48 protein-coding genes, 2 tRNA genes and 3 pseudogenes (2 of these 53 running past the window's edge) are annotated in these 57671 nt (G+C 41.5%); 25 read left to right on the plus strand and 28 right to left on the minus strand.

What is annotated here, in order from left to right; translation table 11 throughout:
- Both A9260_RS10865 and A9260_RS10870 read left to right on the plus strand, forming a co-directional pair.
- A protein-coding gene (locus A9260_RS10865) for an SbcC/MukB-like Walker B domain-containing protein (protein ID WP_068698888.1) crosses the window boundary here: on the plus strand, positions 1-3467 show its 3' portion. It extends 205 nt beyond the left edge of the window; the window shows 3467 of its 3672 coding nt (coding positions 206-3672); its start codon lies beyond the left edge, outside the window; its stop codon occupies positions 3465-3467.
- Between the two features lie 361 nt (positions 3468-3828).
- Complete coding sequence (locus A9260_RS10870) at positions 3829-5319, plus strand: DUF4041 domain-containing protein (RefSeq protein ID WP_068698890.1); 1491 nt, start codon at positions 3829-3831, stop codon at positions 5317-5319.
- Between the two features lie 613 nt (positions 5320-5932).
- Here A9260_RS10870 and A9260_RS10880 read toward each other — a convergent pair.
- The gene (locus A9260_RS10880) at positions 5933-6238 is read right to left on the minus strand and encodes a monooxygenase (protein ID WP_068698892.1); all 306 of its coding nucleotides are present in this window, start codon (positions 6236-6238) and stop codon (positions 5933-5935) included.
- A gap of 155 nt (positions 6239-6393) precedes the next feature.
- Here A9260_RS10880 and A9260_RS10885 point away from each other — a divergent pair, with 155 nt between their 5' ends.
- The 4 genes from A9260_RS10885 to A9260_RS10910 all read left to right on the plus strand — a co-directional run bounded on the left by A9260_RS10885 (position 6394) and on the right by A9260_RS10910 (position 15771).
- Positions 6394-7284: a LysR family transcriptional regulator gene (locus A9260_RS10885; RefSeq protein WP_068698894.1), complete on the plus strand. Its 891-nt coding sequence runs from the start codon at positions 6394-6396 to the stop codon at positions 7282-7284.
- A 153-nt stretch (positions 7285-7437) separates the two neighbouring features.
- Positions 7438-7974, plus strand: coding sequence for an acyl-CoA thioesterase (locus A9260_RS10890; RefSeq protein WP_068698896.1), 537 nt, complete (start codon positions 7438-7440; stop codon positions 7972-7974).
- A gap of 236 nt (positions 7975-8210) precedes the next feature.
- Positions 8211-14525 carry an RHS repeat-associated core domain-containing protein gene (locus A9260_RS10895; protein WP_068698898.1) on the plus strand — a complete coding sequence of 2105 codons (6315 nt, stop codon included), beginning with the start codon at positions 8211-8213 and terminating at the stop codon, positions 14523-14525.
- A gap of 856 nt (positions 14526-15381) precedes the next feature.
- Positions 15382-15771: a hypothetical protein gene (locus tag A9260_RS10910; RefSeq protein WP_156684079.1), complete on the plus strand. Its 390-nt coding sequence runs from the start codon at positions 15382-15384 to the stop codon at positions 15769-15771.
- A 783-nt stretch (positions 15772-16554) separates the two neighbouring features.
- On the opposite strand, the gene A9260_RS10920 is transcribed toward A9260_RS10910, so the two are convergent.
- Positions 16555-16875 carry a hypothetical protein gene (locus A9260_RS10920; protein WP_068698907.1) on the minus strand — a complete coding sequence of 107 codons (321 nt, stop codon included), beginning with the start codon at positions 16873-16875 and terminating at the stop codon, positions 16555-16557.
- On the minus strand, positions 16872-17090 hold the full coding sequence (locus tag A9260_RS10925; protein WP_156684041.1) for a hypothetical protein: 219 nt from the start codon (positions 17088-17090) through the stop codon (positions 16872-16874). Before A9260_RS10925 ends, A9260_RS10920 begins: the two co-directional genes overlap by 4 nt.
- A gap of 558 nt (positions 17091-17648) precedes the next feature.
- Here A9260_RS10925 and A9260_RS10930 point away from each other — a divergent pair.
- A complete protein-coding gene (locus A9260_RS10930; RefSeq protein ID WP_068698911.1) occupies positions 17649-18278 on the plus strand; it encodes a hypothetical protein in 630 nt (209 codons plus the stop codon).
- 19 nt (positions 18279-18297) lie between these two features.
- On the opposite strand, the pseudogene A9260_RS17270 reads toward A9260_RS10930, so the two are convergent.
- The 5 genes and pseudogenes from A9260_RS17270 to A9260_RS10955 all read right to left on the minus strand — a co-directional run.
- Positions 18298-18430: pseudogene (locus tag A9260_RS17270) on the minus strand (IS110 family transposase); the annotation flags it as partial.
- Positions 18431-18457: 27 nt separating this feature from the next.
- Positions 18458-18771 (minus strand): annotated as a pseudogene (locus tag A9260_RS10935) (helix-turn-helix domain-containing protein); the annotation flags it as partial.
- A gap of 139 nt (positions 18772-18910) precedes the next feature.
- A pseudogene (locus tag A9260_RS16725) lies at positions 18911-19213 on the minus strand (IS1634 family transposase); the annotation flags it as partial.
- Between the two features lie 188 nt (positions 19214-19401).
- Positions 19402-19478, minus strand: a tRNA-Val gene (locus A9260_RS10950).
- A gap of 57 nt (positions 19479-19535) precedes the next feature.
- A tRNA-Val gene (locus tag A9260_RS10955) sits at positions 19536-19612 on the minus strand.
- A gap of 331 nt (positions 19613-19943) precedes the next feature.
- On the opposite strand from A9260_RS10955, the gene A9260_RS10960 reads away from it, so the two are divergent.
- The 5 genes from A9260_RS10960 to A9260_RS10980 all read left to right on the plus strand — a co-directional run bounded on the left by A9260_RS10960 (position 19944) and on the right by A9260_RS10980 (position 25942).
- Positions 19944-20951 carry a helix-turn-helix transcriptional regulator gene (locus A9260_RS10960; protein ID WP_156684042.1) on the plus strand — a complete coding sequence of 336 codons (1008 nt, stop codon included), beginning with the start codon at positions 19944-19946 and terminating at the stop codon, positions 20949-20951.
- A 111-nt stretch (positions 20952-21062) separates the two neighbouring features.
- Positions 21063-22436 carry a metal-dependent hydrolase family protein gene (locus A9260_RS10965; protein WP_068698919.1) on the plus strand — a complete coding sequence of 458 codons (1374 nt, stop codon included), beginning with the start codon at positions 21063-21065 and terminating at the stop codon, positions 22434-22436.
- Positions 22437-22523: 87 nt separating this feature from the next.
- Positions 22524-23189: a DUF3299 domain-containing protein gene (locus tag A9260_RS10970; RefSeq protein ID WP_068698920.1), complete on the plus strand. Its 666-nt coding sequence runs from the start codon at positions 22524-22526 to the stop codon at positions 23187-23189.
- A gap of 50 nt (positions 23190-23239) precedes the next feature.
- The gene (locus A9260_RS10975; RefSeq protein WP_068698921.1) at positions 23240-24502 is read left to right on the plus strand and encodes a carbohydrate porin; all 1263 of its coding nucleotides are present in this window, start codon (positions 23240-23242) and stop codon (positions 24500-24502) included.
- A 450-nt stretch (positions 24503-24952) separates the two neighbouring features.
- Positions 24953-25942, plus strand: coding sequence for a 2-hydroxyacid dehydrogenase (locus A9260_RS10980; protein ID WP_068698923.1), 990 nt, complete (start codon positions 24953-24955; stop codon positions 25940-25942).
- 176 nt (positions 25943-26118) lie between these two features.
- Here A9260_RS10980 and hxpB read toward each other — a convergent pair whose 3' ends face one another.
- The gene (gene hxpB, locus A9260_RS10985) at positions 26119-26781 is read right to left on the minus strand and encodes a hexitol phosphatase HxpB (protein WP_269451477.1); all 663 of its coding nucleotides are present in this window, start codon (positions 26779-26781) and stop codon (positions 26119-26121) included.
- A gap of 288 nt (positions 26782-27069) precedes the next feature.
- Between hxpB and A9260_RS10990 the strand changes: the two genes are divergently transcribed.
- On the plus strand, positions 27070-27915 hold the full coding sequence (locus tag A9260_RS10990) for a DNA ligase (protein WP_068698927.1): 846 nt from the start codon (positions 27070-27072) through the stop codon (positions 27913-27915).
- Positions 27916-27954: 39 nt separating this feature from the next.
- Here the strand turns inward: A9260_RS10990 and A9260_RS10995 are convergent, their stop codons facing one another.
- Positions 27955-29361 (minus strand): MATE family efflux transporter, encoded by a 1407-nt coding sequence (locus A9260_RS10995; protein ID WP_156684045.1) that lies wholly within the window; start codon positions 29359-29361, stop codon positions 27955-27957.
- Between the two features lie 143 nt (positions 29362-29504).
- On the opposite strand from A9260_RS10995, the gene A9260_RS11000 reads away from it, so the two are divergent.
- Positions 29505-30116 (plus strand): riboflavin synthase, encoded by a 612-nt coding sequence (locus tag A9260_RS11000; RefSeq protein ID WP_068698930.1) that lies wholly within the window; start codon positions 29505-29507, stop codon positions 30114-30116.
- A 23-nt stretch (positions 30117-30139) separates the two neighbouring features.
- Here A9260_RS11000 and A9260_RS11005 read toward each other — a convergent pair whose 3' ends face one another.
- From A9260_RS11005 to A9260_RS11020, 4 genes are all read right to left on the minus strand, one after another.
- On the minus strand, positions 30140-30343 hold the full coding sequence (locus A9260_RS11005; protein WP_068698931.1) for a CPXCG motif-containing cysteine-rich protein: 204 nt from the start codon (positions 30341-30343) through the stop codon (positions 30140-30142).
- 62 nt (positions 30344-30405) lie between these two features.
- A complete protein-coding gene (locus A9260_RS11010; protein ID WP_068698933.1) occupies positions 30406-31278 on the minus strand; it encodes a fructosamine kinase family protein in 873 nt (290 codons plus the stop codon).
- Between the two features lie 146 nt (positions 31279-31424).
- Complete coding sequence (locus A9260_RS11015) at positions 31425-31934, minus strand: C40 family peptidase (RefSeq protein WP_068698935.1); 510 nt, start codon at positions 31932-31934, stop codon at positions 31425-31427.
- Entirely contained in the window at positions 31934-32719 is a 786-nt protein-coding gene (locus A9260_RS11020) for a sterol desaturase family protein (RefSeq protein WP_068698936.1), read from the minus strand. The genes A9260_RS11015 and A9260_RS11020 overlap by 1 nt, the downstream gene beginning before the upstream one ends.
- A 77-nt stretch (positions 32720-32796) precedes the next feature.
- Between A9260_RS11020 and A9260_RS11025 the strand changes: the two genes are divergently transcribed.
- From A9260_RS11025 to A9260_RS11045, 5 genes are all read left to right on the plus strand, one after another.
- Positions 32797-33516 (plus strand): tRNA-uridine aminocarboxypropyltransferase, encoded by a 720-nt coding sequence (locus A9260_RS11025; protein ID WP_068698938.1) that lies wholly within the window; start codon positions 32797-32799, stop codon positions 33514-33516.
- 166 nt (positions 33517-33682) lie between these two features.
- Positions 33683-34591 carry an N-acetylglucosamine kinase gene (gene nagK, locus A9260_RS11030; RefSeq protein WP_068698940.1) on the plus strand — a complete coding sequence of 303 codons (909 nt, stop codon included), beginning with the start codon at positions 33683-33685 and terminating at the stop codon, positions 34589-34591.
- A 525-nt stretch (positions 34592-35116) separates the two neighbouring features.
- A complete protein-coding gene (locus A9260_RS11035) occupies positions 35117-35545 on the plus strand; it encodes a hypothetical protein (RefSeq protein WP_068698942.1) in 429 nt (142 codons plus the stop codon).
- A 384-nt stretch (positions 35546-35929) separates the two neighbouring features.
- Positions 35930-36208 (plus strand): hypothetical protein, encoded by a 279-nt coding sequence (locus A9260_RS11040; protein WP_068698944.1) that lies wholly within the window; start codon positions 35930-35932, stop codon positions 36206-36208.
- Positions 36209-36598 carry an ArsR/SmtB family transcription factor gene (locus A9260_RS11045; protein WP_068698946.1) on the plus strand — a complete coding sequence of 130 codons (390 nt, stop codon included), beginning with the start codon at positions 36209-36211 and terminating at the stop codon, positions 36596-36598. It abuts the gene before it with no gap.
- 181 nt (positions 36599-36779) lie between these two features.
- Here the strand turns inward: A9260_RS11045 and A9260_RS11050 are convergent, their stop codons facing one another.
- From A9260_RS11050 to A9260_RS11060, 3 genes are read right to left on the minus strand one after another with little or no spacing between them, the layout of a single operon-like run.
- Complete coding sequence (locus tag A9260_RS11050) at positions 36780-37040, minus strand: DUF2960 family protein (RefSeq protein ID WP_068698947.1); 261 nt, start codon at positions 37038-37040, stop codon at positions 36780-36782.
- A 34-nt stretch (positions 37041-37074) separates the two neighbouring features.
- Complete coding sequence (locus A9260_RS11055; protein WP_306763834.1) at positions 37075-37902, minus strand: mechanosensitive ion channel family protein; 828 nt, start codon at positions 37900-37902, stop codon at positions 37075-37077.
- Positions 37903-37960: 58 nt separating this feature from the next.
- Entirely contained in the window at positions 37961-40306 is a 2346-nt protein-coding gene (locus tag A9260_RS11060; RefSeq protein WP_068698950.1) for an ATP-binding protein, read from the minus strand.
- Between the two features lie 191 nt (positions 40307-40497).
- Here A9260_RS11060 and cobB point away from each other — a divergent pair, with 191 nt between their 5' ends.
- From cobB to ttcA, 4 genes are all read left to right on the plus strand, one after another.
- Positions 40498-41208 carry a Sir2 family NAD+-dependent deacetylase gene (cobB, locus tag A9260_RS11065; protein WP_068698952.1) on the plus strand — a complete coding sequence of 237 codons (711 nt, stop codon included), beginning with the start codon at positions 40498-40500 and terminating at the stop codon, positions 41206-41208.
- A gap of 216 nt (positions 41209-41424) precedes the next feature.
- The gene (locus tag A9260_RS11070; protein WP_068698954.1) at positions 41425-42282 is read left to right on the plus strand and encodes a hypothetical protein; all 858 of its coding nucleotides are present in this window, start codon (positions 41425-41427) and stop codon (positions 42280-42282) included.
- 13 nt (positions 42283-42295) lie between these two features.
- Positions 42296-42961 (plus strand): DUF2987 domain-containing protein, encoded by a 666-nt coding sequence (locus A9260_RS11075; protein WP_068698955.1) that lies wholly within the window; start codon positions 42296-42298, stop codon positions 42959-42961.
- 242 nt (positions 42962-43203) lie between these two features.
- Positions 43204-44109 carry a tRNA 2-thiocytidine(32) synthetase TtcA gene (ttcA, locus tag A9260_RS11080; RefSeq protein ID WP_068698957.1) on the plus strand — a complete coding sequence of 302 codons (906 nt, stop codon included), beginning with the start codon at positions 43204-43206 and terminating at the stop codon, positions 44107-44109.
- A 127-nt stretch (positions 44110-44236) separates the two neighbouring features.
- Here the strand turns inward: ttcA and uspE are convergent, their stop codons facing one another.
- The 10 genes from uspE to ccoN form a co-directional block, all read right to left on the minus strand.
- Positions 44237-45187 carry a universal stress protein UspE gene (uspE, locus tag A9260_RS11085; protein WP_068698959.1) on the minus strand — a complete coding sequence of 317 codons (951 nt, stop codon included), beginning with the start codon at positions 45185-45187 and terminating at the stop codon, positions 44237-44239.
- A gap of 177 nt (positions 45188-45364) precedes the next feature.
- A complete protein-coding gene (locus A9260_RS11090; protein ID WP_373604478.1) occupies positions 45365-46117 on the minus strand; it encodes an FNR family transcription factor in 753 nt (250 codons plus the stop codon).
- A gap of 105 nt (positions 46118-46222) precedes the next feature.
- Positions 46223-46885 carry a sulfite exporter TauE/SafE family protein gene (locus A9260_RS11095; protein WP_373604480.1) on the minus strand — a complete coding sequence of 221 codons (663 nt, stop codon included), beginning with the start codon at positions 46883-46885 and terminating at the stop codon, positions 46223-46225.
- 2 nt (positions 46886-46887) lie between these two features.
- Complete coding sequence (gene ccoS / locus A9260_RS11100) at positions 46888-47058, minus strand: cbb3-type cytochrome oxidase assembly protein CcoS (protein WP_068698962.1); 171 nt, start codon at positions 47056-47058, stop codon at positions 46888-46890.
- Complete coding sequence (locus tag A9260_RS11105) at positions 46979-49420, minus strand: heavy metal translocating P-type ATPase (protein WP_068699043.1); 2442 nt, start codon at positions 49418-49420, stop codon at positions 46979-46981. The genes ccoS and A9260_RS11105 overlap by 80 nt, the downstream gene beginning before the upstream one ends.
- A gap of 5 nt (positions 49421-49425) precedes the next feature.
- Positions 49426-49905, minus strand: coding sequence for a FixH family protein (locus A9260_RS11110; RefSeq protein WP_068698964.1), 480 nt, complete (start codon positions 49903-49905; stop codon positions 49426-49428).
- Between the two features lie 81 nt (positions 49906-49986).
- Positions 49987-50967, minus strand: coding sequence for a cytochrome-c oxidase, cbb3-type subunit III (ccoP, locus tag A9260_RS11115; protein WP_068698965.1), 981 nt, complete (start codon positions 50965-50967; stop codon positions 49987-49989).
- A complete protein-coding gene (locus A9260_RS11120; protein ID WP_068698967.1) occupies positions 50967-51140 on the minus strand; it encodes a cbb3-type cytochrome oxidase subunit 3 in 174 nt (57 codons plus the stop codon). The genes ccoP and A9260_RS11120 overlap by 1 nt, the downstream gene beginning before the upstream one ends.
- Before the next feature lie 9 nt (positions 51141-51149).
- The gene (ccoO, locus tag A9260_RS11125; RefSeq protein WP_068698969.1) at positions 51150-51770 is read right to left on the minus strand and encodes a cytochrome-c oxidase, cbb3-type subunit II; all 621 of its coding nucleotides are present in this window, start codon (positions 51768-51770) and stop codon (positions 51150-51152) included.
- 11 nt (positions 51771-51781) lie between these two features.
- The gene (ccoN, locus tag A9260_RS11130) at positions 51782-53218 is read right to left on the minus strand and encodes a cytochrome-c oxidase, cbb3-type subunit I (protein WP_156684043.1); all 1437 of its coding nucleotides are present in this window, start codon (positions 53216-53218) and stop codon (positions 51782-51784) included.
- Positions 53219-53468: 250 nt separating this feature from the next.
- Between ccoN and A9260_RS11135 the strand changes: the two genes are divergently transcribed.
- Together A9260_RS11135 and A9260_RS11140 are read left to right on the plus strand one after the other, a co-directional pair.
- Complete coding sequence (locus A9260_RS11135; protein WP_068698973.1) at positions 53469-53837, plus strand: hypothetical protein; 369 nt, start codon at positions 53469-53471, stop codon at positions 53835-53837.
- Positions 53838-54387: 550 nt separating this feature from the next.
- A complete protein-coding gene (locus tag A9260_RS11140; RefSeq protein WP_068698975.1) occupies positions 54388-56760 on the plus strand; it encodes a discoidin domain-containing protein in 2373 nt (790 codons plus the stop codon).
- 287 nt (positions 56761-57047) lie between these two features.
- Here the strand turns inward: A9260_RS11140 and A9260_RS11145 are convergent, their stop codons facing one another.
- On the minus strand, positions 57048-57671 hold the 3' portion of the coding sequence (locus A9260_RS11145) for an MFS transporter (RefSeq protein ID WP_068698977.1). 549 nt of this gene lie beyond the right edge of the window; only the last 624 of its 1173 coding nucleotides appear in the window; its start codon lies off the right edge, out of view — the gene reads right to left on this strand; it ends in the stop codon at positions 57048-57050.

Genomic DNA, 57671 nt, shown 5'->3' on the forward strand with positions numbered 1-57671 from the left:
ATGAAATCATGACTCGTGGCAGTGCCAGTTGCAGCGCCGAGGTTGAATTTGAAGTGAAAGGCAAAGCATACCGAGCACACTGGAGCATGCGCCGTTCACGCAATAAAGCCGATGGCAAATTACAACCTGCGACCGTGGAGTTAGCCGAGGTTGAATCAGGCACAATTGTGGCAGATAAAGTTAAAACTAAACTCGATCAAATCAATGAGATCACGGGCTTAGATTTCTCGCGATTCACCAAATCCATGATGTTGTCGCAAGGTCAATTTGCCGCGTTTTTAAATGCCAATGCCAATGACCGCGCGGAACTGTTAGAAGAGCTCACCGGCACTGAAATTTATGGTTTAATTTCAGAGCGTGTTCATCAAAGTTATAGCCAGTCTAAGATCCAGCTTGATCAACTCAACACAAAAGCGGATGGGGTGGTTCTTCTAACTAAAGAGCAGCAACTAGAAATACAAGATGAGCGCATTCAGCTTGATAGTGCCAGCAAGCAGCAAAATGCTCAGTTGGGTGTCTATCAAAATCAGCTTAACTGGTGGAAACAGCAACACCAGTTATTACAAGAGGTGACAGTGCAACAAAAAGCGCTGGATGCTACAACAGTCTCTCATCAACAAATGCAGCCAAATCGAGATAAACTCGAACGCAGTGAACCGGCTGAACGCATGCGGGCAAGTTATGAGTTGTGGGATAATGCGCAGCGTGAAAAGCAACGTATTGATGGGCAGATCAAAGATCACCAGAGTCAATTAACCACCCAACAAGCACTATTGCTGCCATTACAGTCAAATGTTAAGCACTCAGAGCAGGCGTTGCATGAGGCAAGAGAGCAACAGACTGCGCTGCGTGAATTGATTCAACAAAAAGTCGTACCGCTCGATACTCATATCCAGACCCAGCAAATCGCTTTAAAAGAGCAACAGCAACAGACAGAACAGGCTAAACAAGGGGCAGCGGTTCTTATTAAAAAACAGGCTGGTTTGCTGAATGAAATGACTAAGGGCGCAGCATCTCTAGCCGAAGGGCAGTTATATCTGGACACCCATGCGAGCGACGCGATTTTGCAAACCTCGCTAGCGTTATGGCAACAAAAGAACACTCAATATCGCGATGCAAAAGAGAAACAAGCGCAATCACAACTGCAATTAAATCAACTCAATGATGAGCTTAATCGTAAGCGTCAAGCATTGCAGGTTTCTGACACTCAGTTAGCAACACTTGGTAATGAATTACAGCAAAAGCAGGGTGAGCTTAATCGCGCGCAACAGCAACTGGACAGCGCATTAACTCAGGGAGATGAAAGCTCACTGTTAACGAAACTGAAAGCCCTTCAGGATAATAACCCTCATTATCTAAAGCTAGAAGAGGGTAATAGGATTTATGGTGAAACGTGCGGTGAACTTGCGCAACTTAGTGTAGATATTGAGGAAAAGAACCGTCAAATTACAGTTCAACAACAACTGGTCAATGAGAGCTCGCAGACACTGGCGCAGCTTGAGCAAAGCATTAAAGATATCACCCAACTTCTTAATCAAGAAAGTGAACTTGCCAAGTATCGATCGCAACTTGATAATCAAACGGCCTGCCCATTGTGTGGCTCTGTTGAGCATCCTGTATTAGATAAAGCAGATAACGTTAATGTGGTGCAGTTAGGGCAAAGGCTTACACAGACTCAAGCGCAACATGCACAAACAACCACCTTACTAAAACAGCAACAAACCCAGCTTGATACTTTAAATAGTCATCAACAATATACCTTGCAAAGACAACCTCAGTTGCTGGATAAACGCCAAAAGCTAGAGCAAAGATGGCAAGCGTTTACCCAGTCGCATTCACTGGCTCTAACTCTGGGCGATGAGGCAAGTGTTAAGCAGTTAATTGCTGACAATAAACATCACCAAGATCAGATCAATACCCAGTTACAGGCATTGCTGAAACTGCAAAAGATCCGAGATGGACTCAATAGACAACTGCAACAGCATCAAGTGACTGTGACTGATGCGCAGCAAACACAAAATAGTCATAAAAATACCGTTAGTGTATTAGAGAGTAAAATCGAATCGGCGCAAAAAGATCTTCAGCTGTGGTCAAATGCAAGCTTAGAGTATTTCAAAGAGCTAGAGCGAGAAGTGACTCATGCAGGGTTTGAATTGCCGAAAACCAATCTGACGGCATGGTTCACTAATAAACATAGCGACCTTAAACAATGGTCGATAAAAGCAGAACAAGTACGTGAAGCACAAGTGCTTTGCGACAAGTTAGCCGTGCAAATTAATGCCGCTAAAGAGTCAGTCGCAGCGGCAAATAGTGCTCTGGATCAACAGCAACATAACCTACAGCAAATCGAGAACCAGCTTTCAGACAATCAAAAGCAGCGCAGTGCATTATTTGGCAGTAAGTCCACCGAGCAAGAATCGCAGCAAATGCGCATTAAGCTAGAAAAACAGCAAGCCGAACTTAAACAGTTAGCCAGTAATAGCGAGGATTGCCAAGCCAGTGTCAGCAAGCTTTCAGGTCAATTAGAGACCATGGCAACCCAGCAAATACAGTGGGCTCAAGATGTTAGCGCTAGGCGCATTACTTTAGATAATGAGTTAGCACAAAGTCCTTTTATTCACGTAGATGAGTTTAAGCAAGCGCTGCTGTCTAAAGAGCAGCGAGCGCAGTTGGTGCATGACATTTCGTTAAGTGACAAAGCTTTGGAAAAGGCAAAAAACCTGCTTTTAAACACTCAATCTGCGGTAGATACTCACCAACAACTTTTAGAATCTGAAGGCTGGGAATTAACCCCGCAAATTGAAATTGAACAGAAAGCGGCTTTATTAGCAACAGAGATCGAACATAGGTTAAAAAGGCAAGGGGAGTTAGCACAGCAATGCACTACCGATGCCAATAATAAAGAGCGCTTAAAAGATCTGATCTTAGAAATTGAACAATTCGAGCAAGAATTTAACGATATTTCCCATCTTAATTCGCTAGTAGGTTCAGCCAAAGGTGACAAATTTAGAAAGTTTGCTCAAGGGTTAACCTTGGAAAACTTAGTCTATTTAGCCAATAAACATTTAGCCCGCTTTCACGGAAGGTACGAGCTACAACGCAGCTCCGATGACGGCTTAGCCCTGCAAGTGTTAGATACATGGCAAGGGGATGCAAAGCGCGACACCAAGACATTATCTGGAGGCGAGAGTTTCTTAGTCAGCTTAGCATTAGCCCTGTCTTTATCGGATCTGGTCAGTCATAAAACCAGCATAGATTCCTTATTCCTAGACGAAGGTTTTGGCACCTTAGATTCCGAGACCTTAGATATTGCGCTAGATGCACTGGATAACCTAAACGCATCAGGAAAAATGATTGGCGTGATCAGCCACGTAGAAGCCATGAAAGAGCGCATACCCCTACAAATCAAAGTCTCTAAACGCAGTGGGCTAGGAGTGAGCGAGCTAAGCCGAGAATATTCAGTTTAATAGTCATTTATCAATGTTATGAATCCCTAAAGGCGTAACACCAATTGTAATGGTTAATATCTAAGACTATGTGGATAAACTGCAAGAAAGCATGGCGCTAATAAGTGCCGTGTTTTCTTTGTGGATTTGGGGGGGGATAGTGGTGATATTCGGAAGCTTATTTATGCCCAAAGTTTGTTTCGCTTCTAAATACGTTCCAGCTCGGCAGCTAGTTTTGACATACTAAAAGTAATGTGTGGCAAAACGTAAGATGTGACCCTATTGCCTTCCTTTTATTTTAATAACCTTAAAAAATACAATGGCATAATACCTCCGAATTATTCTGTTAAACTACACCTGAAACTTTTAATCAGGAGTGATAATGCCTCAATCAGCATTCGCAAATTTACCCCCGCTACCATTTATAGTGATTTCTGCACTACTAGCTATAGTGCTTTTTATCTTTATTGCTCGACTTAAATCTACAAAACGAGAACTGGGAGATTCCAAACAGGAAACCGAAAAGGCTTCTCAAGCACTTGCTGACTATGAGATGCAATATTCTGGCATCATCAATGTGGATAAAGAGATTGAGGTTCGAGATCAAGCATCCAAATTGCGCCAAGACGAAGCCAATACAGCTTTTCTTGAAGTCACAAATGATATTGAGCAACTCAAGTCGAGTTACAAAGAAAAGAAAGGCATATATGACTCACTCATCCATAAAATAGGTATTTATGACGATGATGTTGAGTTGCTAGAGCTAGGCTTCTACGAACCACACTTTGACTTTGACACTGCGGAGAAATTTAAAGATAAAATCCGCGAGTGCAAAGAGCGTCAAAAAGAGCTTCTTCGCCTGAAGGATACCTCTGGAGCCATTTACTGCACCACTGAGTGGACGGTAGGTAACTCAAAAGTTGAAGGTAAGAAGATGACTGACCGAGGCATTAGGCTCACAGCTCGTGCATTCAACAACGAATGTGAAGCCGCCATCGCCAACTGTACTTGGAAAAATGTCGTCAAGATGGAAGCGCGAATTAATAAAGCCTTTGAAGCAATTAATAAGCTGAATGAGTCCAACATGATTGTCATTTCAAATAAGTATTTGCAATTGAAAATTGAGGAACTTCGCCTGACTCACGAGCACAAAGATAAGAAACAAACAGAGAAAGAAGAACAAGCTGAAATTAAGGCTCAAATGCGTGAAGAAGCGAAGATTGAAGCTGAGATCAAGAAAGCGGAACAAGAAGCCATCAAAGAAGAAGCCCGCTTTTCTAAAGCCCTTCTGACCGCTAGAAAACAGCTTGAGTCAGCGAATGACGAAGCCCGTAGTAAATTGGAAGAACAGATCGCACAGTTACAGTCTGATCTTGAATCCGCAGAGCAAAAGCATCAACGTGCACAGAGTATGGCAGAGCAAACCAAGCAAGGTCACGTTTATGTTATTAGTAATATTGGCTCGTTTGGAGAAAACGTTTATAAGATTGGTATGACCCGCCGACTTGAACCAATGGATCGGGTCAAGGAGTTGGGTGACGCTTCAGTACCATTCAGTTTTGATGTTCACGCAATGATCCACACCACTGACGCACCTTCTCTTGAGAAAGAGTTGCATCGCGTATTCGATAATGACCGTCTGAACATGGTGAATAGGCGTAAAGAGTTTTTCCAAGTGGATCTATCTGACATCAAGAAAGCTGTTAAAAACTTTGATATTGATGATGCTGAGTTCATCGAAACTGCTGTAGCACAGGACTTCAATGAAACTAAAGCAATGCGCAAGCAAGCTGAGTTGAAAGAAGCAGTCGAGCTTGGTGCTATCACCGATTTAACTAAGGCGAAGCAACCTGAATTTGCTGAGAGCATTTAACGTGTGCTAATTCAGGTCTGATCTGACAGTTACCCAGAGGCTGTAACAGATTCTGTGTAACTGACATTTAGTTCATGTGGCTCAATGGTCAATGTTGGGGGTTCAAGGCTTTATTACACGCTATATTAGTGAGGTTAGCAGTTTAGGTTACCATAATGCTCCTCTCGAACTGATGGCGTATGAGATTGATAACAAGTTCCAAAAAGGGACAGAAGTTTTTGATATTCTAGGGACTATCAAACAACGAATATAACAAACGCTTTAAATCTGATTCGCAAACGCGTACCGAGCTCGCTAACGCTCAAACATGGTACACGTTCACTCACAGTTTAAGCGGGCGTTACTTTTCCCATACTTTAGATAATCCGTGATTTACTAAATTAGCAAAATCGGTAAACAGAAATGTCCAGAGACTCCATAGACCTGAAGTTTTACTCGTGGCACTTTTCTCAAAAAGTGCCAGCTAGCTCAGATCTGCTCCATTACGTGTTTCGTGCGATTTACATCAGGAGTTATTTTATGAGGTTAGGCCTAATTTTTCTTATACATGTAATATCCATAATATTTAGGCCTTATCATTATTTCTATTTTCACTTAGAAATGAACGCCTGAATTAGCCGTTGATCGGGCCTTTATTAATGGCAGTTAATGGTTGGTTCAAGTTGAAAATTACACCGCGAACCTCATCCACACCCATCTTTTTTAAGCGAGCACTATGCATTGCTAGGTAAGTCTCTGCGCTGTGTTGGTCTTCAAAAAGGTAGATGCCACCGGCCAATTTCTCGGCTTCATTTTCTGTCCAGATTTTCCAGACCATACCCGGTTCATTGTTGATAGACTTTGCTAGGTCAACGAGTGCGTTCGACATCTCTTCGCCAAATGGACCGTTAAATTCAAAATCGACTTGTAATAATTTCATGGTTACTTCTCCAAATAGATACTTGGTATTGCGCTGAGACCTATGGCCAAATCGCCAACATCAAAGGCTTGATTGCCTGTTTCAATATATATTACCTGTAAAAAACAGACAGAAAAGTTCATAATACTGCCATTAACTGTCAGGATTTTAGACCAATGAGATTGAAGACAACTCTCGACCAATGGCAAACTCTCTATGAATTAGATCGTGCTGGAAGCATTCAGGCTGCGGCATTGAAACTAAATAAGAGCCATACCACTCTGCTTTATGCGTTGAGAAAATTGGAAGATCAACTGGGCGTATCGTTGGTTCAGATTGAAGGTCGCAGAGCGGTGTTATCTGAAGACGGTAAAGCGTTATTGCGCAGGGCTAACAGCATGCTAGAACAAGCGCGAGAACTTGAGCTAATCAGTGCACAGTTAGCAAAGGGGGTTGAGTCTGAAATAGTGGTCGCAGTTGATCATTTGTGCTGTCTTGAGCGAATTTATAAACCGATGGTTAATTTTCTAGCTGAAAACAACAGTACATCGATACAAGTGGTAGAAACTTCGCTATCGAAGACTACTCAAATGGTCACTCAAGAACTGGCCGATGTAGCCATCATTAATCTACCGATAACTAATTACCCTGCGGAAGCCTTTGGTTTTACCGAGATGGAGCCTGTTGTGGCGAGCTCACACCCGTTAACTAAGGCGACGTCTATATCGCTCAATCAGCTCTCGATGCTACCACAAATTGTGGTGAGGGATTTAGGTTCGGTTGAAAAGCTTGGTGAGAAAAAAGATGTGGGTTGGTTGAAATCGAGTCAGCGCATTACGGTTGATAATTTCGACCATGCCTTTAGTGCGGTAGAGCAAGGTGTGGGTTATTGCAGGTTGCCCAAGCATATTGTTGATAACCGAGGCTGTGGGAAACTGATTGTGCTGAAAGTCGAAAATGGCGGTAGTTATCAGGTTCCATTACATCTGACTTTACCTAAAGGGGCAAAAACGGGGACTGCCACAAAACGTTTTTATGAATTGCTTCTTGAGTCAGCCTCTAGATAAGTGGTTTTTGTTTATATCTTCGCCAAATCACCAAGCAACTTAAGCGCTAATTCGTAGTTTTAACCGTTTGCGACTACACTCATCTGACCACTGCGTTTTGTAGTGCTACCCATATCAATTATTGTTTAAAGATACGCTCAGGGAGAGACGTAAATGTATCCATTTTTTCGCCTCGCAAAAGTGACATGGCAAGCCAAAAAACAAGCATCACTAAAAATCAGCGACAAAAGCAGTACACAATTCTATTGCCACCCTTGGGACTTGGACATATTTAACGAATTAAACAACGGCCGAGTACTGACCCTATATGATCTCGGCCGCACAGCACTAGGCATTCGATGTGGACTCATAAAAGCACTGGCCGACAACCGCTGGGCATTAGTCGTGGCAGGAAGCTCAATCCGCTATCGAAAGCGAGTCCACTTACTCAATCACCTTACCATCCACACCCAATGCGTCGGCTTTGACGACAAATGGCTCTATGTAGAACAATCCATGTGGGTAAAAGACCAACCCTGCTCATCAGCCCTAATCCGCGCTGGCGTCACCTCAAAAAATGGTATCGTCCCACCACACAAAGTATTAGAAGCCATGGGAGAAACCAACACCTTCGGCGAACTTCCCCGCTGGGTAACAGAGTGGATAGATTCAGAACAACACCGCCCTTGGCCGCCATTGGGGGAGGGATGAAACGATAACAATATTGGTTATATCAAGTGATCTTGATATGTTTGTTGTTGAGTATTCTATGGCTTCTAACGATATGAGCTAGAGCTAGAGCATCATTTGGTCTCTTAGTTCAAATTATTCAAATCTTGCCCCGCAAACTGCGAAAATTTGGAATCCAGATCTAACAATATCAAACCCGTAATTATTCCACGCTTCTTACACTGACTAGCAAATCATTGGATTGTGTTGGGTAGAGTATGAGAAAACTGTTTGGATTATTGGTTGCTTTTTTCCTATTAGAGTATTCAGGTAAGTATGCGTATGCTGTTGAAATATCAATCTTAACTGAATGTCAGGGAGCCTTGTCGTGTGACGGTCCTAATGAACCCAATATTCCAGATAATGATGACGACGATAGTAGTAACAATAACGGAGGCGAGCTTGATGACGATTCTGGCCCAGACCCTGTTGATGTGGATAGAGAAGCCATTGCGTCGGAAATCTCTGATATTACCGGCAACACTATCGACGCAGCAGAGGTTGCAGGATTGGAGGCAGATAGAGAGGCGATTGCCGCTGATACCCAAACTTCTGACATACAAAGTGATAATGAACAACAGCAGCAACAAGTCAGTGAAACAAGCGCCGAAGGGAACGAAAGTGATTGTCCTGTTGAATTGTACTCTGGGTGCAAAATAACGCGTGAAATTGACTATACCCATCCTGTATTTTCTTTAGTTAGGCAACATCGTATCAGCCAAGGCTCTGCATGGTCGTTAGGTGCGGGTTGGCACTCCTCTTTAGATAGCCGAATTATTTGGGGGGTGGATGTTGATATGCAACCCTTAATTGAATTAAACCAAGCATCAGCGAATCAATATCAAACCATTATTAATGGTATTGACCAAGGTATTGATGAATTACGCAACTCTTTCAAAGACCGCCTGGCCTACAATGAAGAACAAATACAGCAGCAATTGTTAGAGGCCATCTCTGAACTGCAGGCGCAGCGCGCAATTTATGTTGCGAGTAGAGATCAGATTCAAACAAAGATTAATGAGTTAACAAGCCAGCATCAACAATCTGATTATTATCGAGAACGCAACCGCTATGTAGTGGATACGGCTTATCCAGAAGAGTATGAGATTGGGCTACATAAGTTAAAATGGGTCGCTCCCAACGGCAGTAGAAAGCTGTTCAGTGTTGAGCCATCAACATCAAGTATCACACCAATTATGGGACACAATACCCATTTACAAATTGATGAAAATGGGTTGTTTGTTGTCTCTACTGCCAAGGGGGTAACCTATCAATATAACTATCAAGGCTTCTTAGTTAAAGTCAGTCAAAATGATGGCCGTAGCGTGACTATTTATCGAGATAGCCAGCAACAGCCAATACGTATGCTCGATGAGTTGGGGCGAACGGTTTCTTTTACTTATACCGACAATCGTTTAACGAAAATTACCGATCAAGAAGCACGAACGCATAGCTATACATATCAATCTGGAAAACTTAGTGATGTTGTCCAATTTAATGGTGCCAAACATCATTACCAATATACTTATCAAGACAACCCCCTAGCCTTAACTGTGAAATCCGATGGTGAAGGTAATAGCGCATTTTATCTTTATCGCCAGCAAGACAACAAAACGGTGGTTGATACCCAGATAGATCCTTCCGGTAATCCGTTTAGCTATGAGTATGATTTCGCAAATCGAACCACCACAGTGATAAACCGAAACCAAACTCGCATCCGTTATCAGTACAACGCACACAATCAAATTTTATCTAAGGTGTATGAATCTGACGGAACTGAAATTAACAAGGTTTATGATGATAAAGGTAACTTGATAACTGAATATGATGAATTAGGACACACCACTCTTTACCGTTATGACTTGTATGGTCGAGTGATATCGACAACCGATCCAGTAGGGCGCAGCACTGATGTAGAGCGGGATGAAGCAGGCAGAATACGTTCAACGATTAATAATGTCGGCGATGAAACGCAGTTTGTTTATGACAGTGCAGGCCGAATAGAGAGTATCGAATTAGCGGATGGCTCAGTGGTGAAAGAGCATTGGCTTGATAATGTGCTGATTCGCCGCATTGATGAAGTGGGTAATTACACTGAATATCAGTATGACGATTTAGGATACCCAATTCGCATTGAACAATTTGATCCTCACACGCCCGTAGAGCAAAGGTACATTCGAGAAACAGAGTTTGACAAAATAGGTCGAATATTAAAAGTTGCAGAAGGCTCTCGCGCTCTTCCTAAGCAGCAGTGGCGCGTGACACATTATGAATACCACAGTGACGACGGTCGAGATTTAGATTCACCAACACGTATCATTGACCCGCTAGGTCGTGAATCGATCCTACAGTACGATGCCAATGGTTTACTCACTTACCAACAAGACTTCTCTGGTGTTAAAACCTACCTGACTTACACGCCAAGAAATAAAGTTGCGACCAAGAAAGTACTCATGCCGTCCTTAACGGGAGAGATCGAACACCTTACTCAGTACAGTTATGATTCAGAAAATAATTTAGTGTCGGTGGCACTTCCACATGGCGCAGTGTGGCAATACCAATATGATTCACGGAATAGGTTAATTCACTCTTCTATAGAGGGAACAGAGGTCAGTAAATCGTATACCTATGATGCGTCAGGTAATCACATTGCGGAAACCTATAGTTTAGGAAGTACCACCCACTTTCAGTATTATCCTGACAGCCAACTGCAATCCACAACTAACTCAATTGGCAACATGGTGGAGCATTATTATGATGATGGGGGAAGACTATATGCCACTTATGATCATGAGCGGGCGGCGTATGTAGATCAATATGGATATAACGAGCTTGGGCACATTATTCAAAGTAACGATGGCAATGGAAATGCGACACATTTTACGCCAAATGCGTTGGGGCTTGCTCTGTCTGTATCAATGCCTAACAGCACTCAAGATCGCATTCGCCATGATTATAATTGGCAAGGCCTCCCAACTCTTTATAGCGACGTCAGTGGTGGCGAATATCTGTTTCAATACAACGTGTTCGGTCAGGTTGTTTCAATTACAGACTCAGAGGGAGGTGTTGAGCAATTTCAATATGATGGGTTAGGGCGTAAAACCTTACACATCAATAAATCAGGCTTGCAAACTCAGTGGCAATACAATCAGCAAGCGAGTCAGCTGGTGGTCACACAAACTCAATCCGATACAGACAAAAGTATTGTGTTGCTTGGCAACCATCGTCAAAGTAACAAAGTTTACGATTTGCTTGGACGCTTAATTGAATACAATGATGCGGCAGAGCAAAGCTGGCTGTTTACATACAATCAGCAGGGCTTGCTGTCATCCATTATCTACCCAGATAGCAGTCAGGTATTGAGGCATTACAATCTTGCAGGATTGATGACAGCTGAAATAGTCGCAACCCAAGGGCAGCAATCTAGAGAGAGTTACTTTACCTACGATGGTGAAGGACGGTTGTTAACCGAACAACTGCCGTATTATCGCCTTGGTAGCGTGAATACTTACCGTTATAACGACTTAGGATTATTAAGCTCCATGACGATGCCTGACGGCGCTTCTTATCAGTTTTATTATGATATGGCTGGCAGGAAAGTATCCGAAGTCAATCCCCTTGGACATCAACAGTCTTGGGAGTATGACAACAATGATAATGCAGTGAGTTATACCGATGGTGACGGCTATCGCTGGCATTATACTTATAATGCCGATAACCAAATCGTCCAGGTTATTGATCCGGAAAACGGGCATCACGCACCGACTCAATATGCCTACGATGAAATGGGGCGACTCACCTCGAGCAGTAACCCACTCGGCCATACCCAACATAGGTTATTAGATTCATTAGGTCGCTTGATTGGCGCTAAAGATGCTACTGGCAATATGACTCATATTCGCTTAGATAATGCCGGTAGACCAACAGTTATCTCCAACCGTTTAGGTGAAGAAACACAGCAACAATATGATGCTTTTGATCAATTGCTCTCTCAAACTAATCCTTTAGGTCACACAACTCACTTTGAATACGATGCACTTGGGCGGACAACTCATCAAACAAACGCGCTTAATGCCAGTGAGCGTTGGGAGTACAATTTCCGCAATCAGGTGACGGATTATTCTAACCCACTCAATCAGACAACCCGTTATCAATACGATGGGTTCGGCAATATCGCTGAGATCAAACAGGCAAATAATAGCGTCACTCGATATGCGTTCAATGCCGCAAACAAGTTAACAAGCATCACCTCGGCAGTAGGTACTCAGCAGTCATTTGACTATGACGATATGGCAAGGCTAACCACCTTTACTAACGAGCTAGGTGAGCAATGGCACTATGACTATGATTTAGCAGGGCAGATAACACATGCTTATCAACCTGAACAAAATACTGATATTCATTTTCAATATGATCAGCGAGGTCATGTCATTGAGCGTCAATACGCCCATCAAGGGCAGTGGCATAGCGAGGTATTGAACTACGATGGACTAGGACGTCTTGCCAAAATTGACGGCCCTGAATTAGCGGAAAATTATCACTATGATCCCGCAGGTCGATTAATTCAGGTGGATAACAGCAAGCTAGGGCAAAGTTTTAACTATGAATACAATACACTCGGAGAAAGAACCTATAGCCAAGTTACAAGCGATGAAGGTGTTTATTATCATCGCGATGCCGAGGGAAAAATAGTAAGGCTTGAGCGCAATACAGCTGACGGCAATCTTACTTTTGAGCTTAGTTACGATGCAAGCGGTCAACTTCGACAGATTGATTACCCAAACCGCAGCCGTCGAAGCTTAGACTATGATGCAGTCGGTCGTATTGTCAGCATTGTTATCGAACAACAGGAATATAAAGGAAATCGCTGGCGAGACACTTGGAATACCATCGAGGTACTTAATTATCAATACGATAGTGCGGGTAATGTCACCGCGCAAAACAGGAAGACGGAACAGGGTGATAGCGATCAATGGGCTTATTTTGAATACGACCAAGTTAATCGAATCGTCAGCGCTGATTATCCCAACCAAGACGACATTGAATTTAGCTGGGATGATGTAGGAAACCTTACGCAAAAACAGACAAAAACAACCGTGTATACATACAGTTATAACCAAGCCAACCAGCTAGTAGAGATGCAAGGACATAGACTGCCCGGTTTTTCTTGTGACGATAGTAGCTGTGACAATGATGAATCAAGCGACTCTCATAATTTTGTTTATCAGTACGATGCTAACGGCAATCTGGCAAGTATTAGCAATGGCAATGAAGTGCAAAGCTATCAGCATGACTCGCTAAACCGAATGACTGAAGTGATAAACCCTGATGGTTCAAGCGTTCAGTATGGATATGATGCTAGATCTCGCAGAGTGAAGACAGTGCGCACAATCCAAACTACCATCAAACAAAATGGCAACTCGAATCAGTCCGAACAACTCAATCAAAGCACTTTATATAGTCATTACGATGGTCGCCAAGAGCAAGGCCAATGGCGAGATAGCGATGCAGGGTTTGCTCCATTTAGATCTCTGACTTTGTTACCTGGTTCAGATCTTCCCTATGGCAAAGTACTACATCAATCCTTATATGATTCGACATCAAGCCTAGTGCAAGCCAGTGGCACTAAGGGTGCAGACACTAGCCATCTTTACAATCATCATGACCGATTAGGTAGCACTATTCACGTGTTAGACAGCACTGGTACTTCTGCTATGCGACTAGGCTACAGCCCATTCGGTCAAACATATCGTAAGCACAATGATAAAACTTTTTGGAAAGCCAATGCGGGTGTCAATGCAAACAAGCAATTAGGTCAACTAATGCCATACCAATACACAGGCAGGTACACCGAAAGCAGTACAGGTCAGATCAATCTAGACGCCCGTTGGTACAACCCGCACAACAGTCGTTTTATCCAGCCTGACTTCTGGAGTTTAAAGAACACATACCTCCCAACTGAAATTCAACATGAGCTAATAAAAGCAACAAGTCTTAATACCGATATGTTGCTACGTGATCCTAACCAACAAATGTCCTATGGTTATGTGAGTGGTAATCCGTTTTTCTGGGTGGATCCGTTTGGGTTGGCGGCTTATCAAACCTATTTGGAGGTAAAGGAATCTAATTATAGTTACGGGACGACTGAGGAATATCAGAGCAAAAGCTTTGAAATGACGGAGGAAGAAGTAACAAAGCTGAAAGAATATTATAGTGCTGTTTCAAAAACTTTCACCGCATTGGGAGTTATGAGTTTAGCGATACCTCAAACCAGAGCGCTTTCTGGGCCACTGCTGGCTGGTGGTGCAATTTTGGGGGGATTAGAGGCGACGCTTGAACAGGATAAAGTTGAAGCAATAAGTTATGAAGTAGCAGCGAATATTGGACCAGCCAAATTGCTAGGGCCGATAGTAACCATAGGTAAGGGGATAGGGGATTTTGTGAAAAAAATTAATGATCGAATAGATGGTGTTACGGAAGTAGTGAAAGAGTACCTTGGTAGCAAAATAACTTCATTGAAAGGAGATTGTTAAACTATGAAGTTAACTGTTGTTTATGTAACAATAAAAAAATTAATTGCAATTCGAATGATGTTATTTTTAGTTATATGTCTTGTTAGTTTTCAGTTGTATGAATTGATTGTTACTGGTGAGACTCTGGGGAGAGGGAAATATAAAGCTTGGGGTGTAGCATATATAGCTTCTTTTTTTCAATATATAGTTTTCATTACAATGAGTTGCTATTTTTTATTTTTTGGATTTAAGAGGAAGTAGTCTACTTGATTAAACTTGCAATATGTATATAAAATAAAGTGTTATAGTTTAACCATCAAATAAAAGATGTGAATAGACTTTTGATCTTTATAAAGAATACATTGTTCATTGACCAATAAATCTCTAATAGTTCTTTTTATGTTCATTAAAATAAGCTTATGATTAAGCTTAATTAGGATGATTTTATAAAATGAAGTTCACTGTTGTTTATTTGAGATATAATAAGTTGATATTGATAAGAATTATTCTTTTGTTATTTATGGTGCTCTTTGGTTATCAATTGTATAATGCAATAGTTACGGGGGTTACTCCCAATAGAGACAAGTATGAGGCATGGGACTTAGGTTATATAGGGTTTGTATTGAAATACTCTTCGTTTGTTTTTGTTTCTTGTTATTTTTTAATATTTGGATTTAGAAATAAATAGCTACTACTTTAAAAGATTAATTAGAGTGAAGATAAGTGATTTTATTTAATGCCTGAAGCTGTTCTCATGTAGGGAGTACCTATTATTACTCTTTTAGTCTAGCCTTTGTATACTACTATAATATAATCTGTTTTTAGTGTTTATTAATAAAAAAGGATCTTTAGTATGTTGATAAATAGGTTTTTATTTATGCTCTTGTTATTTGGGTTTTCAGGGGGAGGGAAAGCTGATGACTCAATAGAAAAATACATTAATAGCAAAATGAATAACTTTGTTGAAGCTCCTCTGCTCCAAGCAAGTGAAAGAGTTTTTGGAAGTGTACCTCCTAAATTTAGTCAATACATAAAAGATCTGGAGGATACTTTTGGTAGGTATGAAGAATACAGTATCTTATTAGTAAAGAAAATCTCCAATCGCTCATACAACGTATATATTGAAATGAACTTAGAGAAAGGTGCCACGTACTTAAAACTACTGGTTTATAAAAAGAAGAATAGTCAGTGGAAGATTAACTTCGCAACAATTGATAAAGTTCCTGGAAATATAATTTATGATCTTAATTTATTAAATTCGGAATGACTTTCTTATTATTAACAAAAAGTTATTTTAAGACATGAAACTTACTGTAATTTATGTGTCAGCAAATAAATTAATTTTAATTAGAATATTGTTGGTTTTAGTAATTTTTATCGCTTCTTTTCAGTTATATGAATTGATTATTACTGGTGAGGCATTGGGTCGAGGTAAATATATTGCTTGGGGTATGGCATATATAGCTTCTTTTTTCAAAATATTGTGTTTATTATTAGTTGCTACTTTTTATGTTTTGGTTATAAGGTTAAGTAATAATGACCTCAGGACGTAATGATGAGTAATAGTCGATTATATATCTATCAGGTAGATATAAATTATTTAGTGAATTCAATGCTTATACTTATATCCGAGATTCCTCAGACAATTTAGGAATAAACCACTTCATATGCCTACCAAAATAGAGAGAGGTCACGAACGTTATTTGAACAATAATGTGCATTATAGGAACAACTTTTTACTGTATGGAGGGCACTATGAAACCATCAAGGATGAGTTCACGGCGTCTTGTGGATATGATGCGCATGATTGGTCGATATGTGTTCAATCATGCGTTCGCCCTACACAATAAGCTTCGTCAGAAATAGATGAACACTTAGAATGGGCGCTTCGATATATAATGAAGAATGCGACTAAATCTCAGCAACAAAAATCTTAGAAAGACAAGACCTTAGATGGAGTTTATGAAAATCTCAATGCTTAAGGTCCAGTCTATGTGAACTCTTTAATGAAAGAATTCAAAGCTTGAATCGAGCTAATTAACCATCATTATTATTTTAAAATATCTACACACTCATCAAACTTAGAATTACCAAAATTAACAACTGCAATATCCGAATTGGATATATTATAATTATAAGCTTCATTAACTAACATTTTCAGTGTAGATTTACCCTCTTGATTTCCTTCAATGTTATCTACCATATTAATCATCTCAGACTTATCCATACCATTTATACGGTACTTTATTACCATCTCTGCAAATGTTCTAACTGTTCTATTACACCACTCTTCTTTTGTTAAAGTTTTTGAATATGTATTAGTTGACGTTAACATTATAATTAAAGTTAGTATTGCTTTGAGTTTATTCATGATTTACACTCATTATTTAATCTTAGTTTTGCAATTTTAAACTTTTCATTTGAATAGTATTCTGCATATCTAGCTTCTGGTGATTCTGAGTCAAGCGCTAGCCCGAGGCCTAACACCAAGGCACCTTGAATTGTAGGTATTATTACTCCATTGTAAGCACCTAATAAATATGCAAGTAACACAACGAGTATCATCTTAAAATTTAACTTTTTCACATCCATATACCTCTTACAGAGAATATAATCACCCTAACATTATCGAAGTGTACAATATGATATATGAATAATATTCTAGTCAAGATGAGATCACGAACGTTATTCAAACAAAATCATGTGCATTATAGGAACAAGTATTTGTGGCATGAATGCCACTTTGAATCCGTCAAAGATGATTTCACCTCATCTTTCGGAGATTATGCACATGATTGTTTAATAAGTGTTCAGCCTAGGTTTCTAGATCAACTATGATAATATTTGATGATCTCATATCAAACACTTAAAATCAAAAAATTAGATTCCACTCTACTAAATAACCTGATATGTATTTATTAATCAATGTCTAGCTAGATAATTCCTAATTCTAATCCATGTTCGTATTTTGGTATAAAAAATGCATAACATAGATTTATTTGATGTTTATTGAAATTATAACTAGATTTTAATAAACTCAATAATTTATTGTTGTAGTTTTTTCTACAATCAATTAGGTGGATAACTTACTCATCAAATTAAGGGTTCTTTCCATTCAATAAGTATTATATCAAAAGGTACATCATGAAATTATTTGTTACGCTATTGTTGTGTTTTTCTGCTTTTAACGTTAATGCCGCTCAAAAAGCAGTAACAGAAGAAGGTGATATTGTTCTCCTAAATGGTGATGGGACTTGGCTTTATGAAGATAATAATGCCTATGGTGAGATCGAAATAAAGACTAACCCTACTATTTTCAAAAAGCCAATTAGCTCAAACTTTATATTGAAAAGTAAAACGAATAACTCCGCTTTTGCAATTGATACTAAAGAGTGGGCGTTTGTTAGAAGTAAAAGTGATGACACATCTATCGAATACAGTTTTAATCTTAAAGCTGGAGACTTATATGGAATGGCAATAACAGAACGTATTGAAATTGATTCTGAAAAATTGGCTGAAATTGCTTTCGAAAATGCTAAAGAAGCAGCCCCTGATGCTAAGGTGGTTAAAAAAGAATATAGAATTGTAAATGGCAAAAAACTAATATACATGGAAATGACCGGCACCATGAAAGGCATAAAATTTAAATATATGGGTTACTATTTTTCTGATGTTTCTGGTTCTACTCAGTTTGTAGTGTACACCGGTGCAAGTTTAGTAAGTAAATATAACACGGAAATTGATAATATCTTGAATGGTTTCACTGTTCAATAAACCCTTGCATAACAAACGACTATGGCGTTAATAACATTTTGTGTCCTTGTTTTCATCACACATAGAATGATCTTTCAGCATAGAATTTAAGATCACCACTAGCTTTGTGACGCGCGCAATGATTCCAATTTTTTAGGCTTACCTATGTCTATACCAAATTAACTTGAAGATGCAGGTTTAAGAACTTGATGAGCATGAGAATAGGTTTTCTCAGTTAAATGCTCGATAAGTTACTTCGTCTGGGTAGTAGAGTAGAAAGTTTGCTTTGGCTGCCCCCATTTTCAGGCTTCAGCTTTTCTGAAAGCACATAGTCGCTGAGATGGCGTGCTACAGTGGACTCATGGATACGAAGAGCTTGAGAAATCAAAGTCTGACTCCAACCTTCAGAAGCAAGTAATACCGCTTTTATACAGTCTTGTACTCGACCATCACGATTAGAGTCGTGCATCTGTTCGGGTTGCAGCCTCTGTTTAGGAGTCAATGTGATTTTCATAATGTGTAGCATGATCTTGATTTTGCTAAAAATCAAGTATCTTCAATGATCACGAGTATATAACCGAGATTCCGCAGCCAATTTATGGATAAACCGCTTCATATAGCCTGCCAAGGAGCTTGAGTAGCCGACTTTGATGCTATTGAATGCTTGTGATGAAACTCTGACCACCACATTCGAGAGTGTCTATACCTTCAAATTTTAGAAATACCCAACGTGCCGTCGGCTTGGATGTCGTCTTGTTTGTGACCATACTCGGGAAAAACTCTTCAGTTTGTGAGAGTTGCTCTATGATTTTATGCTCTAAACTTGCGTAAATGAGAAGACTCAGAGTCATCACCATAAGTAATGCTTCTATTCGTTGAGGCTTCTTCAAGAAAATCGATGACGTTAGGAACTCTGGGCTTTTCAAGAAGCGAAAACCACGCTCTACTTTTTGTTGTTATTTGTAATGCTCAAGTGGCAAATCGCTCTTCATTATTTGAAGAGTGTATTTTTGTACAGATCCAATTAAATGAATGTTCATACAAGTGTCTAAACGATAGAGTAGCAGATGATCGAGTTATGTTGAGAACTTAAGTAGCCCAGAAACAAAAACGCCAAGCAAAATGCTTGGCGTTTTTATAAATTTGGTGGGTCCGGGCGAATTCGAATCGCCGACCCCCGCCATGTCAAGGCGATACTCTAACCAACTGAGCTACGGACCCAAATTTTTGTTCGCTCTACTTAATTTTGAGAGGTTACTTCAAATAAGTAGAAGAGGATGGTGGGTCCGGGCGAATTCGAATCGCCGACCCCTACCATGTCAAGGTAGTACTCTAACCAACTGAGCTACGGACCCATCTTCTTGAACGAGACTGATGTTATCGATAAGCGGGCTAGGGTTCAAGTATAAATCTTCCCTTTGTGAACTGTTTGCCGTTTTTGTAATCGAGATGGGTGTTTTTTGATTGTTTTGACATCGATTTATGGGGTCGGCATCAATGTTATCTGTAAATTGGCATTAAAAAAATAGGCATATTTGGCATAGTGATAAAGTGGTGCAGTTAAAATTTAAACGTTGTGCATCACAAGATTACTAGCAGGGTACATGAATGAGTTGAATTGTGTCCTTAATTTGCCATTGTATGCTTAGGACGAGAGGTTATTGATAGGGAGGGAGTCCTTTGACGATGCAGTCTATCAATTTGGTGAAAGTTGATGATGTGAGGTTTTTTGTTGATTTGTTGATGCAAATTGATGAAGACGCTTACGCAATTTTACGACAGGCGACCATACCTAATGATATTCATGGTGCTGATAGTTATGAATATCTTCCGGAAAGCGCTTTAAAAAATGCACTTGAGGTGCTTGCCGAGCATTATTCTAAACAACAGTTAGCGCTGATTTTTTGGCAGAGTATTCGTGAGCGTTATATGCCGGCTTTTATTAAGGAGCTAGCTGAATCGGATACGGTGTTGGATGCTAGCCATGAATTAACTAAACTGATGGCGTTGGCATCACCTGGGGCGAATGTCTATCCGTCCTTTATTGCCGGTTGTTGGTGGTTAGTGCGGGAGAAGCAAGGCCAGCATGAGCTTTGGTATGAATATGGCGAAATGTTCTCGGTGTTGTTTTTAATTGAGTTTATTCGTTCTATTACCCAGCTGACTTGGAAGCCTGAGCAAATTGCGCTGGTGAGCAGTAGTAGTGATGCTTACAAGGCGTTACCGACAATGGACAATATCATGTTCATCCACCAGCGAGCGGTGACGGGAGTTAAAATCTCTGATGAGGTGATGCAGCAAGCTATTACGGTCAATAGCAGAGGTAAGTCGTCGTTCGGGCTATCAAATAGCTTGCTTGCAAAGAACTCGCTTTATCTAGAACCCTCCTTTCTATCCACTTTTAAAATGGCCATCTCTCCTTATCTGTCTATGGGCAAGCTTCCTATCACGCTGGCGGCGGAGATCCTGCGCATGAATGTGCGCACTCTGCAACGGCGTCTAGCCGATCATAAATTGATCTATAAAGAGCTAATTGAAGAGATGACATTTGAATTGATTTTAGCTGCGCTCAAGGATGATGCTATTTCAATTACCACCATCGCCACACGCTTTGGCTATTCCGATGGGGCTCATTTTACTCGGGCGTTTAAGCGCCGCATGGGTATGACACCGCGTCAATATCGAATGAAATAATTATATTAGTGTTAGTTTCTTTATCAGTGTCACCAAATGGCAATTAGTTTTGTGGAATTTCTTTAATATCACTCCTAAGTTATTGAATGTGAACTCCTAAAGGAAACTAAGATGAAAAAAACTCTAACCCTATCGACCATCGCAATTTCTTGCTCACTCGCTTTCGCAGCTCAAGCTGAGACCACCCTTTTTAAGAATGTTGATGTGTTCAACGGAACAGAAGATAAGTTGTATGAAGATCATCATGTTTTAGTCGTTGATAATAAAATCGCGCAAATTTCATCAACTGAAATTACGGCAACGGATGTCACGGTTATTGATGGGCAAGGTAAAACACTGATGCCGGGTTTAATCGATGGTCATGCGCATATCATGATCAATTACAACTTTAGTGATATTGAGACAAATAAAGATCTTACTGATATTTCGATTCACTCGGTGCAAGTGGTTGAACGTTATCTTAACGATGGCTTTACAACAGTCCGTGATATGGGTGGGCCTGCATTTGGTCTTACTCGTGAAATTGAAGCGGGTAATGTTGAAGGTCCTCGAATCTATCCATCGGGGGCGTTTATTTCACAAACTTCGGGTCATGGTGATTTTCGTGATCGCAATGATGCTGGCTTTTCCCCTAAAACAGCGGGCGATCTTTCAAACTTTGAGCGTATGGGAATTGGCGCGGTTGCCGATGGCGTACCTGAGGTGATGACCGCAACTCGCGTCAATCTGCGTAATGGGGCAACTCAAATTAAAATAATGGCCGGTGGCGGCGGTTCATCACGTTTTGACCCAATTGATACGGTTCAGTATTCAGTCGAGGAAACGTGCGCCATTGTGGAGGCTGCAAAAGATTGGAACACCTACGTTGCCGCTCACACGTTTAACGATCGCTCGGTTAACCGTTTATTAGATTGTGGTGTGAAAACGTTTGAACATGGCTTCTTTATTAACGATGACACAATGAAACGCATCGCAAAAGAAGGGGGCTACGTGGTACCGCAGATGTGGGGGCTGTCTCCAGATCTGGCGAAAAATCCATTAATGCCAGCGGCTAAACTGCCAATGGTGGCCAAGCTGCAAGAAGAGTACGGCGATTATGGTCAGCGTCTAATTAAAAATAACGTTAAGGTGGTCTTTGCTTCAGATTACGTGGGTGCAGATGCCGATGCAGAGCGTGCAAGACGTTATGAGATTTATTGGCGTACCCAAGCTTTTGGGAGCAACTTTGAAGTATTAAAACAAATGACGTCAATCGCGGGTGAAATGTTGGCAATGTCAGGCCCTCGTGGCACCACACAAGGCAAGCTTGGCGTGATTGAAAAAGGCGCAGTGGCAGATGTCATTTTGGTAGAAGGCAACCCTTTAGAAGATATGTCAGTTATTGGTGCAACCGAAAAATGGTTTGATGCTGATCCTGAATATAAAGAGATTGAAACGATTAAATTGGTCATGAAAGACGGAAAGATTTACCGCAACAAATTGTAGTCTTTATTGGTCAGTTGAAGTGATTGTTGAAGTAATTAAGGTAGGCAGGGGAAGTCTCTTGCCTCTTCTTTTTAAAGAGGGTTGTAAATGAAGGTTTTGAAACGAATTCTGCTTGGATGCACATTATTGCTATCGGTTAATGTTAGCGCCGAAGATCGCAAGCCAACGTATTGGCAAGATCTTGTTCCTCAGCTAGAAACGGTTCAAGACCCATTTGCGCACCTAGATAACAATCAGCTTTATGATTTGGCGACCATTGCTCGTTTTCGTGATGCACAAAAAATTAAGGGCTTTAAAGCTTCTGCGGAATCATTGGCGGAAATGAAAAGTATAGAAGCGAGTTTGGTGGATGCTGGCATTGATGTTCAGGATCTCTTTTTGCAGCGTGATTTGATTACCGAGCAGCGCCGAAAATTGGCTACTTTGCCTAATCAAAAAATACTGAATAAAGCTCACCGCATCCCAGGTTTCATTACTCCTATTGAGATGGATGGGAATAAAGTGACGAAGTTCTTCTTAGTACCGACGGCTGGGGCATGTATTCATACGCCGCCACCGCCACCAAACCAGATTGTATTAGTGGATTATCCCGATGGTATTGAGCTAGTGAGTTTACAAACGCCGGTATGGGTTGAGGGTGACTTGTTTAATCAAAAGGTGTCGGCAGATGTAAATTACAGCGATGGCGCGAGCAATGTGGAAGCGGTATATCAAATGTCGGCCGGCAATGTAGAGCAGTACCAGCCAAATTAATGGGTATAAATGATGACAAACGACAGATTAACAGACCATTGTGGTGATTTATGACTCCAATTTCTCGTTTATGCAAAACGAATGCATTCGTTGCTGCCGCATTAATGTCAGCCAACAGTTACGCAAACGGTGTGAGCTTTGAAGGCCCAGATTCGGTAGAAAACACTATCGCCACCCAGAAACAAAACCAAAAACATTGGCGCGAGGATCTTGCTGACAACGGATTTACTTTTGGCGCAGACTATTTCTCCCTTGGTCTATACAGCGGTGATGCCACAGACGGTGGTGACGCTGCATCGGCATCTGGCGTTGCACGCGTCTATGGTCAATGGAACTTAGTGGGTAAAAATAGTGCCAATACTGGTAGCTTGGTTTGGAAGTTCGAGCATCGGCATGCTTACAGTGACACCTCACCAAAAGATTTCTCAGGTACAACTTTTAATCCCAACGCCGATAATATTGGTTATTTGGGCATGATTGCCCCTGCATTTAGCGATCAGGGCTTTCGCGTCACCGACCTTAACTGGAAACAGAAGTTAAATGATGGCAGAAGTACCATTGTTATTGGTTGGCAAGATGTGACCAATTACGTTGATACTTATGCGTTAGCCAGCCCTTGGACGGGTTTTACCAACCTTGCGTTTAGCACTGGCGCAGGTGCTATGGGTTTACCTGATGATGGCATATTGGCGTTATCTGCAGGGCATATGATCACCGATAATTATTATGTCGTGGCAGGCGTTGCGGATGCAAAAGGGCAGTCAGACGATATTTTTAATGGCTTTGATACATTATTTAATGACCACAGCTTGTTTACCACCCTAGAGCTTGGCTGGACGGCGTCCCAAAGTGATATTTATACCGAGAACTTCCACGTTACGTTTTGGCATATGGACCAAGGCTCTCGACACAGTTTATCGTCCACTGTGTTAGATGATGGCACAGTGATTGGGGGAGAATCGGGGCGCGGAGTTAACTTTTCCTACAGTACATTTGTGACACCGCAACTTATGCCTTTTGTTCGCGGCGGTTTTTCGCAAGGGGATGTGGCGCTTTATGATAAATCCATCTCTGCAGGCTTTGGTTACTTTGGACTGGGTTCGGCTAAAAACAATCTCGGTTTTGCTGTGAACTGGTCTGAAACCAACGACATCTTTGGCAATGAAGACCAATTTAGCGCAGAGCTTTATTACAATATGCAGTTAGGCGATCACATTCAAATAACGCCAGATGTGCAGTTTATCAATAATCCTGCGTTGTCAACGCAAGATACGGCATTAGTGTTTGGTGTGCGGGGCAGAGTGTTCTTCTAACCTGAGTTTTTAAGCTAATTGTATTAGTTATTCACACTGGTTTGGCTTGCTTTTGTGATGCAATTCACTATTTATTGTGTTGACTAGCAAAATTTTACGCCATTTTTGCAAACTCATTTAATGAGAATGACTATTGATAGCAAGAGCGTTTGGATATTATATAGGGGCATATTAGATCAGGTATTGGTAAGAGGAGTTGCAAAGACTTATATCGCGCAAATCAATTGGCATAGCACTCACACATGATGCGTATCGACACCTTTAACTTTGCCAATCATTAGACTTAGGTCAAATGTTGCTCAATATCATTCTTTGTCATCTGTTTTCCTCACTATCGAGCTTCAAGCCATCACGCTCAATGATGATATTGAACGTATTAAAGCAAGGCTTTCCTTACCTCTGAGTCTAATAATCCTATTCAAACATTGTATAAATTTATAAGGGATCGAAATGATAAATATTGCCTTTTTTAGCACTAAGTCATATGACCAACAAGCCTTCGAACAAGGTAAGTCAGACCATGATGTGCAGTATCAGTTCTATGATTTCTTACTTACCGAAAAGACCGCAAAAATGGCTAAAGGCTGTGAAGTGGTTTGTGCCTTTGTCAATGATGACTTATCTAAGCCTGTACTTGAGCAATTAGCGGCTCGCGGCGTAAAAATGATTGCTATGCGTTGTGCTGGCTTTAACAACGTTGATGTTGATGCGGCGAAAGAGCTCGGCATTCAAGTTGCTCGCGTACCAGGTTATTCTCCAGAAGCGATTGCAGAACATGCTGTTGGTCTGATGATGACATTAAACCGTCGTTTCCATAAAGCATACCAACGTACTCGTGATGCTAACTTTTCTCTTGAAGGTCTGGTTGGTTTTAACTTCTTTGGTCGTACTGCCGGCATTATTGGTACAGGTAAAATTGGTCTAGCGACTATCCGAATCCTTAAAGGACTTGGCATGAATGTGCTTTGTTATGACCCGTACCCAAACCCAGCTGTTGAAGAGCTAGGTGCGTCATATTGCGATTTAGATACGCTGATTAAGCAAGCTGATGTGATCTCTTTACATTGCCCAATGACTCCAGAAAACTATCATTTATTAGATGCGCAAGCATTTGCTAAAATGAAAGATGGCGTAATGATCATCAACACCAGTCGTGGTGAGTTAGTTGATTCTCTTGCTGCCATTGAAGCTCTGAAAATGGGCCGTATTGGCGCACTTGGCTTAGATGTTTATGAAAGTGAAAAAGAGCTCTTTTTCCATGATAAATCTAACGACGTTATTGTTGATGATGTATTCCGTCGTTTATCTTCTTGCCACAATGTATTGTTCACTGGTCACCAAGCATTCCTGACTCGTGACGCTTTAAGAAGTATTGCTGCAACGACTTTGTTGAATGTAAATAACTTCCAAGCAAATAACATTGATGGAAACTTTTTATAAAATTAGCGGTATGAGCAGCAGTTAATAGTGACGCTGTCACTTGATGTTGCACTGTAATTTATAAATGAATACTTAAAGGCTTTAACATTTGTTAAAGCCTTTTTTATTGCGCGCTATTTCTTAAGTTTACTAGATAAAACAATGCGTTAATCTCAATTTAGGTAAGCGCGAGTCATCTATTCTTGCAGTAAGATACTTTCAATTATCGGTACAGTGACTTCCTCAAGGGAGCTGAATGCTTTATCTGCGATAGACCACTGTGGAAGTTCAATCAGTCCTTTCTCTGGTACCACAATCGTCTTCATTCTGGCCGCTTTAGCCGCCAGCAATCCGGTTAATGAATCTTCAAATGCTAAACATTCTGTTGGGCAGACGCCTAATGCGTTAGCGGTGTTGAGATACACTTCAGGGTGAGGCTTACCATAAGCAAGATCTTGCGCTGACAACACTTCATCGAAAGTCTGTTCAAGTTCAAGTGCTTGTATGGTTGCGACAATCAAATTCATTGGCGATGAAGAAGCAACCGCCAGTTTCACATTCCGTGTTTTAAGCTGTTTGAGCAATGACTTTAGGCCGGGCATTTCAGGCTTATGTTGCTTAATTAATGCAATGACACGGTTGCAAATCTCAAGACAAACTTCATCTTGAGTTGGTCCTTGCCAAGGGAACTTTTTATAATAAATCTCAACAATATTGTCGATTCTTACGCCTGTGGTGGCAATGCAATCTTCAAGAGTAATGGTTACGCCGTATTTAGGCAGCACATCGAGCTGAGCTTGGCGCCAGTAAGGCTCTGAATTGACCATCAGGCCATCCATGTCAAAAATTATCGCTTTCAATGTCAGTATTCTCTTTTGGTTATCTCTATTGGTTATCGATCAAAGCCGTATGCACGAAGCAATATCATAACCCTTAATTGTGGATAGCAATAGGTTAAGGCAGATAGGGGGAAATTAAAGGCGTTTTGCACTCAAACTCACAAAAACCATGAAGATTCTAATCAATATCATGACTGCCGATTTCAGATAATAACTGCGAGGTGCATCTAAAACTTGCTGACTTCTAATCTCATATTGTTTCTGCCTGCTCATAATGTGAGAGATAAGGAAACACTAGAAGGGGGCAACATGTCAAAGAGACATTCTCTATCGTTAACGGTGATGACAGCGCTATTCATGCCTTATGATTCGCTGCACGCTCAAGAGGTCATGTTGGCGAAGACCTATCAAGGGCAACCATTAACCGCCACTTATTGGGTGAGTGAAAAACTTGATGGTATTCGAGCTATTTGGGATGGCAAAGCGCTTAAAACTCGAAATGGTTCAGTCATTCATGCGCCACAATCATTTATTGATCAGCTTCCGTCATTTTCAGTTGAGGGCGAGTTATGGGCTGGACGAGGGCAATTTGGCTATGTTCAGCAAACGGTGTTAGACGCTAAAGCTAATCAAGAGGCTTGGTCTAAGGTTGCTTTTATTATGTTTGATCGCATTGATCTCTTGTCGCCATATCACATGCGTCATGACGATCTACAACAATGGAAGCTAAATCAGGGAAGTGCTTTTAAGCAAGTTAGCGTGATACAACAAACTCCGTTTGCTTCTTATGTAAAATTAAACAGGCAACTGCATAAGGTGGTGAAGCTAGGAGGTGAGGGTTTAATGGTGCGAAATGCCAGCGCGGTTTATATTGCAGGACGTAGTGACTCTTTGTATAAGATCAAAACTCACCAAGATGCAGAAGCACGAGTTATTGGTTATACACAAGGCAAAGGTAAGTATCAGGCATTGGTAGGGGCTTTGTTAGTGGAATCTGCCAATGGTTTTCGTTTTTCCATCGGCAGCGGATTAAGTGATGAGCTCAGGAGAAACCCACCTAAAATAGGCACTAATATCACTTATCGCTATAACGATACAACCGACAACGGAATTCCAAAATTTGCCCGCTTTGTTAGAGTGCGGGCAGATTTTTGATGTCTATTTTTGAACGCTATACGTGATGCCTATGTTGGCCTATTGAGCGGCAAAATTTAATTGCACTTCTTTAGGCTGACGGTGCATCCATTTAATGCGAAGGGCCAGAAGAACCGCGGCGGTGCTAAGACCGACAATGAAACCATACCAATAGCCGTGCGCGCCCATTGGTTCACCGACTAGGTTGGTTGAGCCAAGCACATAACCTAACGGTAGGCCGACCACCCAATAGGCAAAAAAGGTACGAATGAAGATGGATTTCATGTCTTTGTAACCACGCAGTGCGCCTGCTGCAACTACTTGTACCGTGTCACTAAATTGATAAATTGCCGCCAGTAACAATAGCTGTATGGAAATCGAGGTCACGGCTCTATTGTCGGTATAAAGATCGGCAATATTCTCTCTAAATAATACCGTCAGAACTGCGGTGATAGCGGCCAATGCTAGGCCAACTAAAATGGCAACATGAGTGGCAATTCTCGCGCCTTCAACGTCATCTTCACCTAATTTATGTCCAATACGAATGCTTACCGCGCCGCCAATACTCATTGGGATCATAAACACCATCCCCGAAACGTTAATCGCAATTTGATGCGCCGCCACCACAATAGGGCCAAGCGGAGAAATTAACAGGGCAACAACTGCAAATAAGGTCACTTCAAAGAAGATGGCTAAGGCCACCGGTAAACCTAATTTGAATAAGCGATACTGCGCTTTAAGATTGGGTTTATTCCAAGCATCAAACAGCCCGATTTTAGACAGTCTTTTTGAGGTAATGGTATAAGTGAGTAGCATGGCGAACATTAGCCAATAGACAATCGTAGTTGCCACGCCACAGCCAATGCCGCCTAACTCGGGAATGCCTAACTTGCCATACACAAAGATATAGTTGAGAGGGATGTTGATTAACAGCCCGGCAAAGCCGATGAACATGGCCGGTTTTGTTAAAGACATACCGTCTGTGAAACTGCGCAAGGTTTGAAAAAATAAAAATGCGGGCACTGCGGGTAACATGGCGTACATGTAACCGGTGGTAATGTCTGCCATGGTGGCATCGACATCCATTAGCGTGAGGATATTACTGGTTTGCAGTAGGACAATGGCAATAGGAAAGCCAATTAAAACCGCTAAATACGCACCTTGCTGAATTTCGTTGGCTATTTTGTGCTGGTGGCCTCGGCCGTTAAGTTGAGCAACGATAGGGATTAATGCCATCAATACGCCAATGCCAAACAAGATTGACGGTAACCAGATGCTAGAAGCGATGGCAACGGCTGCCATATCGGTAGCACTCACGCCACCTGCCATAATCGTATCCACAACGCCCATGCCCGTTTGGGCTATAGAAGCAATAAGAATGGGGGTCGCCAGTTTTATTAGACTCTTAGCTTCTTTTTGGTAACGGTGCACTACATTGCTCTCACTATGGTTTTTGCGTGAATATATGGTTTTGGCGTGAATAGTAATACCAAATGCCAAGTGGTGCTATATTTTTGTGATGCTTGTTTCTGTGATACTCGTCGCTATATCTTAAAGTACTGATCTCCATGGTATACTCACGGCAATATCAACACTATCGAGGGATAATTATGTTTACTGGGATTGTTCAAGCAACGGCGAAAATCGTATCCATTACAGCAAAACAAGATTTTCAAACTCATGTTCTTGAATTGCCAGAGCAACTGAGCCACAACATCAATATAGGGGCCTCGATTGCGCATAATGGTTGCTGTTTGACCGTGACAAAGATTGAAGGTCTACAGGTTCAATTTGATCTTATGAAAGCGACCTTAGATCTGACTAACTTGGGTGAGCTAGAAGTTGGGGATGCAGTCAATGTGGAGCGAGCGGCGCGATTTGGTGATGAAATTGGTGGGCACAATATGTCCGGTCATATCTCTGGCACGGTGGTGATCACTAAAATTGAACGCACAGCAAACAATCAAAGCATTTGGTTTGAAGCTGACGAAAACAGCATGCGCTACATATTGAAAAAAGGCTATATCGGCTTAGATGGTTGCTCACTGACGATTGCTGAAGTTAAAGACAATCAATTTAGCGTAAACTTAATTCCAGAAACATTAACTCGAACCTTGTTTGGTCAGCGACAAATTGGAGATCGAGTCAACCTTGAAGTTGATCCTCAAACTCAAGCCATCGTTGATACCGTTGAGCGCGTGTTAGCAACTAAAGCTCTTTAAATACCGTGCTAAATAGCCGTTCTTTAAAATATTTGCTCATCATCAGCGTCAATGGTTAGGTCCACTTTATCTCTTACTTCATCAAGTTGTACGCTGAGATGGATAGGGTGGCAACAGGCAGGGCAATCATCATAAAAATCTTGGTTGCCTTGTGTGGTATCAATTGGAACCTGAATATGCCCACCGCAGTGTGGACAAGATATGGGTCTTTCTGCGTAATTTTTCATCTTAATTACTCCTAACACGGGTGTTTAGTTGCACTTGTGATTAGTTCACTGGTGATTAGTTGCTACGCCGTTTGTTTGAGTAGTTCGTCTATCCGTTGTTGAGTCTCGTTTATGTAGTGCCCTGCAAATAAGTTGCAGTGATTTAATATGTGATAAAGATTGTAGAGGGGTTTGCGCTCCTCATAGCCATCAGGTAGAGGCCTAATACTGTTGTATCCTTGATAGAAGGCATCAGGAAAACCGCCAAAAAGCTCGCTCATGGCGATGTCACATTCTCTGTCTCCCCAATAACATGCGGGATCGTAACAAATTGGACCAAAAGGTGCTTCGGCGCAGTTGCCGTACCATAAATCGCCGTGAAGCAAAGCTGGCTTTGGATGATGATTGGATAACACTGAAATAACACTGGCAATGATCTCTTCGTGATCGCCAAAGTTAATGCCTTTTTCTTTTAATAGCTGCAATTGCCAGCCGATTCTCTGCTCGGCGAAGAAGTTGGCCCATTTCTTTTGCCAGCGGTTAGGTTGCAGGGTTGTGCCTATGTAATTGTCTTGATCAAACCCATACTCTTGCTGATCCCCCCACGAATGTAGCCGAGCCAAATCTGTGCCAAATTGAAAACAGGCTTCATGATTTGATAGTGGGTGAGTAGGAAGGTAATTCAGGATTAAAAACGAAGCGTCTTTGCTCGAACCAAAGTGCACTATCTCCGGTACAGAGACAGTGTTGGTCGATTTTAACTGAGTGAGGTTGTCGATTTCTGCGGTAAAGTTATTTAGGAAAGCGCGGTTATTTAGCTTTACAAAGTAGCGCTGTTCGCCGTCGCTAATCATATAACTTTCGTTAATACTGCCTGATGTGAGTCGAATTTTTTCTTCAATCTTAAACTCGAACATTAAAACATCAGAAAGTTGCTGTGTAATTGCCTGCCACATATAACGCCCCCTCACTTTATGCCTCTACTAGTTAGTTTAGGCTAAATCTAAAAAGGGGTGAGTTATAGTGTGAGATTACCTCGTTTGGATCAATATAAGCACTAAGGCGTTACTCTACGCACCTATATAGATCCATATTTATGCGTCTATTCTATGCGCCTGATTTGCCAAAATGCATCTGACCAATAAGGGGAGTCGATTCTTGAAATTATCACGCCTTTGGATGTGGATGCATGCATAAAACTATTATCGTCAATATAGATACCGACATGGCGAGTTCTAAAGCTGGTTTTGAAAAAGACTAAATCGCCAAAGCGTCTGTCTTTATAAGCAATCTCTCTTCCCACTTGGCTTTGTAATGCAGTGGTGCGGGGGATCTGATGATGAAACAACTGGCTAAAGGCGGTTTGGGTAAATGCCGAGCAATCGATGCCATTTCTTGATGTTCCGCCGAGTCTAAATGGGGTGTGGTGCCAGGTTTTATAAAAGTGGAATAATTGGTCACTTTTTTTCGACGACACTTGGTTATCCAGTTGATGTGTAATGGTGTGCATGTTTACTTTAGCGCTAGGATCAGAATCTGGACCTGATGCACAAGCGGTTAAAAAGAATAGGCAAACAATCGTGAGCAGCGAACGGGTGCTGGGATTCGGCATTACTGATTCCTAAAGGGCTGAGTGAGCATTTTATCAATACGTTGCTCTTGTGGACGGCGAAATTGTGAGATTCCGATATGCATACTTTTATGACCCAACTTAGGTTGAGCTTGATAGCTGTTAAATAGATGATCCCAAGTAGACAGAAAAAAACCATAGTTAGAGTCAGTCTCAGAGCGAATGGTTGAATGATGAACACGGTGCATATCTGGGGTAACAATAATGCGCCGAATAAGCGCATCTATCTTACTTGGCAGACGAATATTACTGTGATTAAACATGGCGCTGGCATTCAACATGATCTCAAAGACAATAATAGCGATGACGGGAATACCCAAACTGACGGTAACGGCTATTTTGATGACCATTGATAAACCGATTTCAATGGGATGAAAACGCGCACCGGTTGTCACATCAATATCTTGATCGGCGTGATGTACTTTATGCAAACGCCACAGCAGCGGCATGCTATGAAACAGACGATGTTGCCAGTATATCACGCAGTCTAATATCAGTACGCACGCAATGATGGCAATCAAGGGGGCAATCGCCAGTTGATTAAACAGCCCAATCTGTTGCTGGTGGGCCCACATAGCCGCCTCTATCGCAAGCAGTGGCATGGTTAGATAAATAAGCAGTGAGTTTAGCCCTGTTAGGCCTAAGTTATTTGCCCAGCGCACAGGCTTAGATTGTGACAGTTTACGCCTAGGTTTGAAATATTCCGCTAATGCACATGTTAATAGCACAGTGACAAAAATACTCATCCTTAATGATGCAATATCCATTAATTATTTTCTCCTAGGTGATGACAAGCAATGCTTGCTTCATTACTCTTAGTTTCTTTTGCGAGGCAGGATAAGTAATGCGTGTACATGCCGTTCACCAATTAGTGGAATATAGACTGAGTCAATCAACCAAGCCCTTTAGTGCTCGCGGATCTAAGGTTGATCGTTGCTCGTATTGTCGTATTGCGCAGCAGCACTGCATTTGCCCTTATCAATCTAAACCGCAGTCTGGGTTGGCAGTATTACTGATCTATTCTGAGAATGAAGTGTTAAAGCCCAGTAATACCGGACGTCTTATTGCTGACATCTGTGATGATGTTCATGCCTATCAATGGAGCAGGACAGAACCTACGCCGGAGATGTTGGCGCTGCTAAAAAACGAACAGTATCAGCCAATTCTAGTGTTCCCAGAAGATTATTTGTTTGATTCTAATGAAGTTATATCAAGAGACAATGAATTTTTAACTGCCAATAAGATCCCGCTGTTTATTTTTCTTGATGCAAGTTGGCGTGAAGCTCGTCGAATTTATCGAAAATCGGACTATTTGCACCATCTTCCGGTGATGTCTATTCAGCCAGAGAAGATATCGGAATACGTCATGAGAAAATCGGATCATGAGCAGCATCTTGCAACTTGTGAAGTGGCCGCATTGGTGTTTAGTGAATTTAATTTTGATGACGCAAGTACGCAACTTCAAGGGTGGTTTGAAGTATTTAAAGAGAGCTACATGCTCAGTAAAACTCGTGAGAAACGAGATTTTAGCCGTCCTGTGCTGACTCGTTATCTTTCAAAATGATTGTTCGCTTTCAAAATTAGACACTTAGCTCACACAGTTGAACGCAGTTTGCTGTATTAAAATACACACAGTGCATTTTATGGCAGTCATCACGGTATGTAGGCTATAAGATCGAGATAATAAAAACTATTTTAAGGAATTTAAGTAGTTAGGAAGGAGATTGATGATGTTTTACGGCTTTGATGTTGGCGGAACCAAAATAGAATTTGGGGCATTTGATGAAAGCTTACAGCGTATTGCCACTGAGCGTGTGCCAACTCCGGGGGATGATTACCCAAAGCTTGTTGAAACATTAGCCTCACTTGTTGAAAAGTACGATGCGCAGTTTGGCGTACAAGGATTGATAGGCTTTGGTCTTCCTGGCATGGAAGATCCGAAAGACAATACCATCTTAACGGTGAATGTCCCTGCGGCTAAAGGGAAGCCTTTACGCGCCGATCTTGAGGCTCGCATCGGTCGTAGCGTCAAAATCGAAAACGATGCCAACTGTTTTGCGTTATCAGAAGCGTGGGATGATGAGTTAAAAGACGAAGACTCTGTTATGGGCCTTATTCTAGGCACCGGATTTGGCGGCGGAATTATCCATAAAGGCAAGGTATTCTCTGGCTGTAATCATGTCGCAGGGGAAGTAGGCCATACACGTTTGCCTATCGATGCATGGTTTCACTTAGGTGACAATGCGCCGCTATTAGATTGTGGCTGTGGTAAAAAAGGTTGTCTGGATAGCTACTTATCAGGTCGCGGCTTTGAGTTGATTTACGCCCATTACTTTGGCGAAAGCAAAAAAGCGATCGATATTATTAGCGCTTATAACGACGGTGAGGAAAAAGCGCTGCAACACGTTGAGCGTTTCATGGAATTACTGGCGATTTGCTTTGCGAACATCTTCACTGCTTACGACCCACATGTAGTAACTTTAGGCGGTGGCTTGTCTAATTTTGAACTGATTTATGAAGAAATGCCAAAGCGCATTCCTAAGTATCTATTATCAGTTGCTAGCTGTCCTAAAATTGTTAAAGCCAAACACGGTGATTCTGGTGGTGTCCGCGGCGCGGCGTTCTTAAATATTGCGTAAATTGAATCTGATTAATCAGTAAAGAACACATCAGATAGAGAAAAGGCTAGAGCATACTTTTGCTTTAGCCTTTTTTTATTCTTTATGAATGTAGCTACGAATGCAGCAATTACGAATATAGCAATTGTGAATATAGTAATTGTGAATATAGTAATTGCGAATATAGTAATTAGCTTGTCTTTTAGCAGAGCTATCAGTGTGCTTAAAACGGATCAAGATGATGACTTATCATTTTTAGAATAAGAAAGGTGATACTGCTTGAGTTGGCAGTCCTTAGCATTGTGAGAATAGAGGTTTTTGGCAGAGTAGATCGCATTGTGAGAGCAGATACAATTAGCGTTGTTTATATTGATTAAATGAATGGAAGTTGTTAATTACTTGCTCTTATTCATGCTGTAAATGTAATTTTCAGTGCTAATGTCAGCAAAATGTTCGCAAACATCTACAAATTTCTCTGTGACTTTGCTATAAACACGCTTCAAATTTCCATGCCGTGTTAGACGCAGTGAATAGAGGAATCATTTAATGAGACTTGCACATAAACGTAAAGTGCAGATGAAATTGCAAAAAAGCATTAAAACAAATGCTAGCAACTCATCATCTAAGCCATCAACAGCTCCAAAGAAGCCAAGTGCAGCAGTAAAAGCGACTCAAGCTCCAGTTGTTGATACACCTGTAGTAGAAGCTCCTGTCGTTGCTACGACAGTGAAGGCTGATACAACTTGCGATACAGCAGTCACTGCGATTGCTTTGACACCAAAGCAACAACAAGTATTAGACGTTGTAATGGCAAATACTGATGGAATCAATTCTAAAGGTATTGGTTTAGCTGCAGGTCAAGAAGAGTCTAAAGCGGCATCTTGGGCAACCGGCGCTCTTAAAAAACTGTTAACTGAAAATCTTGTACAAAAAGAGCAGCTTGCGGGTAATAAAGTCATTTATAAGCCAGCTTAAGCCTTAACAGGATCAATGTTAGTTAATGCCTCGACTTGTCGGGGCATTTTTGTTTCTGGTGTATAGAGGCGTGAGCGTTCTACAAAATCAGACGAAGTACTATTTAATACCAATCGTAGTAAATCTCTGATCAGCCTAGCTGGTTAAAACACTTGATAACCGCGTTGAAATTTTTGATTGTAGAATAACTACTTATCAAAAATATTCGCCTTGTTCTCAAGTGTTTTTCCTGCGCTATTTCTGATCATTTACTTACTGTGATTGGTATAATTCGTGTAAACACCTGTTATTTAGTTGATAATCACACATGCATAATTGCGCATGTATGCGTTTATGGTAATGTCATACACAATAGTTAAATTTCAACTAATCCAGAGAAAATGCATGATGAAAGTAACAGTGAGCAGTCTAACCAAGTGGTGTGCATATAGTCATATGTTTAAGGTGTTGTCTGCTTTGATTAATGGTGGCGACATTTCAGATCAAACTAGAGCAGGACGAAACATTGCCTTGCTGGGTTTATTTTGTCCGTTCTTCTGGTATGCCTTATTTACTGGGGCCAATAAAGCCGAACTTACCTTTCACGCCTTACATTCAGGCGTCGTCTTCTTGATTGGTATTGTGATCATGTTTTTCAGTTTAAGGCATAAGAAAGAGTCATAGATGGATATTCAATATTTAGATGCATTAAAGGCATTGGCTGAACCGCATCGGTTAAAGCTTTTTTGGTTATTAATTCATGTCGACCAGAAAATTACGGTTGCGGAAGCAATGGATGTGACAGGCCAAACTCAATATAACGTATCAAGAAATTTAAAAATGTTATTTAAAGTGGGTTTATTGACTCAACAAAAAAGAGGTAAGTGGGTCTATTATACGCTGGCAAAGCAACACCAAGAACACTGGTTATCTTTAGTTGAGTCAGTGCGTTATTTACCCAAAGCGGATTTTAAAGAAGAAACCCGCCGCTGTCACACTCGCCTTACAATGCGCGTCAATGGAGAGTGCGTGGTTGGTCCAAGCAGTCAACAGTGGATTGAATTTGATGGTTAAAACACTTGATGCTTAACAAGGGTGTTGAGTTTGTAGAATAATCATTCAAATGCTGGTGGCATTTTAAGGCAAAGTGCCAAAAACACGTGCTACTGTATATTTATACAGTAGCACGTGTTTTGGTAACAAAAAAGAGCCATCAGGCTCTTTTTATTGATTACTTTGTCTGCCCTAAATAGGACTACTTCTTACCAATTGGTCGGTTTTCTTTGGCTTTGAGAGTAATTTTGCCAAAGCCCAGTTTTCTAAAGTAGTTATCGCGGTAATCGCGAGTCGCCTTGGTATCTGAAATGGCTTCTATTTGCTGTTCCATAACAAGAAATTCTTTAATATCAATGCCTTCAGCGTCAGCGACAGCTTCATGGATATTGCGAAATTGCTGATAAGAGAACAGTAATTCTTTGTGTTCTTTGTTGTATACGTATTGAATTGTTCTTGCCATGATTATCTCGATAATTGTTCTGATGTCATAAGGATTAACTTGCTAATGTATTCACTGCGATTCGCGGTGGGGTGATAGCGTTCTTTTTAAATTCCTTCATGACACGTAATGTGATGTCGGTTTCAAACAGTTTCTCATATCCCGTGTCCACAACATAGGCTTTACAGGTTAATTGTATCGCCAAGTAGTTATCAGTAATGGTCTGCTTTACCAATACAACGACTGGTTTAGGCAGGTGGATATAGCGGCTTGATGACGCCGCTTCTTGGATAAGGTTACGCGCAAGGTCAATGTCTTGGTCCATTCCCACATAGAAGGGAATAACCACCTGCATGTCGAGTGCACCGTAATTTCCGCTGACCGTCACTTCATTTAAGAATTTGTTGTTAGGAATGGTGATGATGTCATCATTGAGGGTACGCATCCTGACCGAACGCAATCCTATGGTAATAATGTCACCGTAGTTACCTTCAAAGGTGACACGGTCACCTACTTGGAAAGGGCGGTCAATCATGACCGTTAGACCGGCAATGAAAGAGGCAGCCAGATCTTTTAATGCGAAACCTACGGATACGGCAAGCGTACCGCCGATTAATGCGAGGATATGATCGTTGATTCTAAAGCTGATCATAAACACCACAATACCTGCGGTAATGTAGATAAAGAACTGTAAAAAGGACTGCGCTTTTTGCAGGATCATTCGATACTGCACGAACTGTGTGCTGACACTGGCAACCACAGAATCAATAAATCTCAGTAGCAACCATGTACAAGCAATAATCAGCACCGAAAATAAAACACCTCCCCAACGAACTAAGCTGGCAAAGTCTTGTATTGCAGCAACGTCAGGGACTTCCTGCATTGCAAAACTGAGGCTACTGAAGGAAATACTGAAAATAAAAAATAGAATTCTTAGCATGTTATTTAACCAGTAAATGTTGACGGTGAAGGACGTTAGTAATGTGACGATACCAATGGTCTGAAATTTTGGCTTTATCTTCACTCCAGTCTATGTAGCCACGGCTTTGGAAGTATCGCAACGTGCCTAATACCTCAGCGTGACTGAGTCTGGTACATTCAGAAAGTGCCTCTTGGCTTGCAACTTCCAATTGTACGATTGAGCGTAATACTGCCAGCATAGGTTTAGGCATTTTTTCTAACTCTTCAGATTCTGGCGCGCGGAATAACCGAACCACAACAGCGTCGGTGGTTTTGTTTCTGCGCAGCGATAAACGAAAGAATCGTAATGCAACCGTTGGGTTACCATCGGCGTAGTGCCAAAGAATGCGATAGAAACCATTACGAGCTCTATCTTCTTCACTGATGTTGTCATTGTCCCATTGTTTAGGCACGACTAATCCATCAAATGAGACGTGATGCTCGTCAGTTTGATTAATTCGAGACGCTAATAGCATTGCAACTTGAGCTTCACTCCAGTTTGGAAGAAAAGACACCCAGTCAAACAACAAGCGCTCTCCACGTGCTCTATCAACAAAGCGCCAACTGGCTTTTTCTATAGCCAGTACTGCGCGGTGATTCTTTTTAGAACGACGCAATAGGTTTGTAAATTTTAATAGCCCAGCAAGCCCGCCAACCATTGGTTTAACAAGGCGCTGGCCATTATCTAAGGCAATCAGATAGTTCTCATTACTTTTTCGCAGATGATTAAGGATCTGAATTTCACCGACATCTCGGTTAAGCCCAAGCTTCTCTGCAAACTCTTCCATTAGCTCTGTGTATCCAGCATAAGGACAGTTGAGATAAATAGGGGTAGCGTTTTTCACCTTAAATAACAGCTGCTTTAAAAAGGTGGTTGTACCGATACCGCGCTCACCTGAGATCACACATACCGCAGGGCTATTAGACAGAACATAGCTAGAGATTAATTTAAACTCGTTAGAAGCATAATCAATCAAAGTACTGTCTTCGTGTCCCGGGGTAATGTACTGAAACAGTTCATCTCCTTTGATGCGCACAAAGTTTTGTGACTGTAATTCGGTTTCATTTTGCTTGGCTACTTCAATTTTAAATAGGTAGGCAAGGCCTTGGCTAAAGAAAGTATATTGAGAGAGCTTTGATACAATAATGGACTGGCAAGTGCTTTTGATGATCCACACAATCCCGACCACAGTTGCGCCGATGTTTAATAGAAAGGTGTTTTCATTTTTCTCAGCCCATACCACCCATAAAGGTTTGTCTGAGGCTTTACTGACTCGGCGAAATACAATAGGGCGCCATTTGCGTAGAATTTTCAAAGTGATCAATACGAACCAGAAAAAGACTAGGCTGGATATCCAATAATAGATGGTGCCTTTACCTACCATGCGTTCCGATATCTGTAAAATAACGCCAACGAAAATAAAGCTCCATATATACCAACGAATGGTCGATAGGCGTAAAGAGATGATCTCCTTGCTTGAGGTTCGGCTATTACGGTAGGCAAATTCTAAGATAAAGCTGATGGCAATTGAGCCACCTAAAATCCACCAAGTAAAGATTTCAAGAACAATCAGTTGGCTAAGGCTTGGTATGGTTGAGAGCACCCGCAGTGAAAGCGTGATGGCAATTAATACTGCAATCGCTCTGTGAGCTCGGCTTATATACCAAATTAGACGAATCCATAATGGTGGACGAGTGCCATTTTCTAGCTGAACGTTTTTAAAACCTTCGATAAAACGTTTGCTGTTGGCAAGCCACCAAGTAAGAACAAAGTAAATAAACAATACTTTTAATACTGCCCATACTAGAGGGACAGGGGAAATGAAGATGTCTTTCATCAGCAGTTTGAAACTGCGTATCTGCAGATGAATTAAAAACTCACCATTAAGACGGGTGATATACCACTCTTGTTTAAATTGGGTAACACCAGAGGGACCAAACCCTGTCACCAGTTCTTGAGTCGCGTGACTGGAAAGTTTGATAAGGTCTTCTTTACTTTTACCCAGACTACGCAGTGTTAACCAAGTCTGCTCCGCTTCCTTCCAGTGTTTTTCACTGTCAGAATTACTGTAAGTATCAATTTGTGTAGCGAATTGATCAGCGTGTTTACGCTGCTCATTGATCACCGCTTCCATTAATTGATTGACTTTTTCCTTGTCGGCTCGCCCCATAAATAAGGGTTCTGGGACGTTATCTACTTCAGCCGCAATTTTGCTTGCAACCTCATCAATCTGAGGTTCATCAGCCAGATTATATTCCCACTTTGCTTGAGCACTAAATGACAACAGCATTAAAATAAGGGGTAAGAGAAAGTGTTTAGCTCGCATGATTCTCACTTGTTAGTTTGTTCCATGCAAAGTTTAGTGCAGATGCGGTCTGATACGAAATTTTTTTAAAGAAAACATTGAATTACATGCAATGCATTTTGCTAAAAGTTGAGAACTGTGTCTCTTTATTAAATCCATGTATGAGTGCTAGTCTTAATTAACAACTCATTAGCATCTTAAAAGGCTTCATGATGGTATTCGCATACAAAAACATAGTTATACTGACTGGGGCTGGCATATCGGCAGAGTCGGGTATTCAAACATTTCGCGCCCAAGATGGTTTATGGGAAAACCACCGTATTGAAGATGTTGCCACCCCTGAGGGTTTTGCTAAAGATCCCATATTGGTGCACTCGTTTTATAATATGCGCAGGCAAATGTTGTTGTCTGAGAATATCCAAGCCAATGCTGCCCATCTAGCGCTAGGGGAACTGGAACGTAATCTAAACGGAAAAGTGACTGTGGTGACACAAAACATCGATAACCTCCATGAGAGAGGCGGTACGCAAAATATCATTCATATGCATGGAGAACTGCTTAAAGCACGTTGCAGTGAATCCGGTCAGGTGGTCGATCAGATGGATGATCTTAATGACGGCGACTTGTGTCATTGCTGTCAAATCCCTCAGCAGATGCGTCCACACATTGTTTGGTTTGGAGAAATGCCACTGCAAATGGATAAAATTTACGCCGCTATCGAGGAGGCTGATTTGTTCATTTCGATTGGCACTTCAGGCGTCGTATATCCTGCTGCGGGTTTTGTGCATGATGCTAAACTGCACGGAGCGCACACCATTGAAGTGAATTTGCAGCCAAGTGCGGTTGAAAGTGAGTTTGCTGAAAAGCGTTACGGGCCTGCCAGTATTGAGGTGCCAAAGCTTGTTGCGGAGTTACTGTCTTAATGACGCGCCGCTATTGCCAATTGTTAGTCTAACTGGAACGAATTTTTCTGATAATTCAGGGTGTTAAAAGGTATAAAAAGCAAGCAGATCATACCAAACACCCAATATATACTTGTTAAGTGATGTGTGCATAGGCTTAAGGCTATGCCGTCGAGGCTGTTTACAGGTATACTGCGCCAGACACTTTTCTTTTAAAGGCAAGGACCTAAAGATTCAATGAGCGATCCGATAGAAAAAAACTTCAACCTAGGTGGAAGTATCGATAAAGCGTTAGCCGGAGATTTTGAGCTAAAACCGGTGAGTGTGATTACTGAGGCGTGGCAATTGACCATGCGCAACTTCCTGTCATTTTCACCTGCTGTGATTCTATTAATTGCGATTCAAGTTATTATCTTTATCGTCGCACTCAAATTTCAGATCGGGGATATATCTGAAATTTTGACTATGTTCCAAAGCCCTGAAACACTCGATCCTGCTATCTTCCAGTCCATATTTGTTGCTAACTTTAGTTTTGAAGTTGTGGCTGCTCCCATTTATGCGGGTGTAGCGCTAATGGCGATGAGTCATGCCGCTGGCCTAAGTACACAAACAGGGCATATCACTAAAGGTCTGCAATTTATGTTGCCTGTTATCTTAGTGACCATGATCAACTTGTTATCTCAAGCGATAGCCGGTGCTTTATTTCCTCTGCTTTCTCTTTATTTGTCATTAGCGTTTAGTAACGCGATGCTGTTAGTGTGTGAAAAACGTCTTACTCCAGTAAAAGCACTATGGATTTCATTACGTGCTGTGAATAAACGTATTTTCTCTATTGCGGTTATTTATCTTGTGACCATGATGGCATTTCTGGCCGGCATGATGATGTATGGATTGGGATTAGTGGTTGCTGTGCCTTTCTTCTTTCATGCAAAAGGGATTATCTATCGCAATATGTTTGGTATTCGTTTGCAGGTTGTGGCTTCCTCTGAATCCCAGAATGCAAACACGGAAACAGAACAAGATAATCACTCTAATGATGACAACTCTGGCCCTAAATCGGGTTCAGCTGGTGGCTCGAACACATTTGACGCATAGGAATGGATTTATAATGAAACGTCAATGGTGGACGCCTTTTATCATGGCTGTTGGACTGTCCTGTATTGGGCTTGCGTCGCAGGTTCATGCCGAAGACTATATGTTTACTTACAGCAAATTGTATTCTCCGCTAAAACATAACTTGGAATTACAAGACCAAGATGTGAAAGTCGGGCTGTTCTTTACCAACTTTGCCACTATGCAGCCTTGCTCAATTGAGAGAGCTTGGATGGAAAAAGAACAGCATCATGAAGTGCTTAATATCAGTGATAATGGTGAAGTAAATGTGCCAATGGATCGCAACTTAAAAAGCGCGAATCCGTTGGTTTATATCCATACTCAAAAAGACGCAAGATGTGATTATTCTCTAGTGGTTTTAACTAAACAGCCATTTGTTGGTGAGATTAGTCATTCTAAATTGCAGCACACCACCACCCAAATGTCAGCCGTTTTAGGGGCGTTAGGTGGCATGTTCTCAAGTTGGTTTGCGCCAGATATTGAGGGTGTTACGTTAGAGTTTAAACCGAATACAATTAACGAAGTGAATTTATCTAACGGTAAAGTGATTACCGTTAATGAGCAGGGCAAAGCGATCCTTACATTGTCTGATCTTAATGGCGGCGTGAGCGCAACGTTACCGATAGAAACGCAACGAGTCATGCCTTACATTCAAAAGTAGCTGATTTATTGTTGAAGCACATCTAAGCGTTTATTTTCATATAGAGCTAAGTTGATATAATTCACTTAGCTCTTTTTTCATTCTGATTTTGTCGAACGGTACGGGCTAATATCAAGTTAACTCTTGTTTAGTGGTAAAGTTAAGCTGCGCATATTTAATCATCTTCAAAAAGTCCGTATAATTCCCGCCTTAAAGTACTAAGTTAAAAACGGCATCGTTATGATGCGTTATGTGAGCAAGCAATGAGCCAAATAGACACAAGAAAAGAAACACTTGAATTAAACAAGCTGCAAAAACGCCTACGCCGAAATGTCGGTAATGCCATTATTGATTACAACATGATCGAAGAAGGTGATGTGGTAATGGCGTGCATCAGCGGTGGTAAAGACTCCTTTGCAATGCTTGATATTTTACTTCAATTGCAAAAAGTTGCGCCTATTAAGTTTGAAGTTGTTGCGGTTAACTTAGATCAAAAACAGCCGGGTTTCCCAGAGCATATCTTGCCGGACTATTTCGAAACACTGAATACGCCTTACTACATCGTGGATAAAGACACTTATTCTGTTGTTAAAGAAAAAATCCCAGAAGGCAAAACAACCTGTGGTTTATGTTCTCGTTTACGCCGCGGCACCTTGTATTCGTTTGCTGAAAAAATTGGCGCGACCAAAATTGCTCTAGGTCATCACATGGATGACATTGTTGAGACACTGTTTTTAAACATGTTTCACGGCGCACGCATTAAAGCGATGCCACCAAAGCTTCGCTCGGATGATGGTCGTAATGTTGTGATTAGACCGCTGACTTATTGCCGCGAAAAAGATTTGATTGCATACGCAGAACATCGCGAATTCCCAATCATTCCTTGTAATCTCTGTGGCTCTCAAGAGAAGCTAGAAAGAAAATCAATCAAAGCAATGCTCATTGATTGGGATCATAAGACACCAGGGCGAGTCGAGCGAGTCTTTAAATCCATACAAAATGTCAGCCCAAGTCAGTTAGCGGATAAAGAGTTATTTGATTTTGTAAACTTGCCTATCGATAGGCAAGGAGAGCGTGAAGAGTATGAATTTACCGAGGCGACCGTGTCTTCAACGAATATTGATTCAACCATTGATGAATCGTTGTTTATTGATGTTACGCACGTGTAGATAGCACTCGATTGATATGATCTAAAAACTAAAAGGCCTGACTTAGATTGAGTATCTAAATCAGGCCTTTTTCTATTTATTTCGTATAGCTAAACACGGTTACTGAGAAGCAACTTGATCTTATTCATCAATTTCCATTAACAGGATCAAGAGGGCTTATATAACCTTTTGGTTTGAGTGCTAAAACATCACAGTTGATATGGTCAATAATATTTTCTGCAGTGTTACCTAAGAATACAGCTGAAAGGCCTGTTCTTCCTGAGGTACCGACTACAACCAAACCAGCGCCAATTTCTTTGGCCACTTTTGGAATGACATCTTGTGGTAAACCTTGCTCTACAACGGTTAACTCTTCAGGAATTGAATACTGTTGTCTTAGTGCTTTCATTTCTGTTAAATGATGACCTCGCACAGAGTCAGTATAAATTGTTGGATCAAATTCAGGCAATTCAACAGTGATGTTAGGTGGCGTCATAGGGTAGGAATTCACCAGATGTAATGTTGCATCTAGGCGGCCAGAGATATCAATGGCTTGCTCTACCATTCTGTGATTTAGATCCAAGTGAACTTCGACTTCCGAACCCACATGCACAGAAACAACAACGTGACCTTTTTCTGGCCAATTATGATTCTTAACCAGTAACACAGCACAAGGTGCTTTTCTTAATAAGTGCCAATCGGTAGGTGTGAATAACACTGATTCAAGAAGATCATGTTGACGTGTTGTTTTTACAACAAGTTCATAATTCTTGTCGAAAACTTCGGCAATAATGGCTTCATAAGGACGGTTGTGCCACACGACCTTTATATCAAGCTCGATGTGCTCGTCGTCTCGGTAAGGAGCGGCGATTTCCTTCATCCACTGTTCACGTTGATGAATGACTCCTGCACGCATAGCATTGCGTTCATCAGGGGAGAGCATTGAAGTCATTTCATAGGAGAAATCGTAAATAGCTAAGAAGAATGTGATTTTACTTGGTGACTTACTTTTCTTACCAATTTTCATTGCTCGAGCTAGAGCTGGCTGTTGTTCCGTGTCGATATTGGCAACAACTAAGATATTGTTGTAAATACTCATAGACCACCCATTATGTTTTGTTAGCGACTAAGTACACTATATCTGCGTGAAAATAAAAGTGCCAGAATACAATCTAAGATTAGCCGAAAAAGGGGATGATTATTAGTGATTTAGAACAAATAAATAAAGAATTTGAAGTGACTCAAACAAGAGTCACTTCATCGGTAGGAATTGAGTTTAGCTGCGGCTCGCGCCTGCAAGCTTAGCAAGAGCATCATGATCGTTGATCGTAATGTATTTACCTTTAACCGCCAAAATATCCGATTTTTGGAAGCGACCTAGCAAGCGACTAATGGTTTCGACCGTAAGACCTAGGTAATTACCGATATCACCACGGGTCATGGTTAAACGGAATTCACGAGGGCTAAAACCACGTTTTGAGAAGCGCTCAGATAGGTTATAAAGGAATGCGGCTAAACGTTCTTCTGCATTTTTCTTTGAAAGAAGCAGAATCATGTCTTGATCGCCTTTAATCTCGCTACTCATTAAGCGCATGATTTGTTGACGAAGCTTTGGCATTTTCCCTGACAGATCATCAAGTATTTCGTAAGGTATTTCGCATACCATCGACGTTTCTAAAGCTTGTGCAAAGCTTGGATGACTTTGAGTATTGATAGCATCAAAACCCACTAAGTCTCCTGCTAGATGAAAGGCTGTAATTTGTTCATCGCCTTGCTCTGTAATGGTGTAACTTTTGATCGTACCAGAGCGAATGGCGTACAAAGACTTCAATTCATCACCGGCTTTAAAGAGCTCTTGGCTTTTTTGAATTGGCTTTTTACGCTCTATAATTTGGTCGAGCTGATCCAACTCTGAATCATTGAGAGTAAAGGGGATGCACAGCTGTGAAATGCTACAGTCTTGGCAGTGAATAGCACAACCACCTGACTGTATACGTTTTGTAGCTTGTTTTTCAGTACTAATAATCATACTTTCTATACAGACATAAAATTGATATACGTCAAGATACTAGCAGTTTTAGTGAAAAATAGATAGCAGTATAATTAGTAAGGGTGTTATGGAGATCGCAAAACCTTACTGAAAAAGGGGTATAGTTAAAAGGGAATATATGCCATAGACAATCATCAAACTGCCTGTGATGCGTCGAATGATAGGGTTTCGAATAACACTGGCAAACTGGCTTGACCCCGTTCCTACTATTAACATAGCAGGCAGAGTGCCCAAGCCGAAACATCCCATTATTAACAAGCCATTGAGAGCGCTACCAGAAACGGCAGCCCAACTTAGCATCGAATAAACCATCCCACATGGAATCCATCCCCAGATCATGCCTACAGGGTAGGCGTAACCAATTGAGCGGAGGGGGAGCATCTTAGCGGCAGCAGGCGCGATAAACTTCCAAAGAGTCTGCCCAAGTTTTTCAATTTTTAATAATCCATTCCACCACTGAGCTAAATAGAGCCCTAAAAGAACGATCATTAGCGCGGCAATGGCACGTAATATGGACAACAGATGAGTTGATTGAAATAGGTTCACGCTATTGGCCACCGCGCCGCCAATCAGTGCACCAATGATTAAGTAGGAGGAAATGCGTCCTAGGTTATATAAGGCAGTCACAGCAAATGAGTTGTGACGTCCGTTTAACGCCACAGCACTTGCAATGCCACCACACATACCTAAACAGTGGCCTGCACCTGCAAGCCCTATAAGAAAAGCACCAACCCAATCAATGTTCACCATTACTGCTCTTTTTTATCCTTATGATGGTTCTCGTCTTCATCAAATAAGATGGTGTGTCCTTGGCGATCAAGGTCTTCAAACTGTTCGGTTTTAACTGCCCAAAGAAACACCGCGACGGCCACGGCCACTAGTATGATTGCTATGGGGATTAGAATGTACAGACTTTCCATTTTTATTTAATAATCTCAATGAGTTAGTAACTACGATGATGGAGCTTGCAGACATGCCCACAACCGCAATATAAGGCGCGACTAAACCACAAACAGCCAGTGGTAAAATCAATAAGTTATATCCAAGAGACCAAGCTAGGTTTTCTCTGATAATTTTGCGTGTTTTGATTGCCAGAGAGCGTGCTTCAATTAATTTATCTAGCTTATCTCCTAACAGTACCATATCTGCTGATGATTTAGCGACGTCAGTACCGCCGCCCATAGCCACCGATAAATGAGCGCCTGCTAGGGTGGGTGCATCGTTGATGCCATCACCAATCATAAGGGTGACGCTGTCACCTTTTAGGCTTTTAAGGTAATCAAGCTTTCCTTGCGGATTGACACTAGATACCACGGTTTCTAAGCCTAGTTGTTTGGCCACCGGCAGCGCGTTAATTTCGTTATCACCGGTTAATAGTGTGGTTTTAATGCCCAGACGTTTGAGTGATTGAATGAAACCTTGACTGCTTTCTCGTATCGGATCGCTATAAGTAAACGTCGCGGCAAGCTCGTCGTCGATGGATAAATACACGGTATGCGCTGTATTTGGCGTGGTTTCATCGCAGACAAAAGCGTGACTACCAATTTTACACGGCTGGTTATCTATCATCCCTGTCAGCCCCGAACCAATGTGGTTTTGCACATCATTGGCATCAATACTTTCATTGCTATATTGCCTAAATGCGGCTGCAATCGGATGGTTAGCATGTGACTCAAGTGCGGCTGCAATGGCCAGTACTTTCTCTTGTTGCCAGTGACCAAAGGTATGGGAGTGAGAAAGGGACACTTTACCTTCGGTTAACGTGCCTGTCTTATCAACGATAACGTGATTAACTTTGCATAAGGTTTCAATCGCATGAGATTTTCTAAGTAAAATCCCCAAATCGCCCATTCTCGATGTAGAGCAGGTAATTGCGGTTGGAGTAGCAAGAGACAGCGCACAAGGGCAGGTAGCAACTAGTACCGCCAGCATAATCCAAAATGCATCATCGGGCTGATTGTAATGCCAATATAGGTAAGTACATGCCGATATAATTAAAATGACGGCCACAAAATATCGAGCAACAATGTCGGCAATTTCAGCAATTTTCGGCTTGGTTGCTTGAGCTTCATCTTGCAGTCGAACAATATTGGCTATCATACTTTCTTGTTTGCGACAGGCCACTTGTAAAGTAAAGGTTTGCTCTCCATTAATGGTGCCAGCATAAACGGTTTCGCCTGTGTTTTTCTTAATATGCAGTGATTCACCGGTTAACATGGACTCGTCCACATAGATGGCTTTGTCAATGACATAGCCATCTGCAGGGACGTGTTCACCTGCCAGTACGCGAACTTTGTCGCCTACATCCAATGTTTTTACGGGAATTTGACTGCCATCTTCCAATGTAGCCATTGCTGGAACCAGTTTCAGCAAGTTGGCACTGGCCGCTGCTGCTTTGCGCCGAGCGCGCATTTCTAAAAAACGGCCCAATAGCAAAAAGAAGGTAAACATTGAAATGGATTCAAAGAAAACTTCGCCACTTTGAGTAAAGGTCGCAATCAAACTGGCGACGTAGGCAAAGATCAGCGCAATAGAAACCGGTACATCCATACCGAGGGTACGGGCGCGTAAACTGCGCCAAGCATTCATATAAAAAGGTAATGCTGAGTATAAGAGAACGGGAGTGGCAAAAATTAAGCTAACGATTCGAAAGTAATGCTTAAACTCAGGTTCCAAGTTACCAAATACTTCCAGATACAGCGCAACCGCAAGCATCATCACTTGCATGGTAGCAAGACCGGCAATACCGAGTTTATACAGGTATTGTTTCATTGCTCGGTAGTAGTTTTCTTCTTGTTTATCCGCTTCAAAAGGGGCAGCTTTGTAACCTAACTTATGAATAGTATTGAGCAGTTCACTTAACTTAGCTTCGGTTTTGTCCCAAGAAAGCAATGCGCGATGGGTTGCGGTATTTACCCGTATTTGCACAACACCTTGGTGTTTGTTGATTTGCTTTTCGATTAGCCAAGCACAAGCGGCGCATGACACACCATCTAGTGACAGGGTAACCTCTGAAATATTTTCATTATTACGCACAAACTCTGCTTGTACCTGTTCATTGTCATAATGAATTAGGGCTTGCAGCTGCTCTGGTACTAAATCGACACGCTCAGCTTTCTCGGTTCGATATTGATAATAAGAGCTTAACCCGCTGTCTATGATGGTCTGCGCAACAGACTCACAGCCAGGGCAGCACATCGTTCTTGGTTCGCCTAAAATTTCAACGCTAAAATGCGTGTTCGCTGGTACATCTTCACCGCAGTGATAACACGAATTATCCATAGTCATTAATTCATTAAAGGAGTGGGTGTGGTACTTGGGAAAGTCATTCGACCTTGAACTAGCCATTGTTCGTTATGAGGTCGTAATTCAATAAACCAAGGGCCTTGTAGAGGCTCATCTAATTGAATTCGGTAGCGGCCAGAAGGGGTTGCCGTCGCGAGATAATCAAAGTCTCTGTCGGCGAGTGTTCTGTGCGAGAATTCGATATCAAGAGCGGGATAGTTAGGTAAATCGCCTTTATCCAATTCAATGATAATGCTGTTATCACTAGAATAAACAACCGCCGATAACTTGAGATCTTGGGCAACACTGACTTTAGATAAATCAATGTTAATCCCTTTGCCTTTTTTATAGTAATCCTCTGAAACGAGGGAAACGGTATGTTGAGACAGTATATAGACGCGAAGTAATGTGCCAAAAACCGTAGTTAAGATGATAATTAAAATGAACCAAGCCCAAAACTGCTTATACCAAGGCTTTACCATAAAAAAGTTCTCTAAATTGGAAGGTGAAGGGTAATTGTATAGAAATGGCAGCCCCCAATTATAGGGGCTGCTATTAGATTGTTACTCTTTATCTGTATTACTTAGGCTCCAGACGTAAGCTGAGACAAGTTGGACTTTTTCTTCGCCCAAAATGTCACTCCAAGGAGGCATAACGCCAACACGGCCGTGAGAAACGGTTTCTGTTACCGCTGCGCGTGAATCGCCATATAACCAAGTGTTGTCGGTTAGATCAGGCGCTCCAAGAGCTGGGTTACCTTTACCGTCTGTACCATGACAGGCAGCACACACAGCAAAACGAGTTTTACCGGCAGCCGCTTCACGAGTATTAACTTTTCGACCAGATAGGGAAAGTGTATAAGTCACCACTTCCTTAATCCCGTCTTCTCCAAGTACGTCAATCCAAGCGGGCATTTCACCAATACGACCATTCATAACGGTCGTCACAATGGCTTGTGGCTCGCCGCCGTACAGCCATGCGTTGTCAGTTAAATTTGGAAAACCAAGTTGACCACGAGCATCAGAGCCGTGACATTGTGAACAGTTTTGCAAAAACAGGCGTTGCCCAACTTTGATGGCTTCTTCGTTGCTTGCGATCTCAGGAATAGAACGTAAACCTGTGCCGTCATCGTTCATTGCCAAAGTTCTAAAGGCTTCACCAAAGTGTGCGTCAGCGTCGTCTAGCTCTTTTGCATATTGATCAAGCTGCTTGTTTTGTTGAGCTCGAGCGATAGAGGCTTGAGACTCTTCAAGGCTTGTCACCGTTTGATCAGAACTTTGCCAGCCTAATAGGCCTTTGTAGTTACCAAGCCCTGGGTAAAGGGCAAGATAAACAACAGCAAAAACAAATGTCGAGATAAATAGGTACGTCCACCATTTAGGAAGATCGTTATTGAGCTCGCGAATACCATCGTATTCGTGGCCCATATCTTCACCCGGGGGCACGCCCATTCTGTCTTTCACACACCAGCGAAGGATGACAGCAACACCAATTAAGGTCCCTACGGTGATGACTGTGATCCAAAGACTCCAAAATGTAGTCATTATTTAGGCTCTCCTTGCTGGTCTTTACTTGAGCTAGGCTCATCAGCAAAGATCATATTTGCGTCTTCTTCGAAGCGAGTTTTACGACTCTTGCCGAAAGCCCACCACACCACACCGGCAAAGCAGACAAATAACACAATTGTCCAGATGCTGTGAATAATACTAATATCCATATTCACTCCTTACTTCATTGCATGGCCAAGAGACTGAAGATAAGCAATTAATGCTTCCATTTCTGTTTTGCCAGCAACATCTTGTTGTGCAGATGCGACTTGCTCATCAGTGTATGGAACGCCAAATTGGTTTTTGAATATCTCAAGTTTCTTCTGCGTCAATTTACCGTCTAATATGTTTTCTTCTAGCCATGGGAAGCCAGGCATATTCGACTCAGGTACAAGTTCGCGTGGGTTAATCAAGTGAACACGGTGCCATTCATCAGAATAACGACCGCCTACGCGAGCCAAATCAGGACCGGTACGTTTTGAACCCCATAAGAATGGGTGTTCCCATACACTTTCACCTGCAACAGAGTAGTGACCGTAACGTTCGGTTTCAGAGCGGAAAGGGCGAATCATTTGGCTGTGACAGACCGTACAGCCTTCACGGATATAGATATCACGTCCTTCCATTTCTAGTGCTGAGTAAACACGCAGGTTTTTAACTGGCTCTGTTGTTTGCTTTTGGAAAATCAAAGGGGTGATTTCCACTAAAGCACCCAAACTGATTGCAAAGACAATCAGTATTGCCATTAAACCGACGTTTTTCTCAACGAGCTCGTGGCGATTTTTCGAATTGTTAGCCATATCAAAATCTCCTATTGTGCAGGCTGAGGAACAGCTTTAAGGCTGTCCTTAGGGGCTTTGATTGTCTTGTAGGTGTTGTAAGCCATCAAGAACATGCCAGATAAGAAGATAGCGCCGCCAATGAAGCGAACAGTGTAATACGGGTAAGACGCTTGAACTGACTCAACAAAGCTATAAGTCAATGTGCCATCAGCGTTCACGCTGCGCCACATCAGGCCTTGCATCACACCAGAGATCCACATTGCCACGATGTACAACACAGTGCCGACAGTTGCTAACCAGAAGTGAACGTTAATTAGACCTACAGAGTACATACGCTCTTGTCCAAATAACTTAGGCACTAAGTGGTAAACAGAACCGATAGAGACCATTGCCACCCAACCTAATGCGCCAGAGTGAACATGACCAATAGTCCAATCTGTGTAGTGAGATAGGGCGTTGACGGTTTTGATTGCCATCATTGGGCCTTCAAAGGTAGACATACCGTAGAAAGACAATGAAACAATAAGGAAGCGTAAAATTGGGTCGTAACGCAGTTTATGCCACGCGCCAGAGAGAGTCATAATACCGTTGATCATGCCACCCCAAGAAGGTGCGAACAGTACCAAAGACATCACCATACCCAACGACTGCGTCCAATCAGGAAGTGCCGTGTAGTGAAGGTGGTGAGGGCCTGCCCAAATGTATAATGATACTAGAGCCCAAAAGTGAACGATTGAAAGACGGTATGAATAAACGGGACGTTCAGCTTGTTTTGGTACAAAGTAATACATCATACCGAGGAAACCTGCGGTAAGAAGGAAGCCTACAGCGTTATGCCCATACCACCATTGCACCATGGCATCGACTGCGCCAGAGTAAACGGAGTAGGATTTCATTGCTGATACTGGAATCGCTAAGCTATTGACGATATGCAGGACTGCAACGGTCAATATAAAGGCTCCAAAGAACCAGTTAGCCACATAAATGTGCGATGTTTTCCGCTTAATGAGCGTTCCAAAGAACACGACGGCGTAAGCCACCCAAACGATAGTGATTGCGATATCGATTGGCCACTCTAGCTCCGCGTACTCTTTACCTGAGGTAAAACCTAAAGGCAGTGAAATCGCAGCGGATAAAATGATCGCTTGCCAACCCCAGAAGGTGAATGCCACAAGTGGGCCACCAAACAAGCGAGCTTGACAGGTACGTTGAACCACATAATAAGATGTGGCGAATAGGGCGCTTGTACCAAACGCAAAAATTACCGCATTCGTATGAAGCGGTCGTAGACGAGAGTAGGTTAACCACGGCGTATCAAAGTTAAGCTGTGGCCAAACCAACTGAGCGGCAATCAAAACACCTACACCCATGCCGACAATACCCCAAAGAATGGTAACTAGGGTAAATTGACGAACTACGGTGTAGTTGTAGTTTTGTTCAAGCTGCTTTTCTTGGCTCATTTGCATGCTTCCAATTATTAATAACTACACTTTTCCAACACAACGCCAACAAGTTGACGCAACGACAAATACCACCAAAAACAAAGGGAAATGAGTTAAAGTTGCTCTGATTCCTAAATTCCGTTTTAAAAAGCGATATTAACAGCAAGAATTATACGGATTTAACATTTGAATGACAGAGACTTAACGATCTGAATCAATAGAGTTTTACTATTTAATGTAAAAAGTTTGAAGTTTGTTACAAAGGGAACATTTAATGGCTGCAGAAAAAATAACCAAAGGGCGTTTAATCCAAATTATCGTGACTTTTTCGGTGCTTATCTTCGTCTTTACATGGCGAACAATTGAGCATGACTCAACAAATGTTATCAATCATCAGCAATGTTGGGCGCAACAGGAGTGCAATATGGTACTGAGTGATAATCAATATCACTTAAAGTACAGCAAAGATGGGCGTCAATTTTCAGTTACTACAGAGGGAATGAAAGGAAATGGAGCTTTAATACAGTATCAGGGGGCTAGCTATCAAATATCAGAGTTTATTCCAATAGAACCTGATAAAACGCTGAAGTTCACTATTGGAAATGGCCTTGAAAGCTTGCATGTAATTGTTAATGACAAGTGAATAGTGGCGTAACGGTCTATATGCGCTTGCCTTTATAGTATTCATTGTTGTCTTCCCTAGTCATAAACTAGATTCGCTTATGTTGTGCTTACCTTCTTAAATCGTAAATGTGCTGCAAACTGTATTTCTGGTTGGTCAGATAATATGACCTCGATAATTACTTTGTTGTATGAAATCTCTAATGGGGGTTGTCACTGTCTAAATAGACGTAATAACGTGATAGCGCTCATGTGAATCTAAATAGCACAGATAAGAGAATGAAAAGACTCTATTAAATACGTTTTATTGAAAGTATTAAAACTCACTTTATATAAGGGATTAATTTAATACTTTGTGATCTTTAAAAGAATAACTCAGATGAATAGATGTATTTTTCATAAAATAAGACAAATAAATTCAACGTAAATCACACTTGTAACATTATGCAACACCAATACTATGTTTTATAGCTACGCTCATTTTGCTTAACAAAAATAACGCAAAATATCGTTACTCTGACGATTAATTGACGAACTTAATAACGGAAGTTCAATCATTTAAAGAGGGAACTATGAAACAAATAAAATATTCTGCAATTGCATCTGCTCTGTTACTTGCCGGTATCTCTACAAGTTACGCAGCCGAACCTATTAGCCTAACCTCCAGTGGTGATGACGGAAATGCGGCAAGCAATACCACTGATAGTGATCTAACTACTCGTTGGTCTGCTAATGGTAATGATGGCAGTCAGTGGGTGCAATATGACTTTGGCAGTGACGTGCCATTAAGTGGTGTGAGCATTGCTTTTTATAAAGGTGATTCTCGTAGTACTTATTTTAGAATTGAAAGCTCTAATGATGCGAGTTCTTGGTCAACAGAAGTCGATTCGGTGAGTAGTGGCGATACAGCAGATCAAGAGGACTTTGCATTTAGCGAGACTGTGACCGCACGTTATATTCGTTATGTTGGGTTTGGTAACAGCAGCAACACTTGGAATAGTGTCACTGAAGTCGACTTTACCGATGGCGATGAAAATGTAGTAGTTGATCCCGACCCAGTTGATCCAGATCCAGTCGAGCCCGATCCGGTGGTTCCAGTTGATGCAGCAGCACTTGCAAGCAGTGATGACGGTAATGTTGCGGACAATGTTATCGATTCAAGTTTGGACACTCGCTGGTCTGCCAACGGCAGCGGTGAATGGGTTCGTTTAGATTTAGGCAGCGAGCAAACACTGGATAATGTGCAGTTGGCTTTTTATAAAGGCAGCTCTCGTCAAAGTATCTTTAGTATTGAAGTCAGTGATGATGACAGTTCATGGACTACAGTTCTTGATGAAACCTATAGTTCTGGTAGCAGTTTAGCTCTAGAAACGTTCACGTTTAATGCAGTGAATGCTCAATACATTCGTTACACAGGTTACGGCAATACATCAAACACTTGGAACAGCGTAACAGAATTTACCGTTTCAGAATCAACAGACCCAGGTGGCGTTGTTTGTGAGGAAGGTTCTTCATTAGTTGACGGCGTTTGTGTCGAAGATGAGGAAGAAGTGACACCAATCACTTGTGATGATGGTTATTCATTAGTCGGTGACGAGTGTGTTGAAGATGAAGTGGTTGTTATCCCTCCTGTGACAGATCCTGTCGATGGACAAACGTACTACACATCAGCTGATGATTTAAATGAAGTACTGGCAAGTGCAGTCGGTGGCGATGAAATCATCATTACTGATAGCGGCGAAATCTCAATTAAAGACATTAGTTTTGATAGCCAAGTATTAATCCGAGCAGAGACTGTCGGTGGATTAAAACTAGAAAATGCCACCATTCAAAACTCAAATAATATTACCTTACAAGGTTTCATGTTTGGACCTTCTAATGACGTGAGCACGCTAGTTAAAATCGTTAACTCTACTAATATCAAAGTTTTACGTAACTACTTTGATCACCTGGACGTCACAGAAGGCCAAAGTTCTTTAGTGGTAACAGAATCAAGTCAATTCATTGAGATTGGTTACAATGAATTCCACGATAAAAATATAAGTGTTGTTGATGGTGCGAAGAATACCGGTAGTTACATCAAGTTCCAGTACGATGTAGATGATACAACGGGTGAAGAGTTAATGACCAAAGATGCTCATATTCACCATAACTACTTTAACAACATTACACCGTATCTTGTCGATGGAACACCAGCAGGTGACTCTGATCGTGAAGCGATTGTAATGGGTATTTCTTCTTCACAAGATATTGAAACAAATCACATTGTTGAATATAACTTGTTCGAAAACTGTGATGGTGAAAATGAAATTCTAACCATTAAAACTTCAGAAAACACTTTCCGCTACAACACCTTTAAGAACTCAATGGGTTCACTGTCATTCCGTTTAGGTTATAACAACAGTGCATACGGAAACTATTTCTACGGTACTGGCGCAAGTGACTCTGTAGAAGATGATAACTACCAAACCGGTGGTATCCGTATCTATGGTGAAGGCCATAGTGTGTATGATAACTACATGGAAGGCTTATCTGGAACCAGCTGGAGATTACCTCTATTAATTGATAATGGCGATACTTCAGATAGTTCAAATGGTGATAGCCATGAAACTCCAACTAACATCAACGTTGCTAATAATACAATCGTAGATAGCACTGGCGGTGGTATTTATATTGGACGTGAAGATAGCAGTTACAAAAATAGTCCTTCGAACATTACAGTGACAGGCAACGTTGTTATTGGTAGTGAAGGTACGTTATTTGGTAACGATGCAGATGATAGTTCAAATACTTGGTCTGGTAACACGGCTTATAATAGCGGCAGCGCTACTGTAAACAGCGGTGGTATATTAGATACTTCTGAACTTGTTGAGTTAACTAGCTCACCATCAGTTTCTAAGCCAACAATGTTAACCGAAAGCGATGTAGGCATTAATGCTAACTAATTAGCTTAACGGTAGCGTGTAAATATAAAGCCAACTCTTTTGAGTTGGCTTTTTTTGATTAAATAGAATATTAAATTATACCAATCACAGTAAGTAAATGATCAGAAATAGCGCAGGAAAAACACTTGAGAACAAGGCGAATATTTTTGATAAGTAGTTATTCTACAATCAAAAATTTCAACGCGGTTATCAAGTGTTTTAACCAGCTAGGCTGATCAGAGATTTACTACGATTGGTATTAAACGACTAGAAAGTGAATGTCGTGTTTAATTTTGTGTATTAATGCTTTAAGAAACGCTCGTTTCTCGCGCCGCCAGAGTACCAAATAAAACACATAAACTGGCAATACAGATAATGGCAAGTAATGGTAAAGACCATGCGCCACTGCGTTGATAAAGGTATCCAAGAAGTGGCGGACCTAAAGTGGCAATGGCATAACCAATACTTTGTGACATTGCAGAAAGTGCCGCCGCTTGTGAGGCATTATTAGTACGCAAGCCGACAAAAGAGATTGAAACAACGAACGTTGAGCAATTACAAAAGCCAAACATCACGGTCCAAAATGTCGCGTATTGCGGGGCGAATAATAACCCAAGGGCCGCAAGAACCACGCCAACGGAGGTGGCGATAAATAACCATTTTGTGTTTTTTAGCCTTGATAGTATGGGTATTAATACTATGCCTGGAAGCATGGTGGATAACTGTAATAGCCCATATATGTTGCCTGCTTCAATTTCATTCATGCCATGATCAAGTAGCATTTTGGGTAGCCAAGCAGCAAATGAATAAAAGGTAAACGAGTTAAAACCTAAAGTAAGAGTAACCTGCCATGCGACAGCGCTTTTCAATAAGCTTCTTATACTAACCAGTTGATGATTATCATCGTGTTGATTATTGCTGTTGCTACAAAA

It is taken from the genome of Vibrio sp. UCD-FRSSP16_30 (assembly GCF_001676025.1).
GTDB lineage: Bacteria > Pseudomonadota > Gammaproteobacteria > Enterobacterales > Vibrionaceae > Vibrio.

Bases quoted from the DNA above. Each gene is read 5' to 3' on its own strand.
- A9260_RS10870 (WP_068698890.1), top strand. From the start codon at position 3,829: ATGCCTCAATCAGCATTCGCAAATTTACCCCCGCTACCATTTATAGTG.
- A9260_RS10880 (WP_068698892.1), bottom strand. From the start codon at position 6,238: ATGAAATTATTACAAGTCGATTTTGAATTTAACGGTCCATTTGGCGAA.
- A9260_RS10885 (WP_068698894.1), top strand. From the start codon at position 6,394: ATGAGATTGAAGACAACTCTCGACCAATGGCAAACTCTCTATGAATTA.
- A9260_RS10890 (WP_068698896.1), top strand. From the start codon at position 7,438: ATGTATCCATTTTTTCGCCTCGCAAAAGTGACATGGCAAGCCAAAAAA.
- A9260_RS10895 (WP_068698898.1), top strand. From the start codon at position 8,211: ATGAGAAAACTGTTTGGATTATTGGTTGCTTTTTTCCTATTAGAGTAT.
- A9260_RS10910 (WP_156684079.1), top strand. From the start codon at position 15,382: ATGCTCTTGTTATTTGGGTTTTCAGGGGGAGGGAAAGCTGATGACTCA.
- A9260_RS10920 (WP_068698907.1), bottom strand. From the start codon at position 16,875: ATGAATAAACTCAAAGCAATACTAACTTTAATTATAATGTTAACGTCA.
- A9260_RS10930 (WP_068698911.1), top strand. From the start codon at position 17,649: ATGAAATTATTTGTTACGCTATTGTTGTGTTTTTCTGCTTTTAACGTT.
- A9260_RS10960 (WP_156684042.1), top strand. From the start codon at position 19,944: ATGCAGTCTATCAATTTGGTGAAAGTTGATGATGTGAGGTTTTTTGTT.
- A9260_RS10965 (WP_068698919.1), top strand. From the start codon at position 21,063: ATGAAAAAAACTCTAACCCTATCGACCATCGCAATTTCTTGCTCACTC.
- A9260_RS10970 (WP_068698920.1), top strand. From the start codon at position 22,524: ATGAAGGTTTTGAAACGAATTCTGCTTGGATGCACATTATTGCTATCG.
- A9260_RS10975 (WP_068698921.1), top strand. From the start codon at position 23,240: ATGACTCCAATTTCTCGTTTATGCAAAACGAATGCATTCGTTGCTGCC.
- A9260_RS10980 (WP_068698923.1), top strand. From the start codon at position 24,953: ATGATAAATATTGCCTTTTTTAGCACTAAGTCATATGACCAACAAGCC.
- A9260_RS10990 (WP_068698927.1), top strand. From the start codon at position 27,070: ATGTCAAAGAGACATTCTCTATCGTTAACGGTGATGACAGCGCTATTC.
- A9260_RS11000 (WP_068698930.1), top strand. From the start codon at position 29,505: ATGTTTACTGGGATTGTTCAAGCAACGGCGAAAATCGTATCCATTACA.
- A9260_RS11005 (WP_068698931.1), bottom strand. From the start codon at position 30,343: ATGAAAAATTACGCAGAAAGACCCATATCTTGTCCACACTGCGGTGGG.
- A9260_RS11010 (WP_068698933.1), bottom strand. From the start codon at position 31,278: ATGTGGCAGGCAATTACACAGCAACTTTCTGATGTTTTAATGTTCGAG.
- A9260_RS11015 (WP_068698935.1), bottom strand. From the start codon at position 31,934: ATGCCGAATCCCAGCACCCGTTCGCTGCTCACGATTGTTTGCCTATTC.
- A9260_RS11020 (WP_068698936.1), bottom strand. From the start codon at position 32,719: ATGGATATTGCATCATTAAGGATGAGTATTTTTGTCACTGTGCTATTA.
- A9260_RS11025 (WP_068698938.1), top strand. From the start codon at position 32,797: ATGCGTGTACATGCCGTTCACCAATTAGTGGAATATAGACTGAGTCAA.
- nagK (WP_068698940.1), top strand. From the start codon at position 33,683: ATGTTTTACGGCTTTGATGTTGGCGGAACCAAAATAGAATTTGGGGCA.
- A9260_RS11035 (WP_068698942.1), top strand. From the start codon at position 35,117: ATGAGACTTGCACATAAACGTAAAGTGCAGATGAAATTGCAAAAAAGC.
- A9260_RS11040 (WP_068698944.1), top strand. From the start codon at position 35,930: ATGATGAAAGTAACAGTGAGCAGTCTAACCAAGTGGTGTGCATATAGT.
- A9260_RS11045 (WP_068698946.1), top strand. From the start codon at position 36,209: ATGGATATTCAATATTTAGATGCATTAAAGGCATTGGCTGAACCGCAT.
- A9260_RS11050 (WP_068698947.1), bottom strand. From the start codon at position 37,040: ATGGCAAGAACAATTCAATACGTATACAACAAAGAACACAAAGAATTA.
- A9260_RS11055 (WP_306763834.1), bottom strand. From the start codon at position 37,902: ATGCAGGAAGTCCCTGACGTTGCTGCAATACAAGACTTTGCCAGCTTA.
- A9260_RS11060 (WP_068698950.1), bottom strand. From the start codon at position 40,306: ATGCGAGCTAAACACTTTCTCTTACCCCTTATTTTAATGCTGTTGTCA.
- cobB (WP_068698952.1), top strand. From the start codon at position 40,498: ATGGTATTCGCATACAAAAACATAGTTATACTGACTGGGGCTGGCATA.
- A9260_RS11070 (WP_068698954.1), top strand. From the start codon at position 41,425: ATGAGCGATCCGATAGAAAAAAACTTCAACCTAGGTGGAAGTATCGAT.
- A9260_RS11075 (WP_068698955.1), top strand. From the start codon at position 42,296: ATGAAACGTCAATGGTGGACGCCTTTTATCATGGCTGTTGGACTGTCC.
- ttcA (WP_068698957.1), top strand. From the start codon at position 43,204: ATGAGCCAAATAGACACAAGAAAAGAAACACTTGAATTAAACAAGCTG.
- uspE (WP_068698959.1), bottom strand. From the start codon at position 45,187: ATGAGTATTTACAACAATATCTTAGTTGTTGCCAATATCGACACGGAA.
- A9260_RS11090 (WP_373604478.1), bottom strand. From the start codon at position 46,117: ATGATTATTAGTACTGAAAAACAAGCTACAAAACGTATACAGTCAGGT.
- ccoS (WP_068698962.1), bottom strand. From the start codon at position 47,058: ATGGAAAGTCTGTACATTCTAATCCCCATAGCAATCATACTAGTGGCC.
- A9260_RS11105 (WP_068699043.1), bottom strand. From the start codon at position 49,420: ATGGATAATTCGTGTTATCACTGCGGTGAAGATGTACCAGCGAACACG.
- A9260_RS11110 (WP_068698964.1), bottom strand. From the start codon at position 49,905: ATGGTAAAGCCTTGGTATAAGCAGTTTTGGGCTTGGTTCATTTTAATT.
- ccoP (WP_068698965.1), bottom strand. From the start codon at position 50,967: ATGACTACATTTTGGAGTCTTTGGATCACAGTCATCACCGTAGGGACC.
- A9260_RS11120 (WP_068698967.1), bottom strand. From the start codon at position 51,140: ATGGATATTAGTATTATTCACAGCATCTGGACAATTGTGTTATTTGTC.
- ccoO (WP_068698969.1), bottom strand. From the start codon at position 51,770: ATGGCTAACAATTCGAAAAATCGCCACGAGCTCGTTGAGAAAAACGTC.
- ccoN (WP_156684043.1), bottom strand. From the start codon at position 53,218: ATGCAAATGAGCCAAGAAAAGCAGCTTGAACAAAACTACAACTACACC.
- A9260_RS11135 (WP_068698973.1), top strand. From the start codon at position 53,469: ATGGCTGCAGAAAAAATAACCAAAGGGCGTTTAATCCAAATTATCGTG.
- A9260_RS11140 (WP_068698975.1), top strand. From the start codon at position 54,388: ATGAAACAAATAAAATATTCTGCAATTGCATCTGCTCTGTTACTTGCC.